Below are 51,914 nucleotides of genomic sequence, written 5' to 3' on the forward strand. Positions count from 1 at the left end.
GGTCAGGAGGTGGGGGTGGGGGTGGGGGCGAAGGGGATGGTGGGGGTCGGGGTGGGGGTGGGGGCGCCGGTGGGTGGGTGCCAGAGGCCCCGGGCGCGCAGGATGGGCAGGACGCCCTCGCCGAACCAGTACGCCTCCTCCAGGTGCGGGTAGCCGGAGAGTACGAACTCCTCGATGCCGAGCGCGTGGTACTCGGCGATCCGGTCGGCGATCTCGGCGTGGCTGCCCACCAGGGCGGTGCCCGCGCCACCCCGGACCAGGCCGACGCCGGCCCACAGGTTGGGCGCGACCACCAGGTCGTCCCGGGAGCCGTGGTGCAGGTCGAGCATCCGGCGCTGCCCCTCGGACTCGCTGCGGCGCAGCCCCGCCTGGACGGCCCGGACGTCGGCCTCGTCGATGCCGTCGAGCAGCCGGCGGGCCTGCGCCCAGGCCTCGTCGGCGGTGTCCCGCGCGATGACGTGCAGCCGGATGCCGAAGCGCAGCCGACGACCGGCCTCGGCGGCCAGGGACCGGATCCAGTCGAGCTTGCCGGCCACCTGGGCGGGCGGCTCCCCCCAGGTCAGGTAGACGTCGCTGTGCCGGGCCGCGACCGGGCCGGCGGCGGCCGACGACCCGCCGAAGTAGACCGGCGGGACCGGGTCGGGCGTCCGGCTCAGCCGGGCCCCCTCGACCCGCAGGTGGGGCCCGTCGTGGTCGACCGTCCCACCGCCCCACAGGGAGCGCACCACGTGCAGGAACTCGTCGGTACGGGCGTACCGGGCGTCCTTGTCGAGGAAGTCGCCGTACCCGCGCTGCTCGGCCGACTCGCCGCCGGTGACCACGTTGAGCAGCAGCCGGCCGCCGGAGAGGCGCTGGTACGTGGCGGCCATCTGGGCGGCCAGGGTCGGGGAGAGCAGCCCGGGACGGAAGGCGACCAGGAACTTCAGCCGTTCGGTGACCTCGGTCAGCATCGCCGTGGTCAGCCAGGCGTCCTCGCACCAGGCGCCGGTCGGGGTGAGCACGCCGACGAAGCCGAGCTGCTCGGCGGAGCGGGCGATCTGCCCGAGGTAGGCGACGCTCGCCGGCCGGACCGCCCCGGCGGCGCCGACCGGTACGCCGTGTCCACCACCGACGACGCCCCGGCTGTCGCCGGAGGTGGGCAGGAACCAGTGGAAGGTGAGCGACATCGGGGGCTCCTCCGGATGAGCGGGTGGGGTCGGGGTGCGGTCGACGGGCGGGCGTTCCTGATGGCCGGGACGACCACCCGAACAGACTATCGATAAAACCTACCGGATTAGTAGGCTACTGATCCGCGCCGACGCCCGTCGATCCGGCGCCCGACACCGACATCGATACGACAGACCGTTGAGGAGTCCGTATGCGTACCCCGCCCTGGTCCCACCCGATCTCCCGGCGCCGCCTCGGCACGGCCCTGCTCACCGCCGTGACGCTGGTCGCGGTCGGCGGGGCGGCCGGCTGCGGCGACGACGCCGGGGCCGGCGACGGCGACCCCGGCCCGCTGCGCATCGGCTACCAGCGCTTCGGCGGGCTGAGCCTGGTCAAGGCACGGGGCGCGGCCCCGGACGCGCAGTGGTCGCTGTTCGAGAGCGGGCCGGCGCTGACCGAGGCGCTCAAGGCCGGCTCGATCGACCTCGGCGAGGTCGGCGAGGCGCCCCCGGTCTTCGCCGCCGCCGGCAGGATCCCCTTCTCCGTGGTCGGCACCTCCGCGCCGGTCCCCCAGGGCGAGGCGGTGCTGGTCAAGGCGGACAGCCCGTACCGCACCTTCGCCGACCTGAAGGGCCGCACCGTCGCCCTCAACAAGGGCTCCAACGTGCACTGGCTGCTGGTCAGGCTGCTGGAGGCGAACGGCATGACCCTCGCCGACCTCGAGGTCCGGTACCTCAAGCCGGCCGAGGGGCGACCCGCCTTCGACAACGGGCAGGTCGACGCCTGGATCATCTGGGACCCGTACTTCGCCCTCACCGAGCGGCCCGACGTGCGGATCCTCGCCGACGCCACCGGCCTGGCCAGCAACCGTCAGTACCTGCTCGCCTCCCCCGAGGTGCTGGCGAGCAGGTCGGCCGAGCTGGGCACGTTCCTGCGGACGTTCCGCGAGGTCACCGACTGGGGCATCGCCAACCCCGACGAGCGGGCCAAGGTTCTCGCCCCCGAGCTGAAGATCCCCGAGGAGACCGCGCACCGGGCCCTCGCCCGCAGCGCCCAGCCGCTCGCCCCGGTCACCCCGGCCATCGGCGACGAACTCCAGGCCATCGCCGACGGCTTCGTCGCCCTGGAGCTCGTACCCGGTCCGGTCGACATCCGCTCCCGCATCGACGAGCGGTACGGCGAGGTCCTGCGGTGAGCGGCACGGTCCTGGCCGAGGCGCCGGAGCGGGCCGCCCGGCCCGCTCCGGTCCGCCCCGGCCGCCGGTACCGGCCGGGTGGGCGGTGGCGGCGCGCCGCCAGCCCGGTCCTGCTGGTCGCCGTCTGGGAGGCCGCCGCCCGGTCCGGGGTGCTGTCGCCGGAGAAGCTGCCCGCGCCGAGCGCGGTGCTGGCCACCGGCTGGCGGCTGGCCCGCGACGGCACCCTCGCCACCCACCTGCTCGACTCGCTCACCCGGGCCGGCCTCGGCCTGCTGATCGGCGGCGGGCTCGCCCTCCTGCTCGGCGCCGTGGCCGGGCTGCTGCGCCTCGGTGACGACCTGGTCGACCCGCCGGTGCAGATGGCCCGGATGCTGCCCCACCTGGGCCTCGTCCCGCTGCTCATCATCTGGGTCGGGATCGGCGAGTCGCTCAAGATCAGCCTGGTCGCGCTCGGCGCGTTCTTCCCGATCTACTTCAACACCTACGCCGGCATCCGGGACATCGACGAACGGCTGGTCGAGGCGGCCCGGACCTGCGGGCTGGGGCTGCTCGCCCGGCTGCGGCACGTGGTGCTCCCCGGCGCGCTGCCGGCGCTCTTCCTCGGGCTGCGCCTGGCCATCGGGGCGGCCTGGCTGAGCCTGGTGGTCGGCGAGCAGGTCAACGCCCAGACCGGCATCGGGTTCCTGATGATGGAGGCCCGCGAGTTCAGCCAGACCGACGTCGTGGTGCTCGGCCTGGTCGTCTACGCCCTGCTGGGGCTGCTGTCCGACCTCGCCCTGCGGGTGGCGGAGAGGAGGACGCTGACGTGGCGACGCGGACTGCGCGCGAGCTGACCCCGGCCCCGCCGGTGCTCACCGCGCGGGCGGTACGCCGGGCGTTCGGGCCGACCACCGTGCTGGCCGGGGTGGACCTGGACATCGCCGGCGGCGAGGTGGTCGCGCTGCTCGGCGGCAGCGGCTCCGGCAAGAGCACCCTGCTGCGGATCCTCGCCGGCCTCGACCGCGAGGCCACCGGCGAGACCACCGTGCACGGCACCGCCGCCGTGGTGTTCCAGGAACACCGGCTGCTGCCGTGGAAGCGGGTGGCGCACAACGTGGCCCTCGGCCTGTCCGGGCCGGACGTGGCCGGGCGGGTGGACCGGGCGCTGGCCGAGGTCGGGCTCGCCGACCGGCAGCGGGCCTGGCCCGCCGAACTCTCCGGCGGGCAGGCGCAGCGGGTGGCCGTGGCCCGTGCCCTGGTCCGCGCCCCCGACCTGCTCCTGCTCGACGAGCCGTTCGGCGCGCTCGACGCGCTCACCCGGCTGCGGATGCAGGGCCTGCTGCGCCGGCTGCGCGCCGAGCACGGCTTCGCCGCCCTGCTGGTCACCCACGACGTGGAGGAGGCGCTGCTGCTCGCCGACCGGGCGCTGGTCCTCGACGGCGGGGTGATCGCCGAGGAACTGCCCGTGCCGCTCGGCCCCACCCGCACCCCGGACGACCCGGCCTTCGGCGCGCTGCGCCGCCGCCTGCTCGACCGCCTCGGCGTCCCCACCCCCTGACCGAACGGAGGCTTCGATGACCCGCTGGACCCCCGACCCCACCTTCTACCCCTCCCCCGGGCAGGCCGCGACCGCGCCGCCGGAGAAACTGGCGTACGTGGCGGCGTTCGACCGCTCGGCGCGGCGGCCCGACGCGATCGTGGTGCTCGACACCGACCCCGACTCCCCCGACTACGGCCGCGTGGTCGGCTGGACCGACCTGCCGCACACCGGCGACGAGCTGCACCACTTCGGCTGGAACGCGTGCAGCAGCGCGCTCTGCCCGACCGCCCCGCACCCGCACGTGGAACGGCGCTACCTGATCGTGCCCGGCCTGCGCTCGTCCCGGGTGCACGTCTTCGACACCCAGCCCGACCCGCGCCGGCCCCGGCTGACCAAGGTGATCGAGGCGGACGAGCTGGCCGACCGGGCCGGCTACTCCCGGCCGCACACCGTCCACTGCGGACCGGACGGGATCTACCTCTCCGCGCTCGGCGGCGCCGACGGGCGCGACGGCCCCGGCGGCATCGCGGTGCTCGACCACACCACCTTCGACGTGCGCGGCCGGTGGGAGGCCGACCGGGGGCCACAGCACCTGGCGTACGACTTCTGGTGGCACCTCAACCACGACGTGCTGGTCACCAGCGAGTGGGGCACCCCGTCGATGATCGAGGACGGCATCGTCGGCGAGCTGCTGCTCGGCCGCCGGTACGGCCACGCGCTCCACTTCTGGGACCTGGCGACCCGGCGGCACGTGCAGCGGGTCGACCTCGGCGACCAGTACCAGATGCCGCTGGAACTGCGCCCCGCGCACGACCCGACCCGGACGTACGGCTTCGTCGGGGTGGTGGTCAGCGTCGAGGACCTGTCCGCCTCGGTCTGGCTGTGGCACCGGGAGGTCGGCGGGGACGGCTGGGCGGTCACCCGGGTCATCGACATCCCCGCCGAGCCGGCCGACCCGGCCGACCTGCCGGACCTGCTCAAGCCCTTCGGGGCGGTACCGCCGCTGGTCACCGACATCGACCTGTCGGTCGACGACCGGTTCCTCTACGTCTCCTGCTGGGGCACCGGGGAGCTGCGCCAGTACGACGTCAGCGACCCGTTCCACCCGGTGCTCACCGGGTCGGTGCGCCTGGGCGGCATCGTCGCGCGCACCGCCCACCCGGCCGCCCCGGACGAGCCGCTGGCCGGCGGCCCGCAGATGGTCGAGGTGAGCCGGGACGGCCGGCGGGTGTACGTCTCGAACTCCCTCTACGGCGCCTGGGACGACCAGTTCTACCCGGACGGGGTGGGGGCCTGGCTGGCCAAGCTCGACGTCCCCACCGACGACGGCGGGCTCGTCCCGGACCCGCGGTTCTTCCCGCGCGGGGAGGAGTTCCGGGGGCTGCGCGTGCACCAGACCCGGTTGCAGGGCGGGGACGCCTCCTCCGACTCGTACTGCTTCCCGTGACCGGCGCGGCGTGGGCGACGCTGGTCGCCCTCGGCGCGTTCCACGGACTCAACCCGGCGATGGGGTGGCTCTTCGCGGTGGCCCGGGGGTTGCAGGAGCGCAGCCGGGCCGCGCTGCTGGGCTCGCTGCCCCCGGTCGCCCTGGGCCACCTGGCCTCCGTCGCGGTGGTCGCCGCGCTGGTCAGCGCCACCCGGTCGGTCACCGCGAGCACGGTGGTGACGGTCGTCGGCGGGCTGCTGCTGGTCGGGTTCGGCCTGTGGCGGCTGCTCTCCGCACGTCACTTCCGCTGGGCCGGGATGCGGCTGTCGGCGGCGCAGCTCGCCGGCTGGTCGTTCCTGATGTCCTCGGCGCACGGCGCCGGGCTGATGCTGCTGCCGGTGCTGCTCACCGACCCGGTGGGCGACGCCGGCGGGCACGTTGGGCACCCGGCCGGTGGGTCGGCGGGCGCTCTGGTCGGCGACGCGGCGGTGGGGGCACTGCCGGGCCTGGCGGCGGCCGGGGTGCACACCGTCGCCATGTTCGGCACCGCGCTGCTCGTCGCCGTGCTGGTCTACGAGGTGCTCGGGGTGGGGGTGCTGCGCCGGGCCTGGTTCAACGTGGACCGGCTCTGGGCCGGGGTGCTGGTGGCCGCCGGGCTGGTGACCCTGCTGCGCGCCTGACGCGGGCCGGGCCCGACCCGGGGCGCGGGGTGGCGGCCCCGCGTCCCGGGTCAGCCGCCCTGCGCCCACTCCTTGGCGAGCAGCTCGTACGAGGCGACCCGGTCCCGGTGGTCGTGGGTGATGGTGGTGATCAGCAGCTCGTCGGCGCCGGTGGCGTCGCGCAGGGTCCGCAGCCGCTCGGCCACCACCTCCGGGGCGCCGACGAACTGGGTGTCCACCCGATCGGCGACCAGGAGCCGGTCCTCCTCGGTCCAGGGCTGCGCGGCGGCCTCCTCCGGCGTGGGGTACGGGATCGCCCCGTCGCCGCTGCGGATGCTGCGCACCCAGAGCCCGTACGGGGCGGCCAGCCGGCGGGCGGTGTCGTCGTCCGGGGCCACCACGACGTCGGCGGAGACCACCACGTACGGCTGCGCCAGCCGCGCCGAGGGGCGGAACGCCGCCCGGTACGCCCGCACCGCGTCCAGCACGGCGGCGGGCGCGACGTGGTAGTTGGCCGCGAACGGCAGGCCCAGCGCGCCGGCCAGTTGGGCGCTCTCCCCGCCGCTGCTGCCGAGCAGCCAGACCGTCAGCTCCGCGCCCTCCCCCGGCACCGCGTGCGCGTCCAGGCCGGTGGCGTCGGTGTAGTCGCCGCGCAGCAGGGCCAGGATGTCGGCGACCTGCCGGGGGAAGTCGGGTGACTCGGCGCCGGGCGGGTGCAGCAGCGCGTTGTGCAACGCGAACCGGGGCGAGGCGAGCAGCTTGGCGAAGGAGAACGGCGGCGGGATCAGCAGCCCGTCGACCACCCGGTACGGCTCCGGGGCCGGTGGCTCGACCGGCGGTTGCGGTGCGCTCAGGCCCCGGCGTTGGCCGGAGCGGCCCAGCCCCAGGTCGACCCGGTCCGGGTAGAGGGCGGCGAGGGTGCCGAACTCCTCCACCACGGACAGCGCCGTACGGTGGCCGAGCTGCACCGCCGCCGACCCGACCCGGATGTGGCCGGTGGCCGCCGCCACCTGGCCGATCAGCACGGCCGGGGCGGAGCTGGCCACCCCCCGGGCGAGATGGTGCTCGGCGAGCCAGTACCGGTGGTACCCGACCTGTTCAACCCGCCGGGCCAGGTCGATGGTGTGGCGCAGGGCGTCGGCGACCCCGCCCCCGGTGGGGACCGGCGACAGGTCGAGCACGGACAGCGGCGTCGGTGACATGGGTTCCTCCCGTTCGGATCAGACAGGGGCGGACAGCGGCGGCGGGCCGGCCCGACCGTCGGCGGCGACGGTGACGGCGGCCGGCGGGCCGGTGACGCCCGGCCCGGGGGACGTCCCGGCGGGGTGCAGCGGGCGGCTGGGGATCTCGCGGCGCAGCACCGGGGCGACCTCGGCCTGGAACAGCTCCAGGCTGCGCCGGTGCTGGTCGTCGGTCAGCCCGTCCCGGTCGGCGGTCAGGTGGATCACCTCGTGGCCGAGCCGCTCGTGCTGGCGCAGCACCTTCTCGGCGATCTGCTGCGGGCTGCCGACCAGCATCGAGCTGCGCTCGAGGGCGTCCTCCAGGGTCGGGAAGACCGGGTCCACCCCGGCCCTGCGGAACGCGGCGAGCCGGGCCTCGAAGATCGGGCGGTACCGCTCGACCGCCTCCTGCGAGGTGGGCGCGGTGTGGAAGCCGGCGGTGCCGGCGCCGACCAGGGCGTCGGCGGGGCCGTGCCCGTGGTGCGCCCAGCGGTCCCGGTAGTGGCGGACCAGTTCGGCGTACGGCGCAATGGGGTTGGTCACGTTGGCGGAGAAGAGCGGGTCGCCCCAGCGGGCGGCCAGCTCCACGGACTCCCGGCTGGTGGCGCTGCCGTGCCAGACCCGGACCGGCCGCTGCAACGGGCGGGGCCACACCTCGGCCTCGTGCAGCGGCGGGCGGAACCGGCCGGACCAGGTGACCTTCTCCTCCCGCCAGAGCCGCCGGAACAGCTCGTAGCCCTCCCGGTTGCGGTCCCACTGGTCGGCGGCGGTGACGTGGAAGAGCTCGGCCTGGGCGGACCCGTTGCCCTTGCCGATGATCAGTTCGAGCCGGCCGCCGGAGAGGTGGTCCAGGGTGGCGTAGTCCTCGTAGGCGCGGACCGGGTCGAGCAGGCTGAGCGTGGTGACCGCGGTGAAGAGCCGGATGGTCCGGGTGCGCGCGGCGATGTGGCTGAGCACCACCGGCGGCGAGGAGGAGATGAAGGGGTACTCGTGCCGCTCGCCCACGCCGTACCCGTCGTAGCCGAGCTCCTCGGCGATCACCGCGTTGTCGACCACCTCGCGGAACCGGTCGGTGGTGCTGCGCCGGTGACCGGTGACCGGGTCCGGCAGGTGGGTGATCAGGGTGATCAGCAGGAACCTCACGCCGGCACCGGCCCCCTCCCGGCCGGCGCGGGCACCGGCAGGCCGAGGTGCTCGCGCAGGGTGGTCCCGGTGTACCCGGTGCGGAACACGCCGCGCTCGCGCAGCAGCGGGACCACCCGGTCGACGAACTCGTCCAGCCCGCCGGGGGTCAGGTGCGGCACCAGGATGAAGCCGTCGGCGGCATCGGACTGGACGGCGTGGTTCATCTGCTCGGCGACGCTGGCGGGGGTGCCGATGAACGACTGCCGCCCGGTGACCTCGATGACCAGGTCACGGATGCCCAGGCCCTTCTCCTGCGCCAGGGCCCGCCACTGCCGGGCGGTGGCGACCGGGTCCCGGGAGAACCGGGTCCGTCCCTGGCTGATGGTGTCGGCGGAGACGTCCGGGTCGTGCGCCGGCAACGGCCCCTCCGGGTCGTACCCGGACAGGTCCCGGTTCCAGAGCTGCTCCAGCAGCAGGATCGCGGTCTGCGGGCTGACCTGCTGGCGGCGGATGTGGTGGGCGCGTTCCTGCGCCTCGGCGTCGGTGTCGCCGAGCACGACGGTGGCCCCGGGCAGGATCTTCACCGCGTCGGGGGCGCGTCCGTTGCGGACCACCCGGGCCCGGACGTCGGCGTGGAACGCCTGCCCGGCCTCCAGCGTGCCGTGCCGGGAGAAGATCAGGTCGGCGTGGGCGGCGGCGAAGTCCCGCCCGTCCGGCGAGTCGCCGGCCTGGATGACCACCGGGTGGCCCTGCGGGCTGCGCGGCACGGTGAAGTGCCCGCTGATGTCGAACTGCTCGCCGACGTGGGTGAACGCGCCCGGATCCGCCTCGGCCAGGTACCGCCCGGTGGCGCGGTCGCCGGGCACCGCGTCCGGTGCCCAGGAGTCCCACAGCTCGCGGGCGGTCCGGACGAACTCGCCGGCCCGCTCGTAGCGCAGCGCGTGGTCGAGGTACCCGCCCCGGCGGAAGTTCTCCCCGGTGAACGCGTCGGAGGAGGTGACCACGTTCCACGCCGACCGGCCGCCGCTGAGGTGGTCCAGGGTGGCCAGTTGCCGGGCCAGTTCGTACGGCTCCCGGAAGGTGGCGTTGAGGGTGCCGGCCAGCCCCAGGTGGGTGGTGACCGACGCCAGGGCGGCCAGCACGGTGAGGGTGTCCGGCCGGCCCACCACGTCCAGGTCGTGGATCCGGCCGCGCTGCTCGCGCAGCCGCAGCCCCTCGGCGAGGAAGAAGAAGTCGAACGTCCCCCGCTCGGCGGTCCGGGCCAGGTGGGTGAAGGAGGCGAAGTCGATCTGGCTGCCGGCGGCCGGGTCGCTCCAGACGGTCTGGTTGTTCACGCCGGGGAAGTGCGCGGCGAGGATGATCTGCTTGGGCACGGTCGTCTCCTCCACGTCAGGCGGGCACCGGGGCGTACCGGTTGACCGGTCGGGGCAGGCCGAGCAGGTCGCGCAGGGTGCCGCCGGGGTAGCGGTCGTGGTACAGCCCCCGGTCCCGCAGCGCCGGCACCAGCGCCCGGGTGATGGTGGTCAGGTCGTCGGGCAGGACGGCGGGGCGCAGCCGGACGCCGTCCACCCCGGCCCGGTGCCACTCGGCGATCAGGTCGGCGAGCTGTCCGGGGGTGCCGGTGACGACCGCCGCGTCGCTGGTGAGCGGGGCGCCGTCGAGGGCGTCGAGCCGGTCCCGGCGATGCCGGGCGGCCGACGGGGTGTCGCCGAGGACGACGACCAGGTCGGCGAGGATCCGCAGCGGCGGGCCGGTCCGACCGGCGGCCCGCTCGGCGGCGCGGACCGCGGCGACGACGGCGGCGGCGTGCCCGGCGTCGGCGGGGGTGACGAAGACCAGGTCGGCGCTGCCGGCGGCGAAGGCGTACGGCACCGTGTCGTGCGCCAGCGCGGCGACGACCGGCTGCCCCTGCGGGGGCCGGGGCACGATGGACGGTCCCTTGACGTCGAACCAGCGACCGGCGAAGTCGACGTAGTGCAGCCGGTCCCGGTCGATGAAGCGGCCGGTGGCGACGTCCCGGATCACCGCGTCGTCCTGCCAGCTGTCCCAGAGCCGCCGGACCACCTCGACCACGTCGGCCGCCTCGGCGAACAGGTCGGCGAGGAGGGCGGCGCCGGCCGGGGTGTCGAGCTGGTCGGGCCGCAGCTCGGGCACCTCCCGCCGGCCGAAGAGCCGGGCCTCGCTGCGGCGGAACGAGACCCGGGGCTGCCAGCCGGCCCGCCCCTGGCTGACGTGGTCGAGGGTGGCGATCGCGGTGGAGACGTGGAACGGCTCGCTGTGCGTGGTCCCGGCGACCGGGACCAGCCCGATGTGCCGGGTCAGCGGGGCGACCCGGGCGGCGACCAGCACCGCGTCGAGCCGCCCCCGGACCTGGTCGGTACGCCCGTCCGGGCCGTCGGGGCGGGTCGACTGCAACGCGAGGGAGTCCTCGACGGTGACCAGGTCCAGGGTGCCCCGTTCGGCCTCGGTGACCAGCCCGGCCCAGTAGCCCGGGGTGAACGGCGCGTCGGCGGGGGCGGTCGAGAGCCGCCACGCGGCGGGGTGCCAGCCGAGGCCGTCGAGGGCCACGGCGAGCAGCGGATACGGTCGGGGCATGGTTCTCCTCCTGGCGGTCAGCCGACGGCGGTGAGCGTGGGCAGCGCGGCGAGCAGGCTCCTGGTGTAGTCGTGGCGGGGATGGGTGAAGACGTCACCGACCGGGCCCTGCTCCACCACCGCGCCGTCGTGCATGACCAGCACCCGGTCGCTGAGGTGGTGGACCACGCCGAGGTCGTGGGAGATGAACAGCAGGGCGGTGCCGTCGGCGGCCTGGATGTCGGCGAGCAGGTCGAGGACGTGGGCCTGGACCGAGACGTCGAGGGCGGAGACCGGCTCGTCGCAGATGATCAGGGCCGGTCGGCAGGCGATGGCGCGGGCGATCGCCACCCGCTGCCGCTGCCCGCCGGAGAGCTGGCGGGGGTGGCGGTCCAGCACGTCCGGGCCGAGGCCGACCCGGTCCAGCAGTTCCGCCACCCGGTCGCGGCGCTGCGCCCGGCCCGCCGGCCGGTCCAGGTTCTCGGCGACGATGCGCTCCACCCGGTACCGCGGGTCGAAGGAGCCGAGCGGGTCCTGGGAGATCAGTTGCAGCCGGCGCCGCAGCGGCCGGCGACGCCGCTCCGGTACGCCGGACCAGGGCTGCCCGGCGAACCGGACCGTGCCGGCGTCGGCGGGCAGGAGACCGAAGAGCAGTTGCGCGACGGTGGTCTTGCCGGAGCCGGACTCGCCCACCAGCCCGACGGTCTCCCCCCGGCCGACGGTGATCGAGACGCCCCGGACCACCTCCCGGGAGCCGTACCGTTTGACCAGGCCGTCCGCCTCGATCACCGGGTCGTCGGCAGCGGCGGTCCGGGTCGGCAGGGCGATCCGGCGCAGCGCCGGGACCGTGCACTCCACGCTGAGCCGGGCCGGGGTGGCGAGCCGGCGACCCCGGGAGGAGGCCGACGGCACCGCGTCGAGCAACTGCCGGGTGTACGGGTGCCGGGGCGCGTGGAGCAACTGCCGGGGCGGGCCCTGCTCGACCACCTCCCCGGCGCGCATCACCAGCACCCGGTCGGCGAGTCGGGCGACCACCGCCAGGTCGTGGCTGATCAGCAGCAGCGCCGAGCCGGCCGCCCGGCGTTCGGCGAGCAGCCGCAGCACCTGCGCCTGCACGGTCACGTCGAGCGCGGTGGTCGGCTCGTCGGCGATCAGCAGGGACGGCTCGCCGGCGATGGCCGAGGCGATCAGCGCCCGCTGGCGCAGCCCGCCGGAGAGCTGGTGCGGGTACTGCCGGGCCCGCAGTTCCGGCTCCGGCACGTGCACCTCGGTGAGCAGCCGGGTGACCCGGGCGGGCCGCTCCCGCCGGCTGGCGATGTCGTGGGTGCGCAGCACCTCGTCGATCTCCGCGCCGACCGTGCGCAGCGGGTCCAGCGAGACCAGGGCGTCCTGGAGGACCAGGCCGGCGACCCGGCCGCGGATTCGCCGCCAGTCCCGGGGCCGGTGCCCGCGCACGTCGACGCCGGCCAGGTCGAGGCGGGCGGCGCGGACCGTGGCGGTCGGGCCGGCGAGCCCGACCAGGGTCCGGGCGGTGACGCTCTTGCCCGACCCGGACTCCCCCACGATCGCCACGCACTCCCCCGCCTCGACGGTGAGGTCGACCCCGCGCACCGCCGCCACCGTCCGCCCACCCGGGGCGGCGAAGTCGACGTGCAGGTCCGCCACGTCGACCAACGGGCCGGCCATCAGTCCTCCCGCCCGTCGAAGCGGCGCTGCAACCGGCGGCCGAGGACGGTCAGCGAGATCACCGTCAGGGTGACCGCGACGCCCGGCAGGATGGTGCCCCACCAGGCCACCCGCAGGTAGTTGCGCCCCTCGGAGAGCATCGCGCCCCACTCGGGGGACGGCGGTTGCGGGCCCATGCCGAGGAAGCTGAGCCCGGAGGCGGCGAGGATCGCGTCGCCCAGCCCGATCACGGCGAGCACCGGGATCGGGCCGACGACGTTGGGCAGCACGTGCCGCAGCACCAGCCGCGGCCGGGACAGGCCGAAGGCGACGGCCTGCTCCACGTACCCGGCCCGACGCACCAGCAGGGTCTGGGCGCGGACCACCCGGGCCAGGTGCGGCAGCAGGGCGATGCCGATGGCGATGGTCAGGCTGGCCGTGCCGGGGCCGACGATCGCGATGAACAGCAGGGCCAGCAGCAGCATCGGGAACGCCGACAGCGCGTCGAGGCTGCGGCTGAGCGCCTCGTCGGCGAGCCGGTGGGCCAGGCCGGCGAGCAACCCGACCAGCACCCCGGCGGTGACCGCGATGCCGGTCGCGGCGGCGCCGATGGCCAGCGAGTGACGGGCGCCGTGCACCACCCGGGTCCACACGTCCCGGCCGAGGTGGTCGGTGCCGAACCAGTGGGTCGCGTCGGGTGGGGCGAGCACCCGCAGCGGGTCGGCGGCGAGCGGGTCGCCCGGCGCGATCAGCTCCGGCCAGGCCGCCGCCAGCAGCACCAGGGCCAGGTACGCCCCGGCGACGACGAGACCGGGCCGGACGCCGCGCCGCCGGGCCGGCCGCGCCGGTGTGCTGGTCAGCGCCGGGGCGAGCAGGCCGGGCGACTCGGGCAGGGTGACGGTCATCGTCAGCTCCTTCTCAGGCGCGGGTCGACGAGCAGGTACGCCAGGTCGGCGAGGGTGTTGACGGCCACGTAGACGGCGGCGGAGAGGGTCACCACGGCCAGCACCACCGGCATGTCCCCGGAGGTCACCGCGTTCAGCACGACCTGGCCGAGGCCGGGCCGGCCGAAGACCTGCTCGACGATGATGGTCGAGCCGATGAGCAGGCTGAACTGCCAACCGGCCAGGGTGACCACCGGCAGCAGGGCGTGCCGGAGCACGTGCCGCAGCAGGACCACCCGTTCGACCACCCCCCGGGCCCGCGCGGTGAGCACGAACGGCTCCTCCAGGGCCCGGTCCAGGCTGTCGCGCAGCACCTGGGCGAGCAGGCCGGCGATCGGCAGGGCCAGGGTGACCGCCGGCAGCACCAGGGCGGCCAGGCCCTGGTCGCCGGAGACCGGGAACAGCCCGAACCGGAACGACAGCACGCTGAGCAGCACGATGCCGATCAGGAACGCCGGGGTGGAGACCAGCACCAGCTCCACGGTGGAGACCCCCCGGCGCAGCCAGGGGCGACGCGGTCCGGCGGTGGTCAGCGCGGCGAGCAGGGCGAGCAGCACGCCCAGCGCGGCGGCGGCAGCGGCCAGCGTGAAGGTGGGGCCCACCTGCTCGCCGATGACCTCGGCGACCGGCCGCTGCAACAGGTACGACCGGCCGAGGTCGCCGCCGGCGAGCCGCCACAGGTAGTCGAGGTACTGCACCAGGGCGGGCCGGTCCAGCCCCCACTCCCGCATGATCTCGGCGCGGATCTCCGGGGTGTCCGGGCCCTCGCCGACGATGCTGTCCACGATGTCGCCGGGGGCGGCCAGCAGGGCCAGGTACGCCGCGGTGGCGGCGATCCAGAGCACCAGCAGGCCGGCCGCCACCCGGCGCAGCACCGGGCGCAGGGTCGCGCCGCTCACGTCACTTCCCGAGCCACAGGTCGTACGCGCCAGCCGGCACGCCGGCCGTGGGTTCGAACGTCACACCCCCGACCGCGACGCTGGCGGCGATCTGGTCGGCCGGGGCGTACAGCGGCAGGAACAGGGCCAGCTCCCGCACGGCCCGCTGCTGGATGTCGGCGTAGATCGCGGCCCGCCGGGCCGGGTCGCTGGCGGCCTGGCCGGCTTCGAGGAGGTCGTCGAGGCGCGCGTCGTTGATCTTGGTCCGGTTCACCGTTCCGTCGGTGTGCAGCAGCAGGTTCAGCGACAACCCGGCGTCGGTGTCGGCGCGGGAGTTGTCGAAGACCTCGTACTCGTTGTCGGCGAACGCCTGGTTCCAACTGCCCAGGTCGACCTGGGCCACGTCGAGGTCGATGCCGGTGCTCTGCTTCACCGCCGCCTGCACCGCCTGGGCCAGCACGTCGCGGCGGTCCCGCAGGTACGGCGCGGCCTGCAGCAGCCGGACGGTGAGCCGCGTGCCGGCCTTGGTCCGGAAGCCCTCGGCGTCCCGCGCGGTCCAGCCGGCCTCGTCGAGCAGCCGGTTGGCCCGCGCGACGTCCCCGCTGAGGCCACCCTCCAGGCGCTTGTCGTACAACCTGCTGGACGGGCTGACGACGCTCCACGCCCGGGTGGCGGTGCCCTGGTAGACCGCCTGGAGCACGGCGTCGACGTCGACCGCCTCCTGGAACGCCTGGCGGACCCGGATGTCGTCGAAGGGCGGCCGGGAGGTGTTGAGGTAGTAGCCGTACGACGAGCCGGAGTTCAGCTCGCGGGTCAGCCGCAGCGCGGGGTTCCCGGTGATCAGGGGCTGGTCGGTGGCGGGCACCCCCTCGATGAGCTGCACCTGCCCGGAGGTGAGCGCGCCGACGCGGACCGCGGACTCCTTGAGGAACCGGTACGTGATGGTCTCCAGGTGGGCCGGCCCGGTGTGCGTGGCGTGCGGCGGCGGCGTGGCGTAGTCGGGGTTGCGCCGGTACCGCAGCTCCTGCCCGGGGACGTAGGCCTCCAGCACGAACGGCCCGGTGCCGGCCACGTCCACCCCGCCGGCCTTGAGGTTCTTGGCCTCCCGCAGCGACTTCGGCGACACCTGGGCGCCCTGCGGGGAGGCCAGGAAGTCGAGGATCAGCACGTCCGGGGTGCTGAGCACGAGCCGGACCGTACGCGGGTCGACCACCTCGACGGTCTTGAGGTTGCGCAGTTGCACGGCGGAGACGGCCGGGTTGTACTCCGGCTCGCGGAGCTTGTCCAGATTGGCCTTGACGGTGGCGGCGTCGAAGGTCTCCCCGTCGGTGAACCGGATTCCGTCGCGCAGCCCGATGGTGTACGTCAGCCCGTCGGGCGAGACCTGGTAGCCGGTGGCCAGCCAGGGCACGACCCGTCCCTCACGGTCGTAGGTGAGCAGCGACTCGAAGCTGTTCCACACCAGCAGCCGGGCCTTGGCCTGCGAGTACTGGTGGGGATTGAGGGTGATCGGCTCGGTCTCCACCGCCCAGGTGAGCGAGCCGCCGCTGCGGGGTTGGCCGGCGTCGGTGGGGGCGGCCGATCCGGTCGAGCAGGCGGCGGTGAGGACGAGCAGGGGTACGAGCGCGGCGACGGCGAGTCGACGCGGGCGACCAGCGGGCATGCGTGGATGCTCCTGTCGGGCAGGGGTGATGGCCACCAGGGACCGCACCGGGTACCGGGCGGTGTGCGGCGGGCCGGAGGAGGCGACGGTGGGCTGCTCGACGCTGAGCCCCACCGGTGACGACGTACGGGTCCGGAGCGCAGGCGGGAACCACACCGGTGCGGGGCGGTGCGGCCCGCACCGGGCGACGGTGCCGGGCTACGGCGCGTTCCGGGCGGACGTACGGGACGGGAGCAGACGTGCCGGGGTGACGCGGACGGACCAAGGTGGTGGTGCCGGAGTGGACGTGCCAGGGTGGAGCGAAACGTGCCGGGCGGAGCCGAGGTGCGGGGCGGTGCGGATGTGCGGGGTGGGCGCGTGAGGTGCGCCGGACGGCAGGGCACAGCCGGGCCGGGACAGGGGCGAGCGGCGTTTCGGGGCACAGCACACCGACGCGGAGCCGGTGGTGGAACGCGGGCGAGCCGGGCGGTCGGGGTCGCCGACCGGTCAGGCTACGGCCGGGCAGGCCGGGGTGGCGCAGGCCGGGGTGCGGCCGTCGGGCCGAGCCCGGCGTACCGACCCCGATGATACAGCAGCGGCGAGCCGGGACCGGCGTGCCGAACCAGCTCCGGCTCGGCCAGCACGATCGCGTGGTCCCCGGCGACGACCCGCTCCACCACCCGGCAGAGTAGCCAGGCCAGGGTGTCGTCGAGAATGGGCACGTCCTGCGGCCCCGGCTGCCAGCGGGTCCCGGCGAAGCGGTCGACGCCGCTGGTGGCGAAGCGGCTGGCGAGGGCCTGCTGGCGGTGGGAGAGCAGGTGCACCGCCACGTGCCGGGCGCCGGCCACGGTCGGCCAGCTCGACGAGCCGAGGTCGAGGCAGAACGAGACCAGCGGCGGGTCGAGCGACACCGACGTGAACGAGGTGGCGGTGAAGCCGACCGGGGGCGGGCCGGGGGCGGTCACCACCGTGACGGTGCTGGCCTGGTGCCGCAGCAGGGCGCGCAGCGAGTCGGCGTCGGCGTCGACGGGTGTGGCGGAGTGCGGGTCGAGGGACAAGGTCATCACGGTCCTCCCGGTGGCGGTGACCCCGCCGGCGCGGCGGGTGAGGGAAGAGTCGGCGGTCAGCCGCGTTCGTACGGGATCCGTTCGCCGGCCGTCACGGCGACCGGGAGCCGGTTCTCCGCCGGGGGCAGCGGACAGGTGGCGTGGTCGGTGTACGCGCAGGGCAGGTTCACCGCCCGGTTGAAGTCCAGCACCACCCCGCCGTCCGGGTCCGGGGCGTCGACCTGGAGGGACCGGTTCGCGGCGTACGTGGTGACCCCGGAGGTGGCGTCGGTGAACAACACGGTCAGGCTGCCCGGCGTCCGGCCGTTGAAGGCGGTCAGCGTCAGCGGCGTGCCGTCCACGGTGAACTCGATCCGGCCGGGGGCGTCGTAGACGTGGCTGAGCCCCGCCACGGCGGCGCCCACGGTGGTCGGGCGGGGCTCGGGGAAGGCGACGTACCGGCCCGCGAGCACCCAGCGCGGATCCGGCTCGAACGCCGGGGTGCCCCGGTAGTCGACCCGCAGCGGGTTATCGGGGTGGCGGGGGCGGAGGATGTCCCGCCCGCCGCGGCGGGCCACCTCGACCACGGCGTCGCCGAAGGCGGCGGTGACCTCGGTGCGCTCGGCGAGGACGCCGAAGCTGTGCGCCCGCTCGACCGGCGCCCCGTCGACGAGCAGCACCTCCCCCTCCGCGAGGGTCACCACCACCCCCTGCGGGCCGGTCCGCCACTCGCCGGGCGCGTCCGGGAAGCGCTGCGGCGTCGCGGACAGCCAGTAGAGCCCGGTGACGGCGAGGAACCCGTGCGGGTCGGCGAGGGCGGTCTCGTGCCGCCGGTGCCACTGCGCCCACTCCCGGGCGAACGCACCGGTCTCGACCTGGTCGATGCTCATGATCCTCCTCGCCTGGCGCATCGGCGGCTGGGAATCGAATCTAACCCGCACCCCCAATTCTGCGCAATCCCTACAGGATAAGTAGGTAATTCCTCACCGGGTAATTCGGGGCAGAACGAACCGTCGCCGCGCACAGCAGGCGGGCGACGGTTCGGGTGGGTGGGTGAGCGGACCGGGTGGGCGGGTCAGGTCGGCGCAGCGCCGCGCTGGCGATCCTGGGTGATCCGGTCGATGTGGGCGGCGAGTTCGTCGGTGAGCAGCAGGTCGGTGCGGATCTGCTCGTCCGGGTACGCGGCCCGGCCGACCATGTGCGCCGCCACCGGGGCGGTGGCGAGCTGGAAGAGCCCGACCAGGACCAGCGTGGTGATGTCCACCCCGGTCCGCAGCCGCAGGCCGCAGCCGACCAGCACCAGCAGCAGGCCGAGGACCTGCGGCTTGGCCGAGGCGTGCATCCGCGAGAGCAGGTCGGGGAAGCGCACCAGGGCGACCCCGGCGGCGAGGCAGAGCAGCGCGCCGGCGATGAGGCAGCCGGCGGCGACGATGTCCAGCACGGTGTCCACGCTCATCGGCTGTTGTTCTTCCGGGCGGCGAAGCGGGCCACGCTGACCGAGCCGATGAACCCGAGGATGGCGAGGACCACCAGCACCGGCAGGGCGGTCGTGTCCCGGCTGTACGCGGCCTCGGTGGCGATGCCGGCGACCATGACCGCCAACAGCACGTCGGTGGCGACCGCGCGGTCCAGGGTGGACGGCCCGCGCATCAGCCGGACCATGGTGAGCCCGCCGGCCACGGCGAGCAGGGCGGTGACGATCACGGCGACCACGGTCATCTCGCGGCTCCTTCCACGTCGGCGGCGGTGGACGGGGTGTTCGGGGCGGGCTCGGCCAGCCGGCGGCGCTCCTCCGGTGAGCCGATGGCGTTCACGATCCGCGCCTCCAGCTCCAGCACGCTGCGGCGGAACCGCTCCACCTCCTCCCGGCTGCGCACGTTGATCACGTGCACGTAGAGGGTGCCGGTGCTCCGGTCCACCTCCAGGATGAGGCTGCCGGGGACCAGGGACAGCGCCTCGGCGGTGAGGGTGAGGTTGAGGTCCGAGGTGACCCGCAGCGGCACGGCGATGATCGCGCTGCGCGGGGTGTGCCCGAAGCGCAGCGCCAACCAGGCGATCTCCGCGCTGGCCACCACCAGGTCGTAGCAGAACCGCAGCACGAACCGCAGCGACGGCAGCAGCCGGACCCGGCCGGAGAACTTCACCGGCGGCAGCGGGAAGACCGCCAGCACGATCAGCGCCACGACCAGGCCGCTGAGGATGTTCGCCCAGCTCAGGGTGCCCCAGAGCAGCACCCAGATGACGATCAGGCCGATCACCGCGGTGACCTTGTTGCGCCGCCGGTCGCGCGGGGTCAGCGGCGGGTTCGGCTGCTCGATCGTCTCCTGCGTCACGGTCGACTCGGCGCTCACGGCGTACCACCCGGGTAGACGGCTTCCACGTACGGTGCCCGCCGCATCAGGTCGTCGGCGGCGTCGGTGCTGATCTCGAAGAGCGGACCGGCCACCACGGTCAGCGCCAGCCCGAGCACCACCAGCGCGATGGTCGGCGCGACCATCAGCCGGGGCAGCATCGCCCCCGAGTACCCCTTGTCCGGCTCCTCGTACGGCTCGAGGGCGCCCGCCGAGCGGGTGGTGTGCGTGTCCTGCGGGCCGGGCATGTCCGGGTGCGGCGCCCGCCAGAAGGCCAGGTTCCACACCCGCGCGGTGGCGTAGAGGGTGAGCAGGCTGGTCAGCAGGCCACCGGCGACCAGCGTCCAGGCCAGCGGCCCGCCGTCGTCCACCCCGGCCTGCACCAGGCCGAGCTTGCCCAGGAACCCGGAGAACGGTGGGATCCCGGCCAGGTTGAGCGCGGGGATGAAGAACAGCACGCCGAGCAGCGGGGAGAGCCGGGCCAGGCCGCCGAGCCGGTCCAGGGCGGTGCTGCCACCCCGGCGTTCCACCAGACCGGCGGCGAGGAACAGGGTGGTCTGGATGGTGATGTGGTGCACCACGTAGAAGATCGCGGCGGAGAGCCCGAGCTGGGTGGTGAGCCCCACCCCGAACAGCATGTACCCGATGTGGCTGATCAGGGTGAACGACAACAGTCGTTTGATGTCGGACTGGGCGACCGCGCCGAGGATGCCGACGATCATGGTCAACCCGGCCACGACCAGCAGCAGGGTGGCGGTGCGCCCGCCGGGGAAGAGCAGCGTCTCGGTCCGGATGATCGCGTACACGCCGACCTTGGTCAGCAGGCCGGCGAAGACGGCGGTGACCGGGGCCGGCGCGGTCGGGTAGCTGTCCGGCAGCCAGGCCGACAGCGGGAAGACCGCCGCCTTGATGCCGAAGGCGAGCAGCAGCATGCCCTGGAGCAGCAGGCGCAGGTTGTCCGGCAGCGCGTCGAGCCGGTCCACGAGCTGGGCGAGGTTCAGCGTGCCGGTCGAGGCGTAGACCAGGCCGATCGCGATCAGGAAGATCAGCGAGGAGAGCAGGCTCACCACCACGTACGTGGTACCCGCCCGGATCCGGGTCTCGGTGCTGCCCAGGGTCAGCAGCACGTAGCTGGCGACCAGCAGGATCTCGAAGCCGACGTAGAGGTTGAACAGGTCACCGGAGAGGAACGCGTTGCAGACGCCGGCGGTCAGCACCAGGTACGTCGGGTGGTAGACCGACATCGGCGTCTCCTCGTCGCCGTCGGCCATACCCTGCCCGATGGAGTACACCAGCACGCAGAGCGTCACCGCGGCGGAGACCACCAGCATGAGCGCGGCGAGCTGGTCGGCGACGAGCACGATGCCCAGCGGGGCCGCCCAGCCGCCGACCGCCACCACCTGCGGGCCGTCGACGGTCGCGTAGAACAGCAGCAGGGCGGCCACCGCCACGGTGGCGGTGAGCACGGTGAGGCTGACCAGCCGTTGCAGCCGGGGCCGGCCGGCGAGCAGGAGGGCCAGCGCCGCGCCGAGCAGCGGCATGACCACCGGCAGGGGTACCAGGAACGTCACCGGGACCTCCCCGCGTCCTCGGCCGGGCGGCCGGCGCCGACGGGCCGGTCGGGGCCGTCGGTCGGGTCGCCGTCGAGGTCGTCGCCGTCACCCTCGCCGATGTCGGCGGTGCCGGGGCCCTCGTCGCGGTCGGCCAGTTCCATGATGCGGCGGTCCTCCACGTCGTCCTGCACCTCGTCGTGCCCGACCAGGTGCCAGCTGCGGTACGCCAGGGCCAGCAGGAACGCGGTCATGCCGAGGGTGATCACGATGGCGGTGAGCACCATCGCCTGGGGCAGCGGGTCGCTCATCTCCCCTTCCGGGGTGGTGCCGACGATCGGCGCCCCGCCGGCCTTGCCACCGGTGAGCAGCAGCAGGTTGGCGCCGTTGCCGAGCAGGATGACGCCCATCAGCACCCGGGTCAGGCTGCGTTCCAGCAGCAGGGTGACGCCGGCGGCGAAGAGCACGCCGACCACCAGGACGTAGGTCAGGTTCGGGGTCACACCAGCTCCTTCGTCCGCACGTCGTCCTGCTCGGCCTCGGTCTGACGGTCCATCTCGGCGCCGAGGCTGCGCAGGATGTCCAGCACCAGCCCGACCACGATCAGGTAGACACCGATGTCGAAGAACGCCGACGTCACGAAGTGGACCTTGCCGAGTACCGGTACGTAGAAGTCCAGCAGGGCGCTCTGCAGGAACTCGCCGCCGAGCAGCATGGCCGTCAGGCCGGTGCCGACCGCGACGAACAACCCGGCGCCCAGCACCGCGCCGGCGTCCACCGGCGCGGCGGCGTTCAGCTCGGTACGCCCGCCGGCCAGGTACCGCACGGCCAGCGCGAGGCCGGCGACCAGCCCGGCGGCGAACCCGCCGCCCGGGGGCGTTGTGCCCGGAGAAGAGCAGGTACACCGAGAAGAGCACGATCGCGTGGAACAGCACCCGGGTGACCACCTGGAGGATGACCGACTGCCGGCGGGCCTCCGGGCCGGTGCCCATCTTCAGCCAGCGCGGACCGCCGGCGGGCTGCTCCCCCGCCTGGTGCGGGATGGCGCTGCGCTGGCCGAGGTCCCGGGTGCGCCGGAAGATCAGGCTGGCCACGCCGGTGGCGGCCACCACCAGCACGGCGATCTCGCCCATGGTGTCCCAGGCGCGGATGTCCACCAGGGTCACGTTGACCACGTTCTTGCCGCCGCCGTACGACACCGACTCCTCGGGGAAGGCGACGGAGATGGGGGTCGCCAGCCGGCCGCCGGCCGCGACGTACGCCATCCCGGCGGTCACCGCGCCGACCGCCACGCCGATCGCGATCCGGCCGCGCCGGCTGGAGCGGATCGGGCGTTCCGAGAACTTCGCCGGCAGTCGGCGCAGCACCAGCACGAACATCGCGATCGTGACGGTCTCCACCAGGAACTGCGTCAGCGCGAGGTCGGGAGCGCCGTGCAGGATGAACATCAGCGCGATGCCGTACCCGGAGACCCCGACCAGGATCATCGCGGTCATCCGGCGCAGCGCGCGGGCGGCGGAGACCGCCGCGACGATGATCACGGCGGCGGCGACCGCCTGCAACGGGGTGTCCCAGAGCTGGAAGTTGCGCGGCCACGGGCTGCCGGCCAGCAGCACCCCGCCGGGCAGGACGACCAGCACGACCAGGATCACGCCGAGGTAGAACGGCAGCGAACCACGCTGGGTGGCACCGGTCAGCTCCACCGCCAGCCGGTCCACCCCGCCGATCACCTTGTGGTAGACCGAGGCGCCGTCGAACGGCAGCCGCAGCGCCGGGTGCAGCCGGTGCCGGTGCAGCAGGTAGAAGATCCCGACGCCGGTGGCCACGGCGAGCACCGACAGGCCGAGGGCGAGCGTGGGCCCGTGCCAGAGGGCCAGATGGTAGGGCGTCTCGACGCTCGGGTACTGGTCGGCGTACGGGGCGAGCAGCCGGTCGATCGCGGGGGCGAACGCGCCGACGCCCAGGCTGCCGACGGCGAGCAGGGCCGGGGCGGCCAGGAACGCCCACCCGGGGCGGCCCGACTCGGTGGGCTGCACCCCCGGCTTGGTGGCGAAGGCGCCCCAGAGGAAGCGCAGCGTGTACGCGACGGTCAGCGCGGACCCGAGGATCAGGCCGGCCAGGACCAGCCGGTCACCGGCGTTGCCGTGCAGGAAGCCCTCGAAGGCGGCCTCCTTGGCGACGAACCCTGCCATCGGCGGCAGCCCGGCCATCGAGGCGGCGGCGAGCGTCGCCGTGATGGCCAGGGCGGGCGCGCGGCGCCCGAGCCCGCTGAGTTCCCGCACGTCGCGGGTGCCGGTCTGGTGGTCGACGACCCCGACCACGAGGAAGAGGGTGGCCTTGAACAGCGCGTGGGCCAGCACCATCGCCACGCCGGCCAGCGCGGTGTCCCGGGTGCCGGCGCCGAGGACCACCATGAGCAGGCCGAGCTGGCTGACCGTGCCGTAGGCCAGCAGCAGTTTGAGGTCGACCTGGCGCAGCGCCGACCAGGCGCCGAGGAACATGGTGATCAGGCCGCCGGCGAGCAGGGTCACCCGCCACGACGTGACGCCGACGACCGCCGGCCCCATCAGGGCGACCAGGAAGACACCGGCCTTGACCATGGCGGCTGCGTGCAGGTACGCGCTGACCGGGGTGGGCGCGGCCATCGCGCCGGGCAGCCAGAAGCTGAACGGGAAGATCGCCGACTTGCTCAGCGCGCCGAGCAGGATGAGCACCAGGGCGACGGCCAGGTACGTGCCGCCGGGCAGGTCCTGGGCGACCTCGGACCACCGGTAGGTGCCCGCGTGCTGGCCGAGCATGATGAAGCCGGCGAGCATCGCCAGGCCGCCGAGGGTGGTCACCAGCAGGGCCTGCATCGCCGCGCGACGGCTGGACCGCTTGGCCGGGTCGTACCCGATCAGCAGGTACGAGAAGACGGTGGTCAGCTCCCAGAAGACGTAGAGCAGCACCAGGTCGTCGGAGACGACCAGCCCCAGCATGGCCCCGGCGAACGCGACGAAGACGGCGGCGAACCGGCCCAGGCCGGGATCACCGGCGGTGAAGTACCGGGCGCTGTAGGCCAGCACCAGCGCGCCGACGCCGCCGACGAGCACCACCATCAGCCACGCGAGGGTGCCCATCCGCAGGGCGATCTCCAGCCCGACCTGCGGCACCCAGGGGATGGTCTCGACCACCGGGTCACCGCCCCGGACCTGGCCGGTGTGGGCCAGCGCCCAGCCGAACGTCGCCGCCGGGGGCAGCGCCACCAGGTACAGCGCCCGGGGGCCCCAGCTACGCACCAGCGCCGGGGCGACCACGGCTGCCAGCGCATGGACCGCCACCAGAACCAGCACACAACCTCCCCAGAGATCAACAGACGGTGCCACTACCCTACCGGGGTACACCCCGAACCGCACAGGTCGTGACCCAGGTCATCGGTGTGAAGGTTGTTAAAGAGTTGGGTCGGGCCGGAAAACCGACGGTACCCGGGACCGGTTCCGGTCAGCCTCCCGGCCGCCGGCGGGGCACGGTACGCCGGGTGGGCACGGCGGTGGCCGGGTCCGCCGGCCACGGGTGCCGGGGGTACCGTCCCCGCAGCTCGGCGCGCACCTGCGGGTACCCGGTGCGCCAGAAGGAGGGGAGGTCGCCGGTGACCGCCGCCGGACGCCCGGCGGGCGAGAGCAGGTGCAGCAGCAGCGGCACCCGGCCGTCGCCCAGCCGGGGCGCCTCGGTCCAGCCGAACACCTCCTGCACCTTCACCGCGAGCACCGGCGCCTGCGGGTCGGTGTAGTCGACCCGGATCCGCGAGCCGCTGGGCACCTCGACCCGCTCCGGCGCCACCTCGTCCAGGTGGGCGGCCTGCGGCCAGGGCAGCAGCCGGCGCAGCGCGCCGACCAGCTCCACCCGGGCCAGGTCGGCGCGACGGCGGGCCCGGGACAACTCCGGGGCCAGCCACCGGTCGGCGGCGGCGAGCAGCGCGGCGTCGGAGACGTCCGGCCAGGGTTCGCCGAGGGCCGCCCGGCAGAAGGCGAGCCGTTGCCGCAGCGCCACCGCCTCCCGTGACCAGGACAGCAGGCCCGTCCCCTCGGTGCGCAGCCCGGCCAGCAGCGCCGCGCGGAGCAGCTTCGGGTCGGGTTCCGCAAGAGGGCGTTCGACCAGGGTGACCGCGCCGAGCCGGTCCACCCGCCGGGCCACCACGTCCCCGTCGACCCAGGCCACCTCCGTGGTCTCGGCCCGCAACCCGGCCCCGGCCTGCCGGGCGGTCGCCTCGTCCAGCGGCGCGGCGAGGCGGATCCGCGCGGTGGGCGCGCCCGGCGCCCGGTCCGCGGCGGCGACGGCCAGCCAGTCGGACCCGGCCAGCCGGGTGCCCGGCGCCAGCTCCGCGGCGGTCCCGGCGGCCATCAGGTACGCCGTGCCGCCCGGCTGGCGGCGGCGGGCCAGCCGTTCCGGGTACGCGAGCCCGACGACGAGCGCGGCGGCCAGGTCGTCCGGCAGCGGCGTACCCGGGACCGAGGACAGCAGCCGGGTCAGTCGCCGTACCTCCTGCCGCCAGGGGCCGGACCGCTCGGCCCGGCGTCGCCGCAGCGCCGCGACCAGGTCGTCGCCGTCGGTGCCGGAGCCCTCCTCGGCGAGCAGGGCGACCACCTCGGCGGCCCGCTGGGTGCCCACCGCCGGCACCCCGTCGAGCAGCGCGCGGGCCAGCCGGGGGTGGGTGCCCGCCTCGGCGATGGCCCGGCCCCGCCCGGTGACCCGACCGGCGTCGTCCAGGGCGCCGAGGGCGTGCAGGCTGCTCCGGGCGGCCCGCAGCGCACCGGCCGGCGGCGGGTCCGGCAGGGCCAGCCCGGTGCCGTCGGGGTGCCCCCACAGGGCCAGGTCGAGCGCGAACCCGGTGAGGTCGGCGACGGCGATCTCCGGCTCGGGCTGGGCGGGCAGCCGCTCGTGCTGCGCCGCCGACCAGCACCGGTAGACCCGGCCGGGCTCCTCCCGGCCGGCGCGGCCGGCCCGCTGCGTCGCCGACGCCCGGGAGACCGCGACGGTGACCAGGGTGCCCAGGCCCCGGGCGTGGTCGGTGCGTGGCACCCGGCTGAGTCCGGCGTCGACCACCGCCCGGACCCCGGGGACGGTCAGGCTGCTCTCGGCGACGGCGGTGGCGAGCACGACCCGGCGGCGCGGGCCGGGCCGCAGCGCGGCGTCCTGGGTGGCCGACTCCTGCCGGCCGTGCAGGGTGACCACCGCCACGTCCAGGCCGGTGAGCCGGGCGGCCACCGCGTCCAGCTCCCGGGCGCCGGGCAGGAAGACCAGCACGTCGCCGGGGCCGTCGCCGAGGGCCCGCCGGACGGTCGCCGCGACGTGCTCCAGCAGGCGGGGGTCGACCCGGGTGCCGTGCGGCGGGTCGACCGGCCCGGCCGGCGGGCACCAGTGCACCGCCACCGGGTACGTCACCGCCCGCGCCTCGACCACCGGGGCGTCGAGCACCTGCGCCAGCCGGGTCGCCTCGACGGTCGCCGAGGTGGCCAGCAGCCGCAGGTCGGGGCGGAGGGTGGCGCGGACCTCGGTGGTGAAGGCGAGCGCGAGGTCGGAGTCGAGGTGCCGTTCGTGGCACTCGTCGAGCACCACGGCGTCGACCCCGGCCAGGTCCGGGTCGCGGTGCAGCCGCCGGACCAGGACCCCGGTGGTGACCACCTCGACCCGGGTCGCCGGCCCGACCCGGCGGTCGCCCCGCACCGTGTACCCGACGAGCCCACCGACCGGCTCGCCGAGCAGCGCCGCCATCCGGCGGGCCGCCGCGCGGGCCGCCACCCGGCGTGGTTCGGCGACCACCACCCGTCCGGTGCCGGCGTCGGCCAGGGCGAGCGGGACCAGGGTGGTCTTGCCGGTGCCGGGGGGCGCGACCAGCACCGCCGCGCCGGCGGTGGCGAGCGCGTCGGCGAGGTCGGGCAGGGCGTGCCGGACGGGCAGGTCGGCGATCAGGTCGGCGGTGGGCAGCACTCAGCCAGTGTGGCGCAGCCCCACGTCGGCCCGGCGCAGGGCCGGGTGGCGCAGCGTGGCCAGGGCGGCGACGGCGAGCACGGTGGCGCCCCGACCGCCGGCGGCGCCGCCGCCAGCCCGGCCACCCCGCCGGCCGCGAGCAGCAGGCCGACCCCGGCGGCCGGGCCGAACCGCCACCGGGTACCGCGCAGGGTCAGCAGGACCGCGACGACGGCCAGCCCCGCCGCGACCGCCCCGACGACCAGCCCGGCGGAGCGGGCCGACCAGGACCGTTCCCGCGCCAGCAGGGGCAGCAGCAGCCCGGAGACCGGCAGCAGGAAGGCGGCCACCGTCGCGGTGAGCAGCAGTGCGGGCCGCAGCACCGCGTCCCGGGCGACGAGGCGTACCCCGTCCAGCGCGGCCCACCGGGGGTGCCGGCCGTCGGTGGTCGGCGCGGGCGGCGTGGCGGGCAGCCGGACGGCCACGACGACGAGCAGCAGCACCGCGGAGGCCGCCGCGCCCACCAGCGCCGCCCCCGTCAGCCCGGCGGCGACCACCACCACGCCACCCACCGGTGGTCCGGCGAACACCGCCACCTGACCGACGACCTGCCGGGCCGACATCGCCGGGACCAGCGCGGCGGGCGGGACCAGCAGCCGGGGTACCGTGCCCGAGGCGGGCAGGTGGAAGGCGTCCACCACGCCGATGGCGAACCCGGCGGCCAGCAGCAGCACCGCCGGGTCGCCGACCCGGCTCGCGCCGACGGCCAGCGCCCCGGTCACCACGACCATCGCCACGCCGGTCCCGACCAGGACCCGGCCGGGGCCCACCCGGTCGGCCACCGACCCGCCGACGAGCACCAGCAGCACCCGGGGCAGGTTGGTCGCGGTCAGCACCAGCCCGGCGAGCAGCCCACCCCGCCCCGCCGCCACCCAGGCGGAGGCGAAGGCGAGGACCTGGGTACCGATCAGGGCGAGCCCGGTGCCACCCAGCCACGCCCGGTACCCGCCGGGCAGCCGTCCGCCCGGCCCCGCTCGCCGCCCCGCCATCCCGGTCCCCCGCCCCGTCGTCGCCGTCCCTGCGGGACTCTGCGACCTCGACCGGGTCGAGGGTCAACCCGACAGGCGATCCGTGACGGGGGCAGGCGGTGAACCCGCCCCGTGACCGGGCGGGGCGGAAGCGACGGAGCGGGCCGGGCAGCCCCTGGACGCAGGGCCGTCGCCGTCCGGTGTACGGATGTGGCCGTCCTTTCGAACTGCCCCGTCGGTGGGACCGCGCCGGCGCGCTCGTCGGGTCGCCCGGTGACCGCCGCGCGCTCCCCCGGTCCGGTCGGCCTCCGCAACGGCGCGGCGGCCCGGAGAGTCCGCCCCGTTTTTCGGGGCAGTTCGACAGGCGGTACCCACCGATACCGGTGGCCGCCAACGACCGACCGTAGGGCCGGGTTACTCCGGGTCGGGCAGCAGGCCCTGGGCCCGCAGGTGCGCGCAGTGCGCCTCCGGCGGAGGCTCCGGGTCGTGGTCGGACGGTCGGGGCCCCTCGGGGCCGTCGACGCCGAAGCGGAGCAGGATCTCGATCCGGGTCACCCGGAACCGGCGGCCGAGCACGGTCACCTCGTCGGCCCGGGTCGCGTCGACGTCGGCCGCGGCACGCGCGTACGCCCGGGTCTCCGCCGCCGTCGGGGTCCGCAGCCGGGGGACCAGGTACCGGAAGCCGAAGGTCATCAGGTCCCGGGCGGCCTGCGGGCTGGCCACCGCCGCGCTGTCCGGCTGCCACCGCCCGTCGACGTACTCGGCGACGGCGTACCGGGTGGGGAGGATGACCGCCCCGGGGTGGGTACGGACGGCGCGGACGCTGTCGGCGTACACCTGCGCGGGCACCCCGGAACGGGGATAGTGCGCGGTCAGCACCTCGGCCTTGAGCAGCGCGTGGGCCAGGCCGGTCGGCTCGTCGGGGCTCACCACCAGCCCCTCGGTCCGGCCCGGGTCGGCGCCCGCGCCGCCGGGCGGCAGCGGGTCCGGGTCGGTCGGCCGGGGCGGCTCCGGCCCGTCGGCGCCGAACCGGGCGAACGTGTCGGTCCGCACGATCCGGTACCGGCGACCGGCGACGGTCACCTCGTCGACCTTCTCCCAGTCGAGGACGTCACCGACCGCGTCGAGTTCCGCGGCGAGCGCCGGCTCGGTGACCGTCGTCCGGCGGATCCGCAGCCGCTCGGCCAGCGCGTCCCGGGCCCCCTGCGGGGTGTACTCGTCGAGCGCGTCCAGTCGCCACCGACCGTCCGCGAGCTCCTCGGCGTGCCCGAAGAGCGGCCCGCCCAGCCGGACCGTCGGGTAGTCGACGGCCCGGCGGGCGGCGTCGTCCTCGGTCACCGCGCTCACCGGGTCGTCCCGGCGGGCGACCCGGATCACCGACACCGGCGGCATCACCTCATCGTCACGCACGCCGTACAGTCTGTACATCTTCCGCGGAAAGGCCAACGCCGACGCGCCGGGCCGGGCGCCCGGGTGCCCAGGTCAGCGGCTCAGCGGGTCAGGAGAAGCGCTCCCGGGTGACCGGGACGAGCCCCTGCCGGCGCAGCGTGGCGGTCAGCGACCGCAGCACCGGCGCGACGCCCTCGTCGGACGCCCCGGCGAGGTCGACGGTGACGTCCAGGCACCACGCCGCGCCCGCGACGACACGGCGCACCTCCCAGGTGTACGCGTCGTCGCCGACCCGCAGCCGGGCGGTGCCGAGCACCCGGGCCTGCGGGTGCCCGGCGTCGTCCGGGATCGCCATCCGCCACGTCCGCTGCACCTCGGCCAGCCCGTCGGGGGTCAACGCGTTGGCGAACAGCACCCGGTACACCCGCGTGTCGTGGTACCCGGGGGTGACCTCGCCGCCCAGCCGCAGCGGCGGGCTGGTCGGCAACGGCGGGCCGGCACCGAGGTGACCGCGCAACGCCGCCTCGGCGGGCAGCCCACTGCCGGTGAGCCGGCGGTGCAGCAGGTCGGCCCCGTCCCGCTCCACGGGGACGATCCGGCCCCGGACCCCGGCGTCGGCGCGGATCGCCCGGCTGAACCCCGACGCGCCCCGCCAACCGGGCTCCCCCGCCAGCCAGCCGGCGCTGTCCAGCCGCACCGCCACGTGGTCGGCGCCGTACACGAACTCCTCGACGAGGATCCCGGTCGGCGGCCCGGCACCGGGACCACCGACCGGGTGGACCAGGTAGTAGTCCAGCCCGCCACGGCTGCCGGCGGGGCCGGACGGCCCGGTCGCCACCGTCGCGGGCTCGACAGCCACCCCGGAACCCTCCGCCGGGTGGTCCACCACACCGTCCCGCCCCACACACCACGTCCCCACGCCGGACATTCTGGACCACCGGAACGCGCCGAGAGCGCCGACACGGCCACGGCCCGACCGGCAACCCGCCACCCGAGGGACGCGGGATGGACCGGGAGGCCGCGCGGCGAGGCTGGGCACGTGGCAGGTTGCGGGGCGGCGCGGGGCCTGGGGTGCGGAGCGGGTGCGGCACGGGCGGTGGGTCGGCGCCGTCACGGCGTGGGGACGTCCTCGGGGAGCAGGCCGGAGCGTTTCAGGTCGGCCCAGAGCGCCCCCGGGATGTGCCACTCGAACATGGTGACGTTGTCGGCGATCTGTCCCGGGTCCCGCGCGCCGACCACGACGCTGGCCACCGCCGGGTGGCCGAGGGGGAACTGGATGGCTGCGGCCCGCAGCGGCACCCCGTGCCGGTCGCAGACCCGCCGGATGGCCTGGGCCCGTGCGAGCAGCGTCCGGTCGGCGGGCAGGTAGTCGTAGTACGCGCCGGGTCTCGGGTCGGCGAGCAGACCGGAGTTGTACACCCCGGCGGAGAGGACGGCGATGCCCCGGTCCTGGCACAGCGGCAGCAGGTCGGCCAGGCCGGACTGGTCCAGCAGGGTGTAGCGGCCGGCGAGCATGAAACAGTCGAAGTCGGCGGCGCGGGCCAGGTCCACCAGCATCGGGGCCTGGTTCATCCCGGCGCTGACCGCGCCGATCTCACCGGTCGCGCGCAGCTCGGCCAGCGCCGGGTACGCCCCGCGCAGCGCCTCGGCCAGGTGGTCGTCCGGGTCGTGGATGTGGGCGATGTCGATCCGGTCGAGGCCGAGCCGGTCCAGGCTCTCCGCGTACGACCGGCGAACCCCCGCGTAGCTGAAGTCGAAGCGCGGGGTCAGGTCGGTGGGCTCGGCCCAGAGGTCCTGGGTGTCGACGCCGCCGGGCACCAGCAGCCGGCCCACCTTGGTCGAGAGGGTGAACTCGGCGCGCGGTTTGCCGGCGAGCACCGCGCCGGCCCGCCGCTCGGACAGGCCGCAACCGTACAGCGGGGCGGTGTCGAAGTAGCGCAGCCCGAGGTCCCAGGCCGTCTCGACGGTCACCCGGGCGGCGGCGTCGCCGACCGCCTCGTACAGCCCGCCGATCGGGGCGAGCCCGAATCCCAGCCGGGTCACCGACACCCCGGTCCGTCCCAGCAGCGCCGTCTCCGTCGCCCGCATCCGGCCGCCTCCCGCCCCGTCGTGGCCTGTCCGCTGACCCGACGGGGGATACCGGCCCGTCACCGGCGCTGCAAATTTCCCATAGGGTATTGCTTGACCGTGTTTAGTCGGTCCAGTGAGGACAGTCAAGGGTCCCGGCGAACCCCCTGGCAGGGGCCGGCACCGTCGAGCGGACGTCCGCTGGCCCCGCTCGCCGGCGCGGGGCCGAGCCGGGCCGGGGTCGAGCCGGGCCCGGGTCGGGTGGACGCGCCGGAGCCCGGCCCGACCCGGCCGCGCGGGGCGGTGCGGTTCAGCGGGCCGGCAGCCAGGGCCAGGGCACCTCGCGGAAGGCCGCCTCGACCAGCAGTTCCTCGACCGCGCGCAGCAGCCGCTCGGCCCGGTCCGGCGGCAGGTAGCGGGTGTCGGCGGTGATCACCAGTTCCACCGCGCCGGGGGCGTCGACCACCTGGATGCGGCACCGCCAGGCGAACCTGTCCAGCGGGTTCAACCAGGTGAACGCGCTGCGGGTGGCGGCGGCCCGCAGGGCCGGCTCGTCCGGACCGGCCGGGTCGGGCTCCGCGCCGACGGGGAGCCGGATGTCGTTGAAGAAGCAGAACGGCGCGAGGGCCGTCCCGTAGTCGTGCCCGATGTCGGCGAAGCCCTTCTCCATCGCCCGGGGGTCGTAGTAGGCGTGCCGGTACCCGTCCAGTGCCGCCCGCCCGGTGCGGGCCAGCACCTCGGCGAAGTCGGGGCGGTCGGCCAGGTCGACCAGGCAGAACCCGAGCTGGTTCAGCTTGCTGATCGCCGTGGCGTACTCCGGTTGGAACCGGTTGTTGGCCATCGAGAAGATGCCGCAGACCTCCTGCCCGCCGGTCCCGGCGATCACCGCGGCGGTGGCCGCGAGCAGGACCGTCGAGGTGGTGACCCGGTGCCGGGCGGCGACCAGCCGGGCCGCCGGGTCGATCGCGGTACTGACCAGGGAACCCCGCCGGTACCGGGGGGTGGGCACCGCGCCGGCCGGCTCGACCGTCGCCACCGGCAGCCGCCCGAACTGCCGGGACCAGTACGCGACCGCCCGGTCGCAGCGGCGCTGCTCGATGGTCCGTTCCCGCTCGGCCACGTCCAGCGACTGCAGGCCGGGCGCGGTGGGGCAGCGGCCCCGCAGCAGGAGCATCCGCAGGTCCCGCAGGACCAGTTCGGCGGCGTGGAAGTCCACCGTCGAGTGGCTGAAGACGACCACCACGTGCCGGACCAGCCCGTCGACCACCACCAGCGCGGCCCGCATCGGCCAGTGCGCCGCGTGGTCGAACGGCGGGTCGCCGATCTCCTCGGCGAGCGTGCGGGCGGTCGCCCCGCCGTCCGGGTCGGTCGCCGCGTCGGCGGTCCACACCGAGATCGGCAGCCGCCCCTCGGCCTCGGCCACCTGGCACAGTTCGCCGTCGCGTACCCGGATCCGGGTACGCAGCGACTCGTGCCGGCCGACCAGGTCGCCGAGGGCCCGTACCGCCCGGGGCACGTCGACGGCCGCGCGACGGGACAGGGTCAGGGAACGGCGGAGGTTGAGCACGCTGCGCTCCGGCGACTCGAACTCGACCACGGCCCGCCACATCGCCCGCTGCCCCCAGGTGAGCGGGCCGGTCCGCGCGGTCCCGCCAGCGAACGGGGCGTACACCGGCTCGTCGGCCCCGAAACCGACCGGGCCGGTCGGTACCGTCCGGGTCGCGCCCGACCCGACCGGCGCGGTCACGACGGGTGGACCGTCGGCCCACCGGGCCGGTACGGGGCCGCCGGTCCACCCGGGAGCGGCCACGGTCCCCGCACCGCCCGCCTCGACCCCGTCCGGCCCGGCACCGTCCGGGCCGGCACCGTCCGGACCGACGCCGTCCGGACCGGCACCGTTCGGACCGGCAACGGGGGACTCGACGGTGGCCGGACCGGCGGGCTCCGGACCGGCGGGCCCCGGCGCAGCGGGCTCCGGACCGGCGGAACGAGGCTCGACGTGGTCCGGGACGGCGGGGCCCGACCCGCCTGCGGCGGGGGCCGAGAAGCCTGGCCCGCCTGCGGCCGAGGCGGCGGGGCGGGGCGGGGCGGGGGCCGAACCGGCGGAGGGCGGGGTCGGGGGCGGGCTGGCGTCCGAACCGGCGTCGACACCAGCGGCTGAGCCGGGGCGGGGTGGCCTCGGGGACCAGGGCCACGGGACGTCCCGGAAGGCCGCCCGGACCAGCAGCTCCTCCAGGTCGCGCAGGAACGGCTCGACGTCGTCGGGCAGGACGTGCCGGGTGTCGACGCTGAGCGTGACACCGACCGCGCCCGGCTCGTCCACGACGTGCGCGAGCAGGTGCCAGGAGGCCCGGTCCAGGCCCCGGACCCAGGAGAACGTGCTGCGCTGGGTCGCGGCCCGCAGGCCGGCCTCGGTCTCCCCCGTCGGGTGGGCTCCGGCCTCCCCGCCGGCCAACCGGACGTCGTTGAAATAGTGATACGGCAGAAAGGCGCTGCCGTAGTCGTACCCTAGATCGGTAAAGGCCCGGCGCAGCGCGGCCGCGTCGTAATAGGCGTGCCGATATGCGTCCAATGCGGACTGCCACACCCGGGGCAACAGGTCGGCGAAGGTCGGCCGCCCGGACAGGTCGACCACCCCGAAACCGATCTGGCCGATATTGGCGACCGCCTGCGCGTAATCCGGTCGAAATCGGTTGTGGGCCATGGGGAAGAACCCGCACGGGCCGGGCTCCCGGTCCCGCACCGTCAGCGCCGTCAGGCCGGCCAGCAGCACCGTCGACGTGGTGACCTGGTGCCGGGCGGCGACCAGCCGGGCCGCCCGGTCCAGCGCCGGTGAGACCAGGACGCCCCGGTGCAGGCGGGGGGTGAGCTCGGGGCCCACCACCGGCAGGTCGTGCCGGGGCAGCCGGTGGTACTCCCGGAGCCAGTACTCGATCGCCCGCTGCGACCGGCGCTGGTCCACGCCCTGCTGGTCCTGGGCGACGCGCACCGACTGCGGCCCGGCCGGCGTCCGCAGGGCGCCGCGCAGCAGGAGCAGCCGCAGGTCCCGCAGCACGATGTCGACCGCGTGCGCGTCCACCGTGGAGTGGCTGAACACCAGGACGATCTGGCGTACCCGGTCGGCCACCAGCACCAGGGCGATCCGCACCGGCCACTCGTCGGCGTGGTCGAAGGCCACGTCGCCCAGCCGGGTCGCGGTGGCCTGGGCCGCCTCGTGGCCGTCGCCCTCGCCGGGGACGACCAGCAGCGGCATCGCGCCCGCCGGCGCGGTCTCCTGGCGCAGGCCGTCCCCGCCGGGCCGGACCCGGGTCCGCAGCGAGGCGTGCCGGGCGACCAGCGCGCCGACCGCCCGGGTGACGCTGGCCAGGTCGGCGGCGACCCGCTCCGAGACGGCGAGGGTACGGCGCAGGTTCATGAACAGGTGGTTGGACCGGGACAGCGCGTTGGCCCGCCACATCACCTGCTGCCCCCAGGTCAGTGGCGCTGTCTCCGGACGTCCACTCTGGAATTGGGCATGGCGCAGCCATTCCGTGGCCCACTCGTCCGGCACTACGGCATCCGCGAATCGCATTCCTGACCGTACGATGACGGGCAACGGCGCAGATCGATCGTTTGGTTTCTCCGACATGCGCCGTTCAGGCCATACCGTTGCGTCGTTTGCAGTGGGCAGACTACTTGCTCCGCACGCCCCCGAGCGAAAAGGCCATCGGCGTGACCAATGTTGACGTACCGGCGCGGGTCACCCCTACCCCGCCGAAACGGACCATTCCCCGGAGTGGACAAACACCGTCAATGTCCTTCGGACAGGAAAGGATCTGGTTCACCGAACAGCTCACCCCGGGCACGTCCGGTTACGTCGTGTACGCGACCTCCCGGCTGCGCGGGCCGCTGGAGCCGGATCTGGTGCGGACCGCCCTGGACGAGGTCGCCGCCCGTCACGACAGCCTGCGGATGCGGTTCCTGGAGAACGACCGGGGCGAGCCGGTGGTCGAGGTGCTGGAGACGGTCCGGGTGCCGTTCACCCTGGCGGAGGCGGTGGACGAGGCGACCGCCCGGATGCTGGTGGCCGAGTGGGTCCGGACCCCGTTCGACCTCACCGCCGCGCCGCTGCTGCGGGCGCTGGTGGTCCGGCTGGCCGACGACGACCACGTGCTGCACCTGGACATGCACCACATCGTCAGTGACGGCTGGTCGATGAACCTGCTGCTCAACGAGGTGGCGACGGTCTACGGGGCGCTGCGGGACGCGGCGGAGACCCCGGCGGCGCCGGCCGTCCGGTACGTCGACTACGCCGCCTGGCAGCGGGACCGGATGGACGGCGCCGCCGCCCGCGACGGGCTGGCCTTCTGGACCCGGACGCTGGCCGGGGTGCCGCCGCTGGACCTACCCACCGACCGGCCCCGCCCGGCCGTCCAGTCCTACGCCGGGGGCACCCACCGGTTCCGGCTGGACGCCGAGCTGACCGAGGGCCTGCGGCGGCTCGGCCGGGCCCACCGGGCGACCCTCTACATGACCCTGCTCGCGGGCCTGCACGCGACGCTCTTCCGCTACTCCGGTCAGCGGGACTTCGCGGTCGGCTCACCGGTCGCCGGCCGGGTCACCCCCGAGGCGGAGGAGCTGATCGGGCTCTTCGTCAACACTCTCGCGCTGCGCGCCGACCTGTCCCGGGAGGCCCCGCCGGGCGGCGGCACCGGGGCGGCGGACGACGGCGAGCCCACCTTCGGCACCCTGCTGCGCCGGACCCGCAACACCGTCGTGCGGGCCCTGGCCAACCAGGAGATCCCGTTCGAGCGCCTGGTCAAGGAGCTGAACGTCACCCGGGACGTCAGCCGCACCCCGGTCTTCCAGGTGCTGTTCACCCTGCAGAACTACGCCCGTACCACCGGCCGGTGGCCGACGGGGCTGGTCGCCGAGGGGTTCGGCGCGGACGGCACCGTGTCCCGGTTCGACCTGTCGCTCTACGTCAGCGAGACCGACACGGACCTGCGGGCGATGCTGGTCTACAACAGCGACCTGTTCACGCCGGACACGGCGGCCCGGTTCGCGGACGCCCTCCGTACCCTGCTGCGGGCGGCGGTCGACCGGCCGGACCGCCCGGTGGTGGACCTGCCGCTGCTCGACCCCGCCGAACAGGCCCGGATGCTCGCCCTCGGCACCCCCGACGGAGCCGACGCCCCCGGCCGCGCCGACCCCGCCGACGGCGCTGACGCCCACAACGGCAATGACACCGACAGCGGCGCTGACCCCGACAGTGGCACTGACCCCGCCGGCGGCACTGGCACCGACAGCGGCGTCCGGTTCCTGGCCGGGACCGGCGGCGACGGTGTGGCCGCACCGGTGACGAGGTCGGCGCTGACCCTGGCCGACCTGGTCACCCCGCACGCCGCGACGAGCCCCGACGTGCCGGCGGTGGTCTGCGGCGCGGACACGGTGACGTACCGGGACCTGGACCGGCGGGCCAACCAGCTCGCCCACCACCTGCGCACGCTCGGGGTGGGCCCGGACGCCCTGGTCGGGGTGCTGCTGGAGCAGTCCGCCGACCTGGCCGTGGCGCTGCTGGGCGTGCTCCGCGCCGGTGGGGCGTACCTGCCGCTGGACCCGGAGCAGCCGAGGCAGCGGCTGGCCCTGATGCTCGCCGACGCCCGCCCGGCGGTGGTGCTCACCAGCACCGACCTGCGCGACCTGCTGCCGACGGCCACCGACGGGCCCGTCGACACCGGACACCCGACCGACACCGGGCAGCCGGTGGGCGCGCAGCGCCCCGCACCGGCCGGGGAGCCGGTCTGCCTGGACACGCTGGGCGACGTGCTCGCCGGCCGGCCGGTCACGCCGCCGGAGCCGACCGCCACCGGCGCGCACCTGGCGTACGTCATCTACACCTCCGGCTCGACCGGGCGGCCGAAGGGCGTCGCGGTCGCGCACCGGCAGGTGCTGCGCTACCTCGACGGGGTGGCCGACCGGTTCGGCGTCGTCCCGGGCAGCCGGTACGCGCTGTTGCAGTCGATGTCCTTCGACTTCAGCGTGACCGTGTTCTACCTGGCGCTGGCGACCGGCGGAACGGTGCACCTGCTTGACCGGCGGTGCACCGGCGGGGAGCTGGCCGACCGGTTGCGCCGGCACCGGATCGACTACCTGAAGATCACTCCGTCGCACCTGGCCGTCCTCGCCGCCGAGGTCGGCGAGGCGGCGCTGGTGCCGACCCGGGCCCTGATCCTCGGCGGGGAGGCGTCCGACCTGGACTGGGCGGCCCGGTTCGCGGCGGCCGGGCCGGGCCGGGTGTTCAACCACTACGGCCCGACCGAGGCGACCGTCGGGGTGACCACGTACGAGGTGACGCCCGACGCGACGGGGGACGGACCGGTGCCGCTGGGCCGACCGCTGCCGCACGCCCGGGTGTACGTGCTCGACGAGCGGCTGCGCCCGGTGCCGGTCGGGGTGCCCGGCGAGATCCACCTCGGCGGGGACCGGCTGGCCCGGGGGTACCTGCACCAGCCGGAGCTGACCGACGAACGGTTCGTGCCCGACCCGTACGGCCCGCCCGGGGCCCGGCTGTACCGCACCGGGGACCTGGGCCGGTGGCGGGCGGACGGGCAGCTCGTGTTCCTCGGCCGCCGTGACCACCAGGTGAAGATCCGTGGGTACCGGGTGGAGCTGGGTGAGGTGGAGGCCGCCCTGCGGGACCTGCCCCCGGTCCGGCAGGCGGCGGTGCTGCTGCGCGACGGGCGGCTGGTCGCCTGGCTGGAGCACGAGCCGGGTACCGGCCGGCCGGAGCCGGCCGAGCTGCGGCGGGTGCTGGGCGACCGGCTGCCCGACCACATGGTGCCGTACCGGTTCGTCTGGCTGGACCGGCTGCCGTTGCAGGAGCACGGCAAGGTGGACCGGCGGGCGCTGCCCGAGCCGGTCGACGAGGCCCCGAGCGGGGAGCGGATCGCGCCGGACGGTCCGGTGGAGACCCTGATCGCCGGGATCTGGCAGGTGGTGCTCGGCGTGCCGGAGGTCGGCGCGACCGACGACTTCTTCGACATCGGCGGTCACTCGCTGCTGGCCACCCAGGTGGTGGCCCGGCTGCGGCGGGAGCTGCCGGCGGTGGTCGCCGACGGGGACGCGCCGCCGGTGACCGTGATGGACCTGTTCCGCCACCGCACGGTGCGGGACCTGGCCGCCCGGCTGGCGGTGACCGACCGGGCCCCGGACGGGCTGCTGCACGAGCTGACCCCGCCGGTCGCCGGGGCCCCGGTCGCCACCCTGGTCTGCGTGCCGTACGGCGGCGGCAGCGCGGTGGTGTACCAGCCGCTGGCCGACGCCCTGCCGGCCGGGTACCGGCTGCTGTCGGTGGCCGTGCCCGGTCACGACATCGGGCTGGCCGACGAGCCGGCGCCGATCGACGAGGTGGCCGCCACCGTCGTCGCGGAGATCCTGGACCGGGTGACCGGGCCGCTGGTCCTGTACGGCCACTGCGGCCCCGGCGGCGCGCTGGCCGTTGAGGCGGCCCGTCGGCTGGAGGCGGCCGGCCGGGAGCTGACCGCCGTGTACCTGGGCGCGGTGTTCCCGTTCGGCCGGCCACCCGGTGGGCTGCTCGGCCCGCTGCTGCGGTTGCGGCTGGCCGAGCGGATCCGCAGCGACCGGATCTACCGGACCTGGTTGCAGGCGCAGGGCACCTCGATCGGGTCGCTGGACCCGGACGAGGTGGCGTTCCTGATCCGGGCGATGCGGCACGACGCCCGGGTCTCCGAGGAGTACTTCACCGACCTGCTGCACCGGAAGGTGGCCCCGCTGCGGGCGCCGATCATCTCGGTGGTCGGCGAGCAGGACCGGGGCACCGAGTACCACGAGGAACGCTTCCGGGAGTGGCACTTCCTCAGCGACCGTACCGCCCTGGCGGTGATCGACGAGGGCGGGCACTACTTCCTCAAGTACCGGGCCGCCGAACTGGCCGAGATCGTCACCGGCGTGCACGACCGGCTGGCCGGGCCGGACCCGGCCGGCACACCGGATCGGATCGCCGCACCGGACGCCGCCGCCGGAACGGGTCGGGTCGGCACCGGCGCGACCGGCCGGGAGCCGACCGGCACGGCGCCGGCCGGCGCGGCGGGACCGGGGGTCGTCGACGCGGACGGGCTGGACCCGGCGTGGGAGCTGGTCGCCGTCTCGGACCGCCGCGCCGACCGGTCCGCGCCGGCCGACGCCCACGACCCGGCCGACTCCCCCGCCGCCGGGGCGGCGGTCGGGCCAGCCGGGCCGGGCGGCGGGCGGCGGGTGCGGCGACGGGACCGCGTCCCGCAGCCGAGCATGGCCCGGTTCGGCCTGATCGCCGCCGGTCAGATCATGTCCGGTACGGGCACCGCGCTGACCAACTTCGCCATCCCGTTGTGGATCTACCTGGAGACCGGTTCGCTGGCCCGGTTCGCGCTCTTCGCCGTGCTCGGTCTGCTCCCCGGCCTGGTGGTGGCCCCGCTGGCCGGGGCGCTGATCGACCGCAGCAGCCGGCGACGGATCATGATCCTGGCCGGGCTGGCGGCCGGCGGTGGGAATGCCGTCCTGGCCGCCCTGGTGCTGACCGACCAGGCCCAGGCGTGGCACTTCTACCTGCTGGTCGCCTGGCTGTCGGTGGCGTTGGCGTTCCAGCGGCTCGCCTTCGTCTCCGCCGTGCCGCAACTGGTGCCCAAGCGCTACCTCGGGCACGCCAACGGGCTGGCGCAGACGGCCACCGGCATCACCCAGTTCCTGGTACCGCTGATCTCGGTCGCCCTGCTGGAGGCGGTCGGCCTGCGCGGCATCCTGATCATCGACGTGGTGTCGTACGCCTTCGCGATCGGGGTGCTGGCCGCCGTCCGGTTCCCCCGTACCCTGGCGCTGCGCCGCCGGGAGGGCATCGGCGAGGAGATCATGGGCGGGCTGCGGTACGCGCTGCGCCGCCGCGAGTTCCGCGCCATGCTGGCCTTCTTCGCCGCGCTGAACCTCTTCCTCTTCCCGGTGCTGTTCCTGCTCTCCCCGCTGGTGCTCGGCTTCGCCGACCTGGCGCAGGTGGCCCGGATCGCGCTCACCGGCGGCGTCGGCGCGGCCACCGGCGGACTGGTCATGCTGGTCTGGGGCGGGCCCCGGACGCACCGGATGCGGGCGGTGCTGCTGGGCACCCTGGGCATCGCGGTGGCCTGCGTGGTCACCGGGCTGCGCCCGAACCTGCTGGTGATCGGCGTCGGGGCGTTCGGCATGTACTTCGCCCTCGGCCTGGTCAACGGGGTCTACAACACCATCGTCCAGACCAAGGTGCCGCCGCGCTTCCACGGCCGGGTGTTCGCCCTCAACCAGATGGTGGCCTGGTCGACCCTGCCGCTGGGCTGGGGGGTGATCGCCCCGTTCGCCGCCCGGGTGGTGGAGCCGATGCTGCTACCCGGCGGGGCGCTCGCGCCCACCGTCGGCGCGGTGATCGGGGTCGGGCCGGGCCGCGGCCACGCTTTGCTGTACCTGGTCTTCGGGGTGTGCATCGCGCTGACCGCGCTGGTGTCGCTGCGGACCCGGATCCTGTCCCGGTTCGACCTGGAGGTGCCCGACGCGCCCCCGGACGACCTGGTCGGCATCGAGGCCCGGGAGGCCCGCGCGGCGGCGACCCGGACCGGGGGTGACCGGACGTGACCGGCCCGACCACCGGCCCGGGTGCCGGCCCGACCACCGGCCCGGCGGGGGTCCCGCCGGTCGCCCGGACCGTGCCGGAGCTGCTGGCCTGGCGGACCGCCGTGCACCCCGAGCGGGTGGCGGTCCAGGTGCACGGGGTGGACGAGGTGACCTTCGCCGCCTGGTCGGCCGGCGCCGGGGCGGTCGCCGGGGCGTTGCGGCGGCACGGCGTCCGCCCGGGTGACCGGGTCGGGCTGGTCTTCGGCCAGCGGGACTGGACCGGGTACGCGGTGGCGTACTGCGGGGTGCTGCGGGCCGGCGGGGTGGCCGTGCCCCTGTCCGACCGGCTCGCCCCCGCCCAGCTCGGGTACGCCCTCGACCACTGCCGGGCGGCGGCCGTGCTGCACGGCGGCGACGAGGCGCCCCCCGGTACCCCGGCCGGTCTGCCGGCCTGGCCGGCGGCGCGGCTGGCCGCCGAGGGCGGGGAGCCGTTCGACCATCCGGTCCGCCCCGGCGACCTGGCCCAGATCCTCTACACGTCGGGGACCACCGGCCGGCCCAAGGGGGTGGGCGCCAGCCACGCCAACCTCGTCGTCGGCGCGCCCCGGCACCCGCGCCGGCTGCCGCTGGCCCACTCGGAGCGGTTCCTGCACGCCTTCCCGATCGGCACCAACGCCGGGCAGACCATGCTGCTCAACGCGCTCACCGCCCGGCCGACCGCGCTGACCCTGCCGGCGTTCACCCCGGCCCGGTTCGCCCGGCTGATCACCACGGCGGGCACGGTCTTCGTGGTGCCGTCGATCGCGATCGAACTGCTCGACTCGGGCGCCCTCGCCGGGCGGGACCTGAGCGGCGTCCACCTGATCGGGTCGACCGCGGCGCCGCTGGCACCGGCGGTGGCGGCCCGGCTGGCGGCGGCGTTCCCGCAGGCCACCATCGTGAACTACTACACCTCGACGGAGGCGGCGCCGGCCCAGACCACGATGATCTTCGACCCGACCCGGCGGGAGGCGGTGGGCCGGCCGGTCGGTGGCCAGCTCATGATCGCCGACGCGGACGGGCGGGAGCTGCCCACCGGGCAGACCGGTGACGTGTGGCTGCGCTCCCCCCACCCGCGTTCCTACTACGGCGACGAGACGGCCAACCGGGCCACCTTCCGGGACGGTTGGGTCCGGATGGGCGACGTCGGCCGGCTCGACGCCGACGGGTACCTGCACCTCACCGACCGGCACCAGGACGTGATCAAGTCCGGCGCCTTCAAGGTCTCCACGCTGGAGGTCGAGGCGGCGCTGCACGAGCACCCGCAGGTCGCCGAGGCGGCCGTGGTCGGGGTGCCGCACCCGGTGCTCGGTTCGGCGGTCGCCGCCGCCGTGGTGGCCCGCCCCGGCACGCCCGCCGCCGAGCCGACCCTCCCGGCGCTGCGGGCCTTCCTCACCGGCCGACTCGCCGACCACCAGCTCCCGGCCCGGTTGCTGGTGCTGGACCGGCTGCCCCGCAACGAGGGCGGCAAGGTCCTCAAGCGGCAGCTCACCGACCAGTTCGACGCCTGATCCACCACCGACACACAAGCAGGGAGAGCACGTGGGCACCGTGGAGGCGACATCCGCACAGCACGCCGTCTGGTTCACCGAGCAGGCGGGGACCGCCGGGACGGCGTACCACATGGCGGTGGGCGTCCACCTCGACGCCCGGGTGGACCGCCGGGCGCTGCTGGCGGCCTGCGCGGCGGTCCGCGACCGGCACCCGGTCCTCGACTCCCGGGTGGTCACCGACGCCGACGGCGCGCCCCGGCTCGCCCCGCACGACGCGCGCCCGCCGGTGGCCCTCGCCGCGCTCACCGCGGGGCGGGTGGCCGAGGAACTCGCCCGGGGGTACGCCCTGCACGACGGGCCGCTGGCCCGGTTCACCCTGCTCACCGACGCCGACGGGCGGCACCTGCTGCTGGTCACCGCCCACCACCTGGTCTTCGACGGGATGAGCAAGGACGTGCTGGTCCGGGACCTGGCCGCCGCCTACGCGGCGGCGGTGGCCGGGCGGCCGGTGGAGCTGCCGCCGCTGCCCGACGGGTACGCCGGGCACGCCGCCGCCGAGCGGGACCGCATCGCCCACGACCTGCCGGCCGCCCGCGCGTACTGGGCGGGGCAGCCGGCGGTGCCGGCCGACGTGGTGCTGCCGGGCCTGGTCCGGGTACCGACCGGGGCCGAGCCGGGTGCGGTGGTCGACGTCGACCTCGGCGCGGAGCTGGTCGACGGGCTCGGCCGGGCCGCCGCCACCGCCGGGGTGACCCGCTTCGAGCTGCTCCTGGCCGTGCTGCACGTGCTGCTCCAGCGGTACGGCAACCGGGACACCCCGGTCGGGGTGGCGCTGTCCACCCGGACCCCGGAGCAGGCCGACCACGTCGGACTCTTCGTCAACGAACTCCCGGTCACCGCCCCGCCGGCCGGCGGCACGGTCGACGGGTACGCCCGGCAGGTCCGGGCCCGGCTGCGGGAGGTGTACCGGTTCCGGGCGGTGCCGCTGGCGCACGCCGTGTCCGGGCTGCGGCCGGCCCCGGCGCTGACCCCGGTCTCGATCGGCTACCGGCGGCGCGACGCCGAGGCGGTCTTCCCGGGGGTGGACAGCCGGGTCGACTGGACGCTCTTCTCCGGGGCGGCCCGCAACGCGCTGCACGTGCAGGTGGTCGACGCCCCGACCGGGATGACGGTGAGCCTGCAGCACAGCCCCCGGGTGATCGACTCCGCCGCGGTGGCCCGGATCGGGGAGCACCTGCGTACCCTGCTCGCCGCCGTGGTCGCCGACCCGGGGCGACCGGTGGCCGACCTGCCGCTGCTGCCCGCCGCCGAGCACGAGCGGGTGTTGCGGGACTGGAACGACACCGCGCGGGCGTACCCGGACGTGGACGTCCCGACCCTGTTCGCCGAGCGGGTCCGGGCCGATCCGGACGCGGTGGCCGTGGTGGACGGCGACCGTACCCTCAGCTATGCGGAGGTGGACGCGGCCAGCGCCCGGCTGGCCGACCTGCTGCGCGAGCGGGGTGTCGGGCCGGGCGCGCGGGTCGCGGTGGCGCTGGAGCGGTCCTGGCAGGCGGTGGCGACGCTGCTGGCGGTGCTGCGCTGCCGGGCCGCGTACGTGCCGGTGGACCCGGGTCACCCACGGGCCCGGCAGGACCTCGTGCTGGCCGACGCCGACCCGGCCCTGGTGGTCGCCACCGCCGACCTCGCCGCCGACCTGGACCGGCCGGTCCTCGTGCTCGGCGACGGCGCCCACCTGTTAGGAGGGGCCCCTTGTACTACCGGAAGCGTTAACAGGGGGCCCCTCCTTACCGGCGACCTGGCGTACGTGCTCTACACGTCGGGGTCGACGGGGCGGCCGAAGGGGGTCGCGGTCCCCCACGGGGCGCTGACCAACCTGCTGCTGGCGGTGCGGGACCTGCTGGACAGCCGGCCGGAGCACCGGTGGCTGAACCTCACCTCGCTGACCTTCGACATCTCGGCGGTGGAGGTCTGGCTGCCGCTGGTCACCGGCGGGCGGGTGGTGGTCGCCGCCGGGGTCGGCCCGCTGGACGGTGCCGGGGTGCTCCGGCTGGTGCGCGCGGCCGGGGTGACCCACGTCCAGGCCACCCCGTCCGGTTGGCGGGTGCTGGTCGAGGCCGGTCTCGGCGCGGGGACCCCGGAGCCGGTGGTCGCGGTGACCGGCGGCGAGGCGCTGCCGCTGCCCTTCGCCCGTGACCTGCGCTCCCGGGTCCACCGGCTGGTCAACGGGTACGGGCCGACGGAGGCGACGATCTACGCCACCATGGCGGAGATCCCGGCCGACCCGACCGAGGTGACCATCGGAGGTCCGCTGGCCAACACCCGGGCGTACCTGCTCGACGACGACCTGCGCCCGGTGCCGGTGGGGGTGCCCGGAGAACTCTGCCTCGCCGGGGCCGGGCTCGCCGCCGGGTACCTGGGCCGCGACGACCTCACCGCCGAACGCTTCGTCCCCGACCCGTACGGCGGGCCGGGTGAGCGGCTGTACCGCACCGGGGACCGGTGTCGGTGGCGGCCGGACGGGCGGATCGAGTTCCTCGGTCGCGCCGACGACCAGGTGAAGATCCGGGGGCACCGGATCGAGTTGGGGGAGGTCACCGCCCGGCTGTTGGAGCATCCGGGGGTGGCCGCCGCGACGGTGCAGGCGTACCGGGACCCGGAGACGGCGGAGACGAGCCTGGTCGGGTACCTGGTCCCCCGGGGTGACGCCCCCCAGCCGGCGGACCTGCGCCGGCACCTGGCGACCACCCTGCCGGCGGCGATGGTACCGGGCGACTGGGTGCTGCTCGACCGGCTGCCCACCGGGCCGAGCGGCAAGGTGGACCGGGCCGCCCTGCCCGCGCCCCGGCCCCGGACCGCGCCGGAGCCGACGACCGGGTCCGGTCCCCCGCCGGCCGATCCGCCGTCGGCGGCCGGGGACGGCGGGGCCGCGGCGGAGCCGGCCGCCGCCGACCCGCTGATCGAGGAGTTGCGGGTGATCTGGCAGGACGTGCTGCGCATCCCCGAGATCGGCGAGCACGAGGACCTGTTCGACCTCGGCGGTCACTCGCTGACCATCACCCGGATCAGCGGCCGGATCCAGCAACGGCTCGGGGTGGAGGTGCCGCTGGACACCTTTTTCGACACCCCGACCATCGCCGAGATCGCCGAGGTCATCCGAGCGTTCGGGAAGGATCGATGATGATGGAGCACACGGAGCTGCGGCAGCGGGTCGCCGAGCTGGTCGGCGCGGCCACCGAGGGTACGGTGCCGGTCGGGGCCGCCCTCGCCGGCGAGTCGCTGGTGGCGCTGGGCCTGGACTCGCTCGGCCTGTTGCGCCTGGTCGACGCGATCGAGCAGGAGTACGGCGTCGAGGTGGAGTTCGGCGGCCCCGGCCGGCTGGACACGCTCGACGAGGTGGTGGCGGCGGTGGCCGGCGCGGCGACCGCGACCCCGGGCTGACCCGCGTCGGGCCGACGGGCGTCGGGCCGCCCCAGGGTGGGGCGGCCCGGCACGGTCAGCGGGCGACCGCCTCGACGCTCTCCCGGACGAGCCGGGTGACCTTCTCGAACTCACCGGCGGCGAGGGCCGCCCGGGGCACCATCCAGCTCCCGCCGACGGCGAGCACCGAGGGCAGCGCCAGGTAGTCGGCGGCGGTGACCGCGTCGATGCCGCCGGTGGGCACGAAGGAGACCTGGCCGAAGGGCGCGGAGAGGGCGGCCACCGCCGCCGCGCCGCCGGAGGTGCCGGCGGGGAAGAACTTCAGCGTGTCGACCCCCGCGTCGAGGGCGGCGATGACCTCGGTGGCGGTGACCGCGCCGGGCAGGGCGGTCACCCCGTGCTCCTGGCAGCGCCGGACCACGGCCGCGCTGAACCCGGGCGAGACCACGAACCGGGCGCCGGCCCCGACCGCGACGTCCACCTGCTCCGGCGTGGTCACCGTGCCGGCCCCGACGGTGACCCCGCCGTGCGCGGCCATCCGGGCGATCGCCTCGGCCGCCACCGGGGTGCGGAAGGTGACCTCGGCGATCGGCAGTCCGCCGGTGGCGAGCGCGTCGGCGAGGGGTTCGGCGGAGGCGGCGTCGTCGAGGACGACCACGGGGACGAGACGGTGCCGGCGGAGCAGCTCGGGGATGGTCATGACACTCCCTGTGGGTGCGGGCGGTGGTCAGGCGGACGGGTACGTCGGCGTGCCCGGTGACGCCGGACCGGGCCGGGATTCGACACCGGACCGGTCGCCTCCGGCTCCGCGACGAAGCGTAACCGGCGGGTGATCACCGCCCGCGCCACCGCCGGCCGTGGTCCGACGGCCGGGACACCCGCACCCTCGGGCTACCGACCTGACGCGGTGAGGAAGGGGCCCCTGTACAACAGAAAGCGTTAACAAGGGGCCCCTCCTTACACCTCAGGCGAAGGCCTGCGCCTCCAGCAGGCCGACCGAGGCGGTGCCGCTGGTCAGCGCGATCCGCAGCCGGGTGGTGGCGACCGCCGGGAAGGTCACCTCGTTGTACCGGTCGAGCGCGGTCGGGTACCCGCTCGCGCCCGGCACGTCGGCGTACCCGTTGCCGGTCCAGTACTGGAGCCTCCAGGAGGCGGGCAGCCGTACCCCGCCGTTGTCGTCGAAGAAGTAGACCCGGGCCGACCGGAGGGTCTGCGGGGTGGGCCAGGTCAGCTCGGCCCACTGGGCGCCGGTCTGCGGCCAGGTCCCCCACCGGGGGTTGACCGTGTCGTTCGACGACGGCGGGTCGACCCCGTCGTTGAGCGCGGCGACGCTCTCCCACGCCGAGGTGTACGACGCGGACGGGGTCGCGGCGGTGGCGAGGTTCGTCCCCGGGCCGGGGCCGGGGCCGCCGCCGCCCCGCTGGTACACCTGCACCTCGGTCAGCCCGGTCTTCGCCCCGCTGGTGTGGGTGAGCTGCACCCGCAGCCGTGGAGTGGTGACCGGGGTGAACCGGACCCGGTTGAGGTTCGACCGGGCGGCCCCGGGGGTGCGGACCTGTCCCGGGGCGGTGACCCAGGTGCTGCCGTCGAGGTACTGCACGCTGTACGAGGCGGGTGGCCGATACCGGTTGCCGGCCCGGTCGTTGCGGACGAACAGCCACACGTCGTCGACGGTCCGGGCCTGCCCGAAGTTGATCTCGTACCAGTCGGTGGCGTTCGGCGAGCCGGCGGTGCCCCAGATCGGCTCGTTGATCGGGTACCCGTCGACCGCCGCCGCCGTGGACGTGCCCGAGGCGGTGTACGACGCGGTGGTGGCCGCGCCCCGGGCCAGGTTGGCCCCGGTACCGGTCAGGTCGGCGCCGGCCTTGGCGAACATGTCGACCATCCGGGCGGAGGTGTGCGTCACCTGCTGCGGCGCCTGGAGACCGGCGACGGCGGTGCGGTGGGTGGCGGTGCCGCCGGCCGGCAGGCTGACCGTGCCGGTGGCCGGGTCGTAGAGCACCCGGGTCAGCCGGTCGACGGTGAACGCGCGGGTGCCGTCAAGGTAGACCGAGTAGCCCTGCGGCACGCCGTCGTAGCGGGTCACCCCGTCGGCCGGGTCGTCCCACACGATGCTCAGGTCCATGTTGCGGTACCGCAGGTTGTTCACCGCGAAGTGCGACCAGCCGATGTCGATCGGCGAGAGTTCGATCTGGGTGTCGGTGCGGGGCCGCAGCCCGGCCACGTCCTCGACCACCGTCCAGTTGCTGCTGCCGAGGATGTTGTGGTGGATCCAGGACCGGTAGTCGATGGTCCGGGTGGTGGCGTTCCAGTTGGCCCAGAACTCGTTGGCGTCCGGCCACTGGGTGTTGCCGCCGACGTACTGCGCCCAGGTGTTCCAGTAGAGCAGCTTCTTGTAGTCCTCGGCGGACATCCACTGGTTGGGGTAGGTGCGCAGCACCGAGGAGTAGAGCCGGAACTGCACGGTCGAGTTGATGGTGGAGAAGTTGTTGCTGCCCGGCTGGCCGGCCGCCGCCGCGGCGGCCTTGTCCCGCTGGTTGGCGGTGAAGAACGGGAAGATCGGGTACTCGGCCGGGTCGGCGAACAGGCGCAGGGCCTGCCGGTACTGCTCGGTGGTGGGCATCAGCCCGACCGCGTACGGGTAGTAGTTGTTGATCTCCTTCCACGGCACGTGGGTGTTGGTTCCCACGTGCTTGTGCTCCAGCAGTTGCCGGGACGGGTTCCACAGGGTGGTGATCACCCCGGTGCGGATCCGGTCGGCCAGCGTCTGCATCTCGGCCGCCTTGGCGGTGTCGCCGACCAGGGCGTACGCCTGCTGCGCGGCGAGCGCGCCGCTGTAGACGTAGGCGGTCTCGGCGCGGTCCAGGTTGCCCGCGCGCCAGTGGAACGACACCGCGTCGGCGTCGTTGCCGGTCATCGCGCCCCAGTCGTACTCGATGACCCCGTTGTTGTTGGTGTCGTACGTGGCGAGCTGCCCCTTGACGTCGCCCTCGGCGTACCGGGCCAGGTGACCGGCGATGACCGGCTGCCCACCGTGGATCTGGTAGCTGCGCCAGGCCGCCTCGGCGATGTACTGGGTGTACGAGTTGGACCAGTTCTCCGGGTCGCCCGGGTTGTCCATGAACCGGCCGCCCTTCGACGACTGCCCCACCGACAGCCACGGCCCGTACGACCACACCGGGTTGCGCAGGTACTTCAGGTCGTCGATGTGCATCGGCTGGGTCAGCGCGATGGCGTTGTTGTAGCCGGTGACACCCTCGATGGAGACCGGGAACTGGAAGTCCTGCCCGGGGATGTCCACGTCGAGGTGGTTGAAGCGCATCAGCCACCAGCGGTAGTAGATGTTCTTCTTGATCGCCGGATCGGGCACGTCGACGTACGGGATGTTCTCCGCCCACCAGCGGTTGTACGCGCGCACGTGGGTGGCGAAGGCGGTGGCCGGGTCGTACTGCCGGTAGGTGTCGTACTCGGTGCGGGACTCGGGGATCTCCTCGGTGACGAAGCCCATCTGGACCTTGGTGGTGACCCGCTGCCCGGCCGCGAGGGTCACCGAGCGGTTCAGCCCACCGCTGGTCACGGTGAACCCGTCGCCGGACAGGCGCGGGTAGAGGGTGGTCAGGTTGTTCTTCACCGCGCGGGTGCCGGTCAGCTCGCTGCCGCTGCCGGTGGTCGCGTACGGCGAGGTGGCCCGAAGCTGCATGGTGGCGGCGGCGGTGCCGGTGTTGACCAGGGTCAGGTTGGTCACCGCCACGTTCTGGTGGGTGACGAACTTGCTCACCTCGACCCGGACCGCGCCGCTGGTGTAGACGCCCTTCCAGTGGCTGGGCGACTGCCAGCGGCTGGCCACCTGCTCGGTGAAGGTTCCCGGGGTGACCGCCACCGCGTAGGCGTTCTGGCTGCTGATGTTGTCCCAGTACGCGGCGTTGCCACCGAAGCCGATCACCGACGGGTTGTGGGTGTACATGAACATGCCCCGGCCCCGGGTCATCAGCCAGGGCCCGGCGGGGTCGTTGCCGGGGCGGGCGAGCAGCCGGTCCATCCAGAAGTCGGTGCCGCCGCTCTCGGCGTCGTAGATGGCGCGCATGGTGTCGCCGGTGCGCAGCCCGACCGGTGGGGCGGGCACGGCCGGTCCGGTGAAGGTGGGGTAGCCGATGGTCTGCGCGGCGTGCGCGGGCGTCGGGGCCGGCACGGTCAGCGCGCCGACGGCGAGGACGGCGGTCAGGGCCAGCGCGGTGGGCGCGCGGCCACGGGTGGGGACACGGAACACGGGGTCTCCTCCGCGGGGACGGGTGCGGACGGTGGTGGGGGCCGGTCAGGGCTGGTAGGCCAGCCACTCCAGCAGTCCGGTGGAGTAGCCGGCGCGGGCGGTGAAGACCAGCCGCAGCCGGGTGGTGCTCACCGTGGTGAAGGTGGTGACGTTGTACGTGTCGGCGGCGACGCCGCAGGTGGACTGCCCCGGCACCGGCGCGTACGCGCTGCCCGTCCAGTACTGCACCTGGCAGGAGGCGGGCAGGTCGATGCCCTGGCCGTCGTCGAACCAGTAGGCGGCGGTGCGGTTCACCGACCGGGCCGAGGGCCAGGTGTACTCGACCCACTGGGTGCCCTGCTGCGGCCAGTTGCCGTACGCCAGGTTGCTCCGGTCGGCGGAGTTCGCCGGCACTCCCCCGTTGTTGATCGCGGAGAGGTTCTCCCACGCCGAGACGTACGAGGTCGAGGCGGTCGCCGAGGGGGCCAGGTTGGTGCCGGCCGGCGGGCCGCCCGGGTTGCCCCCGCCGGGGTTCGGCGGCGGGCCGGTGGTGGTCTGGACGACCTTCTGCATGGTGCCGTCGGCGTTGAAGAAGAGCCGGTCCACCGCGACCGAGCGGCGGAAGTTGCCGCCGCCGGGGGCGTTGGCGTTGTGGTAGACGATGTACCACTGGCCGTTGAACTCGACCACGCCGGCGTGGTTGGTGGTGGAGGAGACCCGGTCAAGCACCACGCCCCGGTGGGTCCACGGGCCGAGCGGGTTGGTCGCGGTGGCGTACCGCTGGCAGGCGTAGTTCGAGTCGGTGACGCAGCCGGTGGTGTCGTTGGCGGCGTACATCATGTAGTAGAGGCCGTTGCGCTTGAACATCCAGGGGGCCTCCCAGAAGTTCGTCAGCCCCTGCGGGGTGAGCACCGGCCCGTCCAGTTCGATCATGTTGGGCTTGAGCTTCGCGGCCCGCGCGCCCCAGTAGCCGCCCCAGTAGATGTAGGCCTGGCCGTCGTCGTCGGTGAAAACGGTCGGGTCGATGTTCAGGCCGGAGGAGTTCGGGGTGCTGTCGCTGATCAGCGGGCCGCCCTTGGCGTCGGTGAACGGGCCGAGCGGGCTGTCGCCGACGGCCACCCCGATGTCCATCCAGCCGGCGCCCCGGCCGTTGACCGAGGTGTACCAGTAGTACCTGCCGTTGCGCGGCTCCACCTCGCTGGCCCAGGCGTCCGCGCCGGCCCAGCCGAACGTGCCGACGGTGGCCCGGGGGCCGTGGTCGGTCCAGGTGGCGGCGTCGGTGGAGGAGAGCACCCGCCACTCGCGCATGACGAAGGCGTTGGTGCCGGTGGGCGCCTCGTCCCGGCCGGCGTAGACGTACAGGGTGTTGCCGACCACCAGGGGCGCGGGGTCGGCGGTGTAGACGGCGGTGACGATCGGGTTCGCGGCGTGTGCGGGCACTGCGGGCACGGTCAGGCCGAGCACGGTGAGCGCGCTGGCCGCGGCGACCACGCGCCATCGGACGGACATCGGGTTCCCCTCTCCACTTGATCGACATATGTCGATATGTTTGCCCGGTTTCCCCCCGGGAGGACCGGGGACCGGTGGTCAGCCCTGGACCACGCCGGGAGCGGACCCCGGCGTGCGGTGGTGCGGCGCAACGACGCCGCGCGCCGGACCGGGTACGGCCCCGGGGTGCGCCCCGGCGGTCGGCGTGCGGGGGCGACCCGGACCGTGGCGCGCGACCCCGGTCGTG

34 protein-coding genes and 1 pseudogene are annotated in these 51,914 nt (G+C 75.1%); 9 read left to right on the plus strand and 26 right to left on the minus strand.

The window, feature by feature from the left end; translation table 11 throughout:
• Positions 1-2: 2 nt before the first annotated feature.
• On the minus strand, positions 3-1,166 hold the full coding sequence (locus AWW66_RS12835) for an LLM class flavin-dependent oxidoreductase (protein WP_067364776.1): 1,164 nt from the start codon (positions 1,164-1,166) through the stop codon (positions 3-5).
• A 191-nt stretch (positions 1,167-1,357) separates the two neighbouring features.
• On the opposite strand from AWW66_RS12835, the gene AWW66_RS12840 reads away from it, so the two are divergent.
• From AWW66_RS12840 to AWW66_RS12860, 5 genes are read left to right on the plus strand one after another with little or no spacing between them, the layout of a single operon-like run.
• Positions 1,358-2,341, plus strand: coding sequence for an aliphatic sulfonate ABC transporter substrate-binding protein (locus AWW66_RS12840; RefSeq protein ID WP_067364777.1), 984 nt, complete (start codon positions 1,358-1,360; stop codon positions 2,339-2,341).
• A complete protein-coding gene (locus tag AWW66_RS12845) occupies positions 2,338-3,174 on the plus strand; it encodes an ABC transporter permease (protein WP_067364780.1) in 837 nt (278 codons plus the stop codon). Before AWW66_RS12840 ends, AWW66_RS12845 begins: the two co-directional genes overlap by 4 nt.
• On the plus strand, positions 3,147-3,878 hold the full coding sequence (locus AWW66_RS12850; RefSeq protein ID WP_067364782.1) for an ABC transporter ATP-binding protein: 732 nt from the start codon (positions 3,147-3,149) through the stop codon (positions 3,876-3,878). The genes AWW66_RS12845 and AWW66_RS12850 overlap by 28 nt, the downstream gene beginning before the upstream one ends.
• A gap of 16 nt (positions 3,879-3,894) precedes the next feature.
• Positions 3,895-5,307 carry a selenium-binding family protein gene (locus tag AWW66_RS12855; protein WP_067364785.1) on the plus strand — a complete coding sequence of 471 codons (1,413 nt, stop codon included), beginning with the start codon at positions 3,895-3,897 and terminating at the stop codon, positions 5,305-5,307.
• Entirely contained in the window at positions 5,304-5,966 is a 663-nt protein-coding gene (locus AWW66_RS12860; protein WP_067364788.1) for a hypothetical protein, read from the plus strand. Before AWW66_RS12855 ends, AWW66_RS12860 begins: the two co-directional genes overlap by 4 nt.
• 50 nt (positions 5,967-6,016) lie before the next feature.
• On the opposite strand, the gene AWW66_RS12865 is transcribed toward AWW66_RS12860, so the two are convergent.
• From AWW66_RS12865 to AWW66_RS12970, 22 genes and pseudogenes are all read right to left on the minus strand, one after another.
• Positions 6,017-7,147 carry an LLM class flavin-dependent oxidoreductase gene (locus AWW66_RS12865; RefSeq protein WP_067364791.1) on the minus strand — a complete coding sequence of 377 codons (1,131 nt, stop codon included), beginning with the start codon at positions 7,145-7,147 and terminating at the stop codon, positions 6,017-6,019.
• Between the two features lie 18 nt (positions 7,148-7,165).
• A complete protein-coding gene (locus tag AWW66_RS12870) occupies positions 7,166-8,308 on the minus strand; it encodes an LLM class flavin-dependent oxidoreductase (protein ID WP_067364794.1) in 1,143 nt (380 codons plus the stop codon).
• Positions 8,305-9,663: an NtaA/DmoA family FMN-dependent monooxygenase gene (locus AWW66_RS12875; protein ID WP_067364845.1), complete on the minus strand. Its 1,359-nt coding sequence runs from the start codon at positions 9,661-9,663 to the stop codon at positions 8,305-8,307. The genes AWW66_RS12870 and AWW66_RS12875 overlap by 4 nt, the downstream gene beginning before the upstream one ends.
• Positions 9,664-9,679: 16 nt before the next feature.
• Positions 9,680-10,885: an LLM class flavin-dependent oxidoreductase gene (locus AWW66_RS12880; RefSeq protein ID WP_067364797.1), complete on the minus strand. Its 1,206-nt coding sequence runs from the start codon at positions 10,883-10,885 to the stop codon at positions 9,680-9,682.
• A 17-nt stretch (positions 10,886-10,902) separates the two neighbouring features.
• The gene (locus AWW66_RS12885) at positions 10,903-12,549 is read right to left on the minus strand and encodes a dipeptide ABC transporter ATP-binding protein (RefSeq protein ID WP_067364800.1); all 1,647 of its coding nucleotides are present in this window, start codon (positions 12,547-12,549) and stop codon (positions 10,903-10,905) included.
• Positions 12,549-13,433 (minus strand): ABC transporter permease, encoded by an 885-nt coding sequence (locus tag AWW66_RS12890; RefSeq protein WP_083978453.1) that lies wholly within the window; start codon positions 13,431-13,433, stop codon positions 12,549-12,551. Before AWW66_RS12890 ends, AWW66_RS12885 begins: the two co-directional genes overlap by 1 nt.
• A gap of 2 nt (positions 13,434-13,435) precedes the next feature.
• Positions 13,436-14,371 carry an ABC transporter permease gene (locus AWW66_RS12895; protein WP_245648213.1) on the minus strand — a complete coding sequence of 312 codons (936 nt, stop codon included), beginning with the start codon at positions 14,369-14,371 and terminating at the stop codon, positions 13,436-13,438.
• Between the two features lies 1 nt (position 14,372).
• A complete protein-coding gene (locus AWW66_RS12900; RefSeq protein WP_245648214.1) occupies positions 14,373-16,127 on the minus strand; it encodes an ABC transporter substrate-binding protein in 1,755 nt (584 codons plus the stop codon).
• A gap of 377 nt (positions 16,128-16,504) precedes the next feature.
• Positions 16,505-17,056 carry a flavin reductase family protein gene (locus tag AWW66_RS12905; protein WP_067364803.1) on the minus strand — a complete coding sequence of 184 codons (552 nt, stop codon included), beginning with the start codon at positions 17,054-17,056 and terminating at the stop codon, positions 16,505-16,507.
• Positions 17,057-17,115: 59 nt separating this feature from the next.
• Positions 17,116-17,928: a DUF1684 domain-containing protein gene (locus AWW66_RS12910; RefSeq protein WP_067364806.1), complete on the minus strand. Its 813-nt coding sequence runs from the start codon at positions 17,926-17,928 to the stop codon at positions 17,116-17,118.
• Positions 17,929-18,113: 185 nt separating this feature from the next.
• Complete coding sequence (gene mnhG, locus AWW66_RS12915; RefSeq protein ID WP_067364809.1) at positions 18,114-18,494, minus strand: monovalent cation/H(+) antiporter subunit G; 381 nt, start codon at positions 18,492-18,494, stop codon at positions 18,114-18,116.
• The gene (locus AWW66_RS12920; protein WP_067364812.1) at positions 18,491-18,757 is read right to left on the minus strand and encodes a monovalent cation/H+ antiporter complex subunit F; all 267 of its coding nucleotides are present in this window, start codon (positions 18,755-18,757) and stop codon (positions 18,491-18,493) included. Before AWW66_RS12920 ends, mnhG begins: the two co-directional genes overlap by 4 nt.
• Positions 18,754-19,389, minus strand: a complete 636-nt coding sequence (locus AWW66_RS12925) for a Na+/H+ antiporter subunit E (RefSeq protein WP_245648216.1) — start codon at positions 19,387-19,389, stop codon at positions 18,754-18,756. The genes AWW66_RS12920 and AWW66_RS12925 overlap by 4 nt, the downstream gene beginning before the upstream one ends.
• On the minus strand, positions 19,386-20,960 hold the full coding sequence (locus AWW66_RS12930) for a Na+/H+ antiporter subunit D (RefSeq protein ID WP_067364814.1): 1,575 nt from the start codon (positions 20,958-20,960) through the stop codon (positions 19,386-19,388). Before AWW66_RS12930 ends, AWW66_RS12925 begins: the two co-directional genes overlap by 4 nt.
• Positions 20,957-21,442 (minus strand): Na(+)/H(+) antiporter subunit C, encoded by a 486-nt coding sequence (locus tag AWW66_RS12935; RefSeq protein WP_067364817.1) that lies wholly within the window; start codon positions 21,440-21,442, stop codon positions 20,957-20,959. The genes AWW66_RS12930 and AWW66_RS12935 overlap by 4 nt, the downstream gene beginning before the upstream one ends.
• Positions 21,439-24,271: pseudogene (locus AWW66_RS12940) on the minus strand (Na+/H+ antiporter subunit A). Before AWW66_RS12940 ends, AWW66_RS12935 begins: the two are co-directional and overlap by 4 nt.
• A 148-nt stretch (positions 24,272-24,419) precedes the next feature.
• Positions 24,420-26,906, minus strand: a complete 2,487-nt coding sequence (hrpB, locus tag AWW66_RS12945) for an ATP-dependent helicase HrpB (RefSeq protein WP_067364820.1) — start codon at positions 26,904-26,906, stop codon at positions 24,420-24,422.
• Positions 26,885-27,934 carry an MFS transporter gene (locus AWW66_RS12950; protein ID WP_067364822.1) on the minus strand — a complete coding sequence of 350 codons (1,050 nt, stop codon included), beginning with the start codon at positions 27,932-27,934 and terminating at the stop codon, positions 26,885-26,887. Before AWW66_RS12950 ends, hrpB begins: the two co-directional genes overlap by 22 nt.
• A gap of 393 nt (positions 27,935-28,327) precedes the next feature.
• A complete protein-coding gene (locus AWW66_RS12955) occupies positions 28,328-29,323 on the minus strand; it encodes a DUF5954 family protein (protein WP_245648218.1) in 996 nt (331 codons plus the stop codon).
• Positions 29,324-29,411: 88 nt separating this feature from the next.
• The gene (locus AWW66_RS12960; RefSeq protein ID WP_245648229.1) at positions 29,412-30,161 is read right to left on the minus strand and encodes a hypothetical protein; all 750 of its coding nucleotides are present in this window, start codon (positions 30,159-30,161) and stop codon (positions 29,412-29,414) included.
• A gap of 251 nt (positions 30,162-30,412) precedes the next feature.
• Positions 30,413-31,390, minus strand: coding sequence for an aldo/keto reductase (locus tag AWW66_RS12965; protein ID WP_067364825.1), 978 nt, complete (start codon positions 31,388-31,390; stop codon positions 30,413-30,415).
• Positions 31,391-31,679: 289 nt separating this feature from the next.
• A complete protein-coding gene (locus AWW66_RS12970; protein ID WP_211271931.1) occupies positions 31,680-34,940 on the minus strand; it encodes a condensation domain-containing protein in 3,261 nt (1,086 codons plus the stop codon).
• A 221-nt stretch (positions 34,941-35,161) separates the two neighbouring features.
• On the opposite strand from AWW66_RS12970, the gene AWW66_RS35275 reads away from it, so the two are divergent.
• From AWW66_RS35275 to AWW66_RS12990, 4 genes are read left to right on the plus strand one after another with little or no spacing between them, the layout of a single operon-like run.
• Positions 35,162-41,002, plus strand: coding sequence for a non-ribosomal peptide synthetase/MFS transporter (locus tag AWW66_RS35275; RefSeq protein WP_083978455.1), 5,841 nt, complete (start codon positions 35,162-35,164; stop codon positions 41,000-41,002).
• Positions 40,999-42,531, plus strand: a complete 1,533-nt coding sequence (locus AWW66_RS12980; protein WP_245648231.1) for a class I adenylate-forming enzyme family protein — start codon at positions 40,999-41,001, stop codon at positions 42,529-42,531. Before AWW66_RS35275 ends, AWW66_RS12980 begins: the two co-directional genes overlap by 4 nt.
• A gap of 31 nt (positions 42,532-42,562) precedes the next feature.
• Entirely contained in the window at positions 42,563-45,694 is a 3,132-nt protein-coding gene (locus tag AWW66_RS12985) for a non-ribosomal peptide synthetase (protein ID WP_211271932.1), read from the plus strand.
• On the plus strand, positions 45,691-45,954 hold the full coding sequence (locus AWW66_RS12990; RefSeq protein ID WP_157527434.1) for an acyl carrier protein: 264 nt from the start codon (positions 45,691-45,693) through the stop codon (positions 45,952-45,954). The genes AWW66_RS12985 and AWW66_RS12990 overlap by 4 nt, the downstream gene beginning before the upstream one ends.
• Before the next feature lie 55 nt (positions 45,955-46,009).
• On the opposite strand, the gene eda is transcribed toward AWW66_RS12990, so the two are convergent.
• The 3 genes from eda to AWW66_RS13005 all read right to left on the minus strand — a co-directional run bounded on the left by eda (position 46,010) and on the right by AWW66_RS13005 (position 51,688).
• Entirely contained in the window at positions 46,010-46,633 is a 624-nt protein-coding gene (gene eda, locus AWW66_RS12995) for a bifunctional 4-hydroxy-2-oxoglutarate aldolase/2-dehydro-3-deoxy-phosphogluconate aldolase (RefSeq protein ID WP_067364832.1), read from the minus strand.
• A 264-nt stretch (positions 46,634-46,897) separates the two neighbouring features.
• Positions 46,898-50,200: a discoidin domain-containing protein gene (locus tag AWW66_RS13000; RefSeq protein ID WP_067364835.1), complete on the minus strand. Its 3,303-nt coding sequence runs from the start codon at positions 50,198-50,200 to the stop codon at positions 46,898-46,900.
• Between the two features lie 45 nt (positions 50,201-50,245).
• Entirely contained in the window at positions 50,246-51,688 is a 1,443-nt protein-coding gene (locus tag AWW66_RS13005) for a glycoside hydrolase family 43 protein (protein ID WP_067364838.1), read from the minus strand.
• Between the last annotated feature and the right edge of the window lie 226 nt (positions 51,689-51,914).

The organism is Micromonospora rosaria (genome assembly GCF_001567585.1).
Classification (GTDB): Bacteria; Actinomycetota; Actinomycetes; order Mycobacteriales; family Micromonosporaceae; genus Micromonospora; species Micromonospora rosaria.

Excerpts from the sequence above, each read along its gene's own strand:
- AWW66_RS12835 (WP_067364776.1), bottom strand. The coding sequence starts at position 1,166 with ATGTCGCTCACCTTCCACTGGTTCCTGCCCACCTCCGGCGACAGCCGG.
- AWW66_RS12840 (WP_067364777.1), top strand. The coding sequence starts at position 1,358 with ATGCGTACCCCGCCCTGGTCCCACCCGATCTCCCGGCGCCGCCTCGGC.
- AWW66_RS12855 (WP_067364785.1), top strand. The coding sequence starts at position 3,895 with ATGACCCGCTGGACCCCCGACCCCACCTTCTACCCCTCCCCCGGGCAG.
- AWW66_RS12865 (WP_067364791.1), bottom strand. The coding sequence starts at position 7,147 with ATGTCACCGACGCCGCTGTCCGTGCTCGACCTGTCGCCGGTCCCCACC.
- AWW66_RS12880 (WP_067364797.1), bottom strand. The coding sequence starts at position 10,885 with ATGCCCCGACCGTATCCGCTGCTCGCCGTGGCCCTCGACGGCCTCGGC.
- AWW66_RS12885 (WP_067364800.1), bottom strand. The coding sequence starts at position 12,549 with ATGGCCGGCCCGTTGGTCGACGTGGCGGACCTGCACGTCGACTTCGCC.
- AWW66_RS12890 (WP_083978453.1), bottom strand. The coding sequence starts at position 13,433 with ATGACCGTCACCCTGCCCGAGTCGCCCGGCCTGCTCGCCCCGGCGCTG.
- AWW66_RS12905 (WP_067364803.1), bottom strand. The coding sequence starts at position 17,056 with ATGACCTTGTCCCTCGACCCGCACTCCGCCACACCCGTCGACGCCGAC.
- AWW66_RS12910 (WP_067364806.1), bottom strand. The coding sequence starts at position 17,928 with ATGAGCATCGACCAGGTCGAGACCGGTGCGTTCGCCCGGGAGTGGGCG.
- mnhG (WP_067364809.1), bottom strand. The coding sequence starts at position 18,494 with ATGAGCGTGGACACCGTGCTGGACATCGTCGCCGCCGGCTGCCTCATC.
- AWW66_RS12920 (WP_067364812.1), bottom strand. The coding sequence starts at position 18,757 with ATGACCGTGGTCGCCGTGATCGTCACCGCCCTGCTCGCCGTGGCCGGC.
- AWW66_RS12950 (WP_067364822.1), bottom strand. The coding sequence starts at position 27,934 with ATGGCGGGGCGGCGAGCGGGGCCGGGCGGACGGCTGCCCGGCGGGTAC.
- AWW66_RS12965 (WP_067364825.1), bottom strand. The coding sequence starts at position 31,390 with ATGCGGGCGACGGAGACGGCGCTGCTGGGACGGACCGGGGTGTCGGTG.
- AWW66_RS12970 (WP_211271931.1), bottom strand. The coding sequence starts at position 34,940 with ATGCGATTCGCGGATGCCGTAGTGCCGGACGAGTGGGCCACGGAATGG.
- AWW66_RS35275 (WP_083978455.1), top strand. The coding sequence starts at position 35,162 with ATGTCCTTCGGACAGGAAAGGATCTGGTTCACCGAACAGCTCACCCCG.
- AWW66_RS12990 (WP_157527434.1), top strand. The coding sequence starts at position 45,691 with ATGATGATGGAGCACACGGAGCTGCGGCAGCGGGTCGCCGAGCTGGTC.
- eda (WP_067364832.1), bottom strand. The coding sequence starts at position 46,633 with ATGACCATCCCCGAGCTGCTCCGCCGGCACCGTCTCGTCCCCGTGGTC.
- AWW66_RS13005 (WP_067364838.1), bottom strand. The coding sequence starts at position 51,688 with ATGTCCGTCCGATGGCGCGTGGTCGCCGCGGCCAGCGCGCTCACCGTG.